The organism is Streptosporangium subroseum, assembly GCF_900188345.1.
Taxonomy (GTDB): domain Bacteria; phylum Actinomycetota; class Actinomycetes; order Streptosporangiales; family Streptosporangiaceae; genus Streptosporangium; species Streptosporangium subroseum.
The window spans coordinates 1-57,671 of record NZ_FZOD01000042.1; the positions used below are offsets into that span (position 1 = coordinate 1).

Consider the following 57,671-nt stretch of genomic DNA (forward strand, 5'->3'; position numbering starts at 1 on the left):
GTCGGCGTTGGAGACCGGCCAGTCGCTGCCCGCGCAGAACCGGGTGCCGGCGTGCAGCAGGTCGGCGAACGGATACTGCCAGGAGGACCGCTCGTCGCCCAGGAACGGGATGGTCAGCTCGTCCATCTGGGCGTGGTGGGTGGCCCAGAGCGGCTGCAGGTTGGCCGTCACGCCGAGCCGGGCGAAACGCGGCACGTCGGAGGGCTCGATGATCTGCAGGTGCGCGATGTGGTGCCGGTTGGCCGGGTCGCTGCCCTCGAGGCTGTCCAGCGCCTCGCGGACGGCCCGCTCGCCGATCGCGTGGAAGTGCACCTGGAAGCCGTGCCGGTCCAGCTCGGCGACGTATTTGTTCAGCAGCGCGGGATCGACGTAGGACAGCCCGGTCCCGCCGCAGCGGCAGTAGGGCTCGATCACCGCGGCGGTGAAGTTCTCGGTGATGCCGTCCTGCATGATCTTGATCGACGTGGCCTGGAAACGCTCCAGGCCCTCGGCGGCCCTCCGGCGCTCCACGAGGTCGGGGATCTGCTCGGCTCCGCGCGTGCGGTCCCACCAGAGCGCGCCCACGACCCGGGCCCTCAGCCACCCCGACCCCCAGGGTACTGATGGCCAACTGGTCCTACCTGCCGCCCGTCGGCTGGCCGGTAGGACCCGGAGTTCGCCAAGGACGCCGAGAGCTTGGCCGAGCTGGAGCGCTTCCAGCGGCATAAGGAGTGGAAACGGCGAGTTCAGAGAGTCGTCAGAACCTGCTCAACCAGGCGCAGCACGCTGCGGTCGCGAAGTTCGGCAAGAAGACGAAGCTTCCTGAGCAGACCGAAGAGTATCTGTTCTAACGCTCGTGGCGCTCGAGACGTCGCGCAGGACGTCCATGGCATCCATCTGCATGCCGTCCAGCTCGTCATCAAATTTAGTGGCCATTTCCTGGTCGGTGTACGCGCTCTCGTGCAGCGCCCAGAACACCGTCAGGAACTGGTCCTTGGTGAGCAGTAGGACATCGGGGAGATCGCTGAACCTGAGGTCGGCGATCTCTACCCCCTCTAAACCCGTTCTCGAAGCAGACCTACCGCAGAACTTACCGCTGAGAGGTGACGAAACCCTATGCCTGCAGGTCCGTGGGCGTCTCTGCCCGAGCGGCTGGTGACCGACCGGCTGGCCGAACTGATGAACGCCAACGCCGACCTGAATGTGTGTCAGAGCCGCTTCTCGGCCGACATATCCAAACCGACCACACACCCTTAAATGGCCTCGGTGACGATCCCCCGCCTGGTCATTCAGGTAGGTGCCGGCCCCATGGGGGGGAGACAGTGGCCTGAAGCGCCGGCCGCCCCCTCACGCGCAGAGCTCGAACGGCAGGTGTCGGCTTCCCGCCTGCCGCGCATGGCCGAGGCCGAACAGCTCCCGACCCCTGTGAGACATGCGCACGCCCTGCTCGGATCCAAGCTGCCCCCGGCCCCGAGGTCCCTTCCCAGAAACCGGCCCGTGCGCGGTCTCGGTCCCGCGTCGTCCTGGGGATCGGCATCGCCCGCCGAGAAGGATGAGCTAGCCAGGCGGATCTGCCCATCGCACAGGTACGGTGCTGAGTGTCCACCACGTCAGAGGCCCCATCAGAGGGATGGAGCAAGCTGCAAGCGAACCGACTCGGCCAGCGCCGCGCGCCCCCTCGAAGTCGGCTAGCCGGGCCGCGACCGTCGCCACTGCCAGTCGTTCCGGCAGAACGGCAGAGAACTTCAGCCCGTGAACGGCACGACGGTCAACATCCGGCAATACCAAGAACTCACCGTTACCTGCGCTGAGGCGAGCCTCGCGCCAGGCAGCGGGCGTCAAGTCTTCTCGCAGCCGCACGGAGAAAACCGTTGGCCGCTGGACTGGATCGGCGACCGACGGTAGCGTGCCCGCGAGCGTCGCATTCGCGCGGTAGCTGGCCCAGGTCCACCACCGCACATCGTCGCCTACCCGGATCACCAGCGTCCCCCGGGGTGCACGATGCCGGGCGCCTCATCTTCACGCCATTCGGCCAGACTGGCCTGAGCCCGGCGGGTCAGTGACACCGGAGGGTCGGCACCAAGCAGTACCTCCCGCATGGCGCGTGTCAGGGCGTACGACAGGCCGGTGATGCCGCCGCTCGTCCACTTGGCGATACCCCCGCTGTCAGCCTGCTCGACGAAGACCCTCTTACGCGTCCAATCGACGAAGGTCACCCGCCAGCTGCGGCCGCCGAGTAGCAGCCGTGGCCCTGGCCTCTCTTCGGTTAGCACCGAGGTGTCGGTCTGCCCGGTCTCCTGACGCCCTGCCAGCACCGTAAATTGCGGTGGTGCGGTGAAAGAGGCGGTCAGTTCGATGAAGTGGCGCCACCCGAAGCGCCGTTCGGCCTCGGGGTAATCGAACGCGGACCAGCCTTGGTGAGCAGGGCGAAGCCGACGGCCTTTCCGGGGATGCCGGCCGCGCACATCCAGGTCGGGTACGCCTGGCAGCGGCCTTTGGACAGCAGGTGCACCAGCAGCAGACCTCGACCGTACTCCTCGAACAGGCTCAGACCGGGCTCCTCGCCACAGGCGCGCAACCACTCAGGATCGCGGGGACACCGTCGTCGACACGTCGAGGTCCCAGTCGCCGTCGACGACCTCGCACCACGCCATATTCGAGCGAACGGGTGTATCACCGCGAACCATCACGGTGCGGTGAGAAAGCTATCGGACCGATGACAGGAACGGGCTGGGCGAACCGTGCCAAGAGACGTACAGCTGCTCGCGGGCACGGGTGCAGGCGACGAAGAGCACGCACCGCTCGCGCTGAAGGTCATGGGCATGCGCCAGTTCGTCCTCCTCTACGGGCGTGATTGCTGTCGCCGGCGGCACCTGGTGCTCTCCCACACCGATCGCGGCGATACAGCGGAACTCCAGTCCTTTCATCCCGTGCATGGTGCCCACCTGTACGCGGTTGGCGGGACCTGCCTGAGCGAGCGACCCGACCGGTATTTCTTGGCGTTCCAGGAAGTCCTTTGCTTCCTTGCCGAGCATGTCCGACCGGGCCGCGACACCGATCTCGCCCGGTTCCACTCCGGCGTCGAGCCAGGCGCGTACTTGCCTCGCCAGCCCTTCCATCTCATCAAACCTGGTGGGGAAACCTCGCAGTAACGGCATTTCACCGTGGACCTGCGACCGATAACCCGCGATGTTCTCGATGCCGTCGTTCATGTCATCGATCTGCACGCCCACGAGCATTGCCAGGCTCCAGGCAAGGATCTCGGCCGTGGTCCGGTAGTTGAGGGAGAGTCGCGCCGATCGCCCGCTAATGTCGATGCCCACCTCGCGCAGCGAAGATCGGTAATTGTAGATCCGCTGGTGAGTGTCGCCCGCGATGAACAGGTCATCGGTATCATCAGCCACCGCGGCCCTCACCAGCCGCCACTGCATGGGGCTGAAGTCCTGCGCCTCGTCGACGATCACATGGCGGTAGGGCTTGTCTTCGGACTCGTTCAGGATCTTGGTGGCCTCAATACAGACCGTCTCATGGGTCCACTGGCCGTGCAGACGGAGCTCCTGCTCGAACTCCCAGATCACTTCCCACAGCTGCGCCCTCTGCCGCGGGCCGAGCCCGCGTCCCCGACCGGCCCTTTTAGCCGCAAGGTAGGCCCCGGCGCTGGCCACCGACTGGGCAAGCACGACCTGCCGCCATTCCTCAGCGAGGAAAGCCTCGGTGAACGGCACCTTCTGGCGCTTGGCGATGCGCTGCCATATCGCCAGCTCCTCGTCCTTACGGAGGATCGCAGGTCGCCCATGACTTGCCTGGAAGACCTGGTAGGCGAGCTGATCGATGTGGTGGACATCGACCCGCAAAAGCTCGTCCTCCGACTCAAGGAGCGAAGACAGATCCCGTCTGAGGGCGGAGGCCAGCGTAGACGTGAAGGTGGTCAGGAGAACTTGTCCCTGAGACTGGAGCGCAAGGAGTCGAGCGCGGTGCAGGGCGGCCACGGTCTTGCCCGTTCCCGGTCCTCCCGTGATCCGCGCGGGTCCGCGAAACGCGGCATGAGCCATCTGGTACTGCACAGGGTGCAGGTAGATCCGCCACAGCTCGAACGACTGCCGGAAGACCTGCATCAGGTCGGCGGGGCCATTCACCAGCAGGACGCGCTCCGGAGTACGCTCCACCGCCGCGGACACGTCCTCGGTGTCGTACGACTCGCGCTCCACGGCGCCACCGATGTCAGCCCAGACCTCTTCTGGTGTCATTCCTGCGGCAAGGCCGAAGAGCGTGTCCCATTGGGTGGCTGGGAGGAAGGTCTTCGCCGCCTCCAATTGCTCGACCCGGGTGAGTTCTCGCGCGAACGCGCAGGTCTGCTCGTCTACACCAAGGTTGGCCAGAACCGAGTCACTGACGTGCTCGAACAGTCGCTGTGGCGTTTCCTGTGCTTCACGCGCCAGCTTCGGGATAGCCGCTTCGATGGCATCGGAGTCGCGGATCTCAATGCGGCCGTTCGCTCCGTTGACCGAGACACGGTGCCGTTCTGCCCATCGGTAAGCCTCATCGTGTGGGAGGACCTTGAGGAGCGTGTAGGTGTCACCGCTGTCGGGTGCCAGAACGACGCCCCGCCAGGACTGATCGATCCTGATCGTCCGGATCCGACCATCTCGCGCGTTGTTCAGCTTCTCCAAGTGGAGTCCGGCGTAGGTTGCCTGCTCAAACTTGGCGAACACGTCTGCGATGCGCGATCTGACTGGACCGTCCAGCCGGAACGCCTCCTTGAGACAATCCATGTCGATGCCGAGCTTGGCCATTTACGACTCCTGTTCCGGGTTGCGGCGCACGTCCTCCAGGAGGCGGCGAATCTCGACGGCCATGGGATGGCCAGACCCGTTCAGGCGCATCAGGTCGTTCTGCAGGGCGGCAAGTGTGTGCTGGGCCTTGCCGGAGTCACCCGCGCCATGTTGGAGAAGGCCGATCTGCTTGCGCAGCTCCATGGGTCTGAGGTCCGCGTCACCGTATATCCGCAGTTCATCCTCGAGTAGTACGGACAGCTGACGCAGCGCCGCACTGGACTCACCCGCCATGGCACGGCAGTTCGCTTCCCTGCGGCGACAGTGGAAGACCAGATCGCCGTCTGCCCCCTCCCGACTGACGAATGCCTCAGCGAGCGCGCGGTATTCGGGGATGGCGCGCCAGTAGTCACCTCCCTCGAACAGCACGTCGGCAAGCTCCAAGCGCAGGCTGAGTACCTCGCTACTCCCCATACCGAGGAGACGACTCGCCGGACCGACAGCACCAGCCAGGATCTCCACGGCCTGGCTATAGCGGGATTCGCGCACCAGCGAGGTCGCCTGTGCCCGGACCGCCTGGAGGTCAGCGAGGCTCTCCAACCTTGATTGTTCGGGATCGGAAGCGAGTAGCTGGTCGATCTGTGCCACAGCAGGCGCCTCCGGTCCAGAAGCCATGTCCGTGAGCATGCGGGCGTACATGCGAACAGGACTGGCATCTAACCTGGGGCTGAGGAATCCAGGAAGGCTCTGTGTTCCCGATGCGAAAGGCGTCAGCTGGTCATAAACCGTTGCGGCATCAGCGGGCCGATCCTCTGTCCGCTTCTCCAGCAGGTTCAGGACGAGCGACTCCAGCGCCGCAGGCACGTCAGGGCGTAGGTTCCTGATGGGAGGCGGCTGGTCAGTCACTTGCTTGATGATCACGTCATAGTCCGTCGGACCGGTAAACGGCCGCGTAGCGGTCAGCATCTCGTGCAGGACACAGCCCAAGGCGTAGAGGTCAGTCTGCGGTCCGACCACGGCAGCCCGAATCTGCTCGGGCGGCATGTAGGACGCGGTGCCGATGATCTGACCGGTCCGGGTGTAGCGCGAGAGGTTCGCATCGTGCAGGATCGCCAACCCGAAGTCGAGCACCTTTACCGCGCCATCCGGACTGAGCATCAGATTGGTCGGTTTGAGATCGCGGTGGAGGATCGACAGACCATGTGCTGCATGCAGGACGGCGCATACCTGGGCTGCAATTCCCGCCGCCCAGCCGATCGGGAGCGGCCCGATCTCCGCAACCAGGTCAGCCACCGTATTGCCATGGATGAACTGCATCGCCTGGAAGAGCCGCCGCTGCCCGGTCTGCTGATCCTCGAAAACACCGGCGTCGTAGATGGTCGGTGCGCCTGTGTGCTCCAGACGAGCCATGATCCGTGCCTCGCGCAGAAAGCGGCGCTCGAGCTCTTCATCGGGTACGCCGTCGACAAGTCTGATGAACTTGACGGCGATCTTGCGGTCGAGCTGCCGGTCGTGGCCTGCCCAGACCTCTCCCATGCCGCCTTTCCCGATGGGATGGTCCAGCTCGTACCGGTCGCCGATGACCATCCCACTCCTCCGCGACAATGAAGCTATTGCGAAGAAAGTTACACGCTTCTACGCGTTTGGATGGAGCGTCCCGTCGACGAGCCCGGCAAAACCAAGCTGAACGAGCAATTCGCTCTGTTGGACCACCTCCTGCGCCGCGCTCTCGAGCTCCATGAGGCGACGGAAGGCACTTCCATAGGCCCGCTGCTCGAGAAACGAAAGAAGCGGAATTGGCGCGCGACGCGGATCGATGCGACTGGAGGCGGACGATGCTCGGGCGACGCCGGAGGCCCCGGCCTCGCGCAGGAAACCCGCCAGGAAGTAGGGGTCAATCCGATCAGCATCAACTCGGAACAGGTAGAGCAGTGGTCCGAGCACCACATCCGACTCTTTGATCACTCTTGCTACGGGCTGGTGGGCCAGCACAGGTGTCACTACATCACCGGATTGGCAGATCACTACGCCAACCTCGTGGCGAGTTCGTCCTGATGGGCCACGCCCCGCAGTGACGTCCTTTGTGGTGAGCACCGATAGTTCCCCCTCATCGAGGGTCATCTTGAGGGGTGCCTGATGCACCGTGACCGCCCCAGCTTTGATGAGGTCGCCCACCGTCGTCATGGGCAGGTCACGGGGGCTGCCAGCTTCCGGGAGGTCGGGAATGGCCGAGGACAAGGCGGCTGACGCCGAGACCAGGTGCTGCCGGGTTTGAGTAAACCCTTGAGTGGATACAGCGGAAGCCGTTGTCAGATGACGGCCGGTGCTGACGTCGACTTCGTCGTCGAGCAGGTCGATGATCCGGAGAGTGCCGCTACCGTCCGGCAGTGCGGGTGCCCCGTCGGGGTTTTGGCAGAACGCCTGCCAGGCCGGCCGCACGATCGTCAGATCGCTGGTGGCATCCACCATGAGCACATGGGATGACGAACGCTCGTCTGGCAGAGGTCGGCGGAGCAGCCAGAGATTCGGGGCCATGCTCGAAGCCGGCGCTGCGCCAGCTGGCAGAGTCACGATCGCGCGGAGCACGCCGGATCTCAGCAGATTGCTCCGGATCCGGCGGCCGCTCCGCCGACCGGCCGCCGCCGATGGCATCACAATCGCTACATGACCCCCCGGCTTCACATGGGCCAGGCAGTGCTGGACCCAGGCGAGTTCCGACTCCCCACGTGGTGGCAGGCCATATTCCCATCTCGGGTCACTGCTGAGCTCTTCATAACCCCACGTGCGATCGCCGAAAGGCGGATTACAGATCACCGCGTCCGCCTGCTCACCAGCGAAGGCGTCGCGACGCAGCGAGTCGTGTGTCGCGATCAGCGCCTTTCGTCCGTGTAGGAGGAGCCGAACTGCGGTCAGCCGGGCGGCTGCGGCGTTGATCTCCTGTCCGAGCAGGTGTTCCGCCTTGGCTGCTACCAGTAGCGTTCCGATGCCACACGCCGGGTCCAGCACGGTATGTCCATCTACCAGGCTGACGATGAGCTCTGCGATCTCATCAGGAGTGACCAGCAGGCGGCGCGAGTGCGCCTCGACATACCTGTCGCACAAGAAGTCGAAGGCCTGCGCCTCTCCGTCCTCCTTCGCGAAGGCTGCGATCGAATGGACCAGCTCGATATCGTCGAGCACGGTCAACGGCCCCAGCACATCCGGTACGGCTTCCGCCATGGTGGCTGGTAGCCGTTCGAGGAGATCTACCTGCTTGGCAAGCTTCTTCCACTCGACCGGTCTGCGCTTGAGGAAGAGCAGGAAGGCGCCGACGGTGCCCACGAGGTCACCAAGCCGCAGGTCATCGTCGGTGGTACGGATCTGTTGCCAGATCCGGTCTCCCATGGACACGCTGAACTTCTTGCCCTGCCCGGATAGCCACTCCTCGACCTGTGCCAGCGAGAAGGTAGGGCTGGAAGCGGTGCCCCCTACGGGCTGGGGAAAGTCGTCATACCGCTTGCGCCAGTTGCTGACAGCAGCGCGTCCGACATCGGCAAGCCGCGCGATGTCCGCCGCGTTCACCGTTGCGTCGTTCCGCATCTTCGTACCTCACCTATGTGATCAAGGGGACGAGCCGATGCTCGCGCCTACGGTATCCCACTCAGATCGCCCTATCGATAGAGATTGCTTGTGAATAGCATCAACCACTGCTTTACTTGTGCCAGACGCCCGAAAGGCAAGCATTCAAACTAGCGTTCCGGCATCTGAGACTGAAGTTCCATCCATGTAACGATCGATGCGTTTTGTCCGGTTAATCCTTTAACCTGTGCAGTACTGCGCCTCCACCGCTTCCCGACGGCCCTTTGACAGACACGGTGTAACGACATGCCACAGACCGGTAGCCTCGGTGCCTCCATGCAGGCGCAGTCATCCGAGCTCCTCGATCTCCTCGAGGCCGACTGGAAGACCCGGCTTCGCAGCGTCTCGCTGGTCACGGAGCTGGAGGTGAGCAGCGAAACGCTCACCGAAGCCGCGAAAGCACTCGGCGAGCTCTACCGCCTGAAGGTCGTCAAGGGAAAATACCCGGCGCTCTTCGACCGCTGGCCCGGGTGTCTCGCGGTCACCCTGTCCGGCGTGGCAGCGAGGGACTACAAGCAGGGCACCTTCTGGCCCTACTGGTGGAAGGCCACAGAGCTGCCTCTTGGGTTGCAGAACCACGCCCCCTGGGGCAAGGCTTTTCTCCGCGCGCTCGCCGGCTTCGGCCTCCCCACGTTCCCCGAGATGCCGATGACCTATGTGAGCCCGATCGTGATGCATGCCGGCATCCCGACCTTCTGCCTGGAGGACTTCTTCCGGCTCCTCCTCCAGCGTCGCGCCCAGGACCCGGCCCTCGACGCCGAAGCTCTCCTCACATGGGCAGTCGGAGGAGGACGACGGCTCAGCAGCCTCGACGAACCAGCCCAGCGGTTCATTCGCTACGGCACCGACTACGCCGCCGACGTCCTGGACCGCTGCCTCGACCTGATGGACCGGCTCCGCTCCTCCGATCCCGACTTGAACGGACTCGGCCTGCCCGCCCGGTTCGTTGAGGAGGCACGGGACCTTGCGGCCAAGGGCAAACTCGAACTGAAGCAGAGTGGACCGGCAGCGGCGAAGCGCAGCCGTACCGAACGACCGCGACTCAGCCTCGACCCGTTCGGGCAGGGCGTCCAGATCGTTCTCCCTCCGGTCGGAGATGCCCCGGACGGGACAGCACGCTGGAACGTGACAGTCGACGGACTGCAGAACATCGTCCGCAGCCGATCGCTGTGGGTGGGCACGGCCGAGGGTGCGCCCAGCACGACATTCGCGGTGGCCCAGCCCGCCCGAAGAGCTCAGGTTTCGCTGTACGGCTCCGCTCACGAAGTCGAGCTGGAGATCGTTGACCCGGTCGACCCGATTCTGATCTTCGCAGAGGACGGCAGGCACCTGCCCAGTCACCTGGCTCTTCCACCGGACACCGTCTGGGTGCTCTACCCGGCCGACCGCGAGCTGACCTGTGACGTCACGCCGCGCGTGGTCACCGAGAGCCCACTGCCCATCGGCTGGGACGGCTGGCGGCTGGTGCAGGTTTCACTGGAGAGTGTCACCTGGCTTGGCCTGGACGGCGACGGCTCTCACCGCCCCATTCGTGGACACAGCAAGCCACGCATCGTCACCGGTGACCCCGTCGCAGGCGTGACCACGCCATACGGCTCCGCTGTGTTCCCTGAGCTCCCGTCGATCTGGCTCCCCGCCGAAAGGGAGACCACCTGGCTGGTCGACATTCGCCCGTCCAGCGGCGACCGCAGTGTCTTCACCGGATCCTTCACCGTCGGCGAACCCACCGAGATCTCGAAAGAGCTTTGGGCAGCGCTGCCCCGGCCGGTCCTCGGCGCGTTCGAGATCACGGTTCGAGGCCCTATCGGCCGCAACATGCGCCGCTCAATCGTCATCGCCGAGAGCCTCACTTCTCAGTGCACTCCCCAGATCCGCCTGTTCAGCCACGCGGGACTGACACCCGGGCAGGCAGCACTGGCAGCCGGTCCCGGCATGCGGATGGAGCCGGCCTTGCTCACATTCACCTCTCGCGAGCACGAACACGTCATTACCTGCAGCACCGACCACGACATCGAACCGTTCATCGTCGCCCCACCTCATATGAAGGTGCTGGTTGAGGAGGCCGGGCAGAGCCCTCGCTGGCATGCAGGCCCCCTTCGCCTGGTGACCGAGGAAGTGGAGAACGTCGAATCCCTTCGCATCGAGGTCCCCGGTGTTGACAAGCTCCCTCCCGTCGAGATCTTGGTCGGCGGCAAGTCAGTGCAGGAGGTGGCCTCGTCCGGTCGAGGTCACTACAACCTCAAGCGCGCCACCACCACGCTGAAGGCGCATCACAGCGCCGATCTCATCCTGCCGTTCCTTGGCCGTGCGGTGCCCGTCGCCAGCATCCGGCCGGCCAAGCTCGCTTCGACGGTTACCTACCACGGAAATCACCTGATGCTGGAGGACGGCGTCTGGATCGAGGGCCTGACAGCCGGGATCTACCTGACGACCGCACCCTGGCGAGAACCCGACATCATTCCAGTGGAGAAGGACTGCTCGATCCCCCTCCCCTCGCACCTGGTCGATGCCGGACGGATGCACATACGACTCGCCGTACAAGATCCGTGGCTCTGGGAAGAATGGCCACGCTGGCCGCATCCCCGCGAGGTCTTCATCTGCGAAACTCCCGGCCGATACGGCGGAGCCGATGATGAGGAAGCTGCCATCTCCGGCTATCTCGCCGGGATGAACGATCTCCCATCGGAGGTCTCCAAGCTGGACCGGCTCTGGACGATCATCGACCTGGCCAACCGCATTGACCACCCGTCCGCGAACCGTCGCATCGATGAGACCGCAACCATCCTGCGGCAGCATTCCTCGGCGATCCGAGGGCTTTCCGAGGCGGCGTTGCCGCCCGATCGGACCATCGTCGCTCTGATCACCACGGGTCTCGCTGCCGCACCCGCCCCTGAGTACCGAGAGTCTGACGGCCGCCTGTGGCGAAAGTATCCGGCGATCGCAGCGCTGCTCACCAGCTCGGCTCTGCCCGACCAGGCGACTGAGGGGTCCGATCTGCTCGCGAACATCGAGGCCCAGTGCGGCGAGACGGTCGTCCGGATGCTTCTCGGCGAGGCGGATCCTCACGCCGAGGTCGGCAGGTTCGGCCCTGACGCCGAATGGATGGCGCAGCAGAGTCCTGAGCGGCTCGAAGCCATGTGGAGCGCGGTCAAGGTGGTGCCCTCCGCCCTTCTCGAGAGGGACACACGGGTCGCCGCCGCACGACAACTGTTCGACAAGCGCACCAGTCACGATGCGCGTGACGTGGCCAACCATGCCGCGCGTGTGCTCCGCGAGGCCATGAGCATCAAGCTCACCGACTACCGAGGGCTGGAGCGCCACATCGAGGCCCGCTGCCATCCTCAGCGCCGCGACGGGTGGCTGGCGCTACCGGCGTTGTCCATCGCATTCGCGCTCATTTCACGGATCGCAGCCCGAGAACACGAGGGTTGTCAGTATCTGGAGAAGCAGTTTCGTCCACTGTGGCGAGCTCTCGCAAAAATCTCCCCGGATCTGACCACGATAGACCTCGTCGTAGCAGAGCTTCTTGTCGCAAACCAATCAAGACGGGATGCAAACTCCGCCTGAACAAGCAGCAGTCACGAAATCCATCTCCAGGCTTACTGATATAAGAAAAGCCATCCATGACTATTATGACTTTCATCATGGTATCTCTTGTTAACAGAAAATCGGATTCCTCTTTTCGCCATGACTAGCACATCTTCCATCCCTCCATCGCGCGCTGAGTTCGTTGCTGCGTGGCGTAAAAACCGCGCGCAGCGGAAGGCCTCTCGCGGCGCTGACGGGAAAATTGTCGACCAAGTCGTCGAGAGCTGGAAGAAGCTCGGCGTCCAGGGCGCCGACACTATCGCAGCGATTCGACAGTGCTTTGAAGATCTCCTGGCCAGCTACTCTTCTGGTAACCCCGAGCACCTCAAGACCATCAATGGCGCAATAAACGGCGCCCCCGATGTGACTTTGCCGACAGCGCTCAAGGCCGTGCTATGTGAGCTCGACCCGCGAGAATTTATTAGAGTGATGGAGAAACTCCTACAAGCGGGCATGCCGTGGATGAGCGAGCGCGGAATCAAGCGTGTTCAGTTCATGGCGGTTAACGCTCCGAGAGCCATCAAGACTCTTCCCTCTGAGCTACTCGAAGGCGACATCCCGTGGCGGGCCTACCTAGCCGTGCTTGGGCACCCCGCGCAGGTCACCAAAGAGGAATTCGCCCTGATCCTTCCAGGGCTGCCGATAGCCGTTCTGGATGACATGATCGACCTGGGTCTTGTCGGTAGCGAAGACAAGCCTTGGGATTATCCCAAACTGGAAAAGGACCGTATCTACTTACGGGCGCGGATAACGCCAAATTCAATCACTGCTGACGAAGCGGAACTCATCCACTGGCCAGAGATGCAGCGTCGCCACTCCTTTCTCTCTGGTACGGAACTCTCCGGGGATGACATCTTCGGCCTCTTGGCCGCACTGTGGAGAGGCGAGAAGGATCTTCGGCTCCGGACTCTTCTCCCGACCGAGAAACGGGAGATATTCGACCGGATCCTCCTCGGCGCCGAGACAGGCCGATGGCCCGAAAGCATAACCCGAGATTACGGCTTGTGGACGCTTCTCTCCGCATTATGGACACCAGCATCCATAATTGATGCCAAACAGAGTGAGTTTCATACCTGGCGGGCCTTCTATAACTGCTATCGCTGGATTCTGATGGGATGGATCGAAAAATCTAAACTGCAGATCGAAAAACTCATGGAAGCTACTGCCGCAGTAGACAGTAAAGGAGAATACCTTCTCGACCATCTCACACACGCAGAGATCAATAATATCGGCGCGTATCTGGCACAGGATACGAACGAGCTGGAATTTTCGATCCGACTCTTGAAGGAAGTTGTCGATGTAGATCCAATCATCGCCGATAACCTTAAAATCATCCAAGGGCGAAAGGCTACCACGGTTAATGACCGTGAGCCCTGGCAGAATCCCTATCTCTCACTCGGCCTACCACATGGCTACGAGGATTGGAAGGATCAATATCGCTCGTTGTTGAAACAACTCAAGGGCGACAACGAACGGCTTTCAGAAATCAACAAGGCGTCTAAACGCATCAGAGATGCAGAACTAAAATTCATTAACTTTTTCATCATTCCCATTGATGATGAAACATTGTTGCCACCGGTCCAAAGATCCAGTGCTCTCCTTCCCCCGGTTGAAGGACTTTCACGTCGGACTCCCCAGAGCACTGAAGAAGATCTAACCACTCTTCGAGATGCTGCTGCTTACGAGATCCTCAATGACTTTAATTTCACAATACCCAAATAAGGAGCTCGCTAATGGGGAAGAACCCCAACGAAAACGACAAGAACAGGGTCGAAAATAAGGAATCTTCGGCAAGACCAGCCTCGTCGTCCACTCAGCGAAATTCACGGATGAACAGCGGCATGGCTAACCGCGGAGATTCATCTACCATCGCCCTGATCAAGGATCTTGATGGGAAGTTTTCCGCTCTGAGCGCTAATCTGGGACAGAGAATCAGAGCTGAGGTTCAGTCGGGGATTCGTGCAGCACTCGCAGACCAGATTCGGTCAGAAATTGAAACTGACGTTCGCGCTGAAATTGTCCACGAAGTCCGGATCGAGATGGCGGGACGGCTCAAATCGATGATTGCCGATCACGCGCGGCTTGATCCTGCGAAGATACTTCACGATTTCTCCCTCCACGTTGCAGAACTCCTTGAGAAATCAGACAATGAAGAAATCCAATCACTGACACAGCAACAGCTTATAAACACCCTTCGACAAGCGGTACTCGAGTCCTTCCAGAGTCGCAAACTCCATTTGGCTCAACTTGCTGAACTGGACTGCTATCTCAAAGAGAGCAATGGATCTGAATCAATGAAGATGCTGGCAAATGAATGGCTCACCGTGGCCGGTCTGCAGCGCGTGGACAGCCCCGTAGATCACCCAGAATACTTTACCATCACCAATGAACCAACCGACGGTTATTTTATCGACATCGTCCAATCTGCCTACCTCGATAGTCTCACAGGGCGGGTCGTCCGAAATGGGAGACTGCGCTACGTCTCGGAACCAACATTGACCCAAGATGAACCACAAGTTTCCAAGCGCACCAAGACCGGAAAGAAGGTTTGAGCGTGGCAACGGGAATTGACTTCGGCACAACTAACTCCGTCGTGGCTCAATGGACTGGTGACGACGTCGAAGTTCTCTCCCTGGACAGTGACCATCTCGACTCCGACTGGCTGTATCCGTCGTTTGAGAACCTCTTCCCTACAATCGTCGGAGAGAGCTCGCTACGGCTGGGGACATTGTTCGGATGGGAAGCGAAGCTCCGATCAAACCGAGTCATAGAAGCATGCAAGAGAATGCTTAAAGACGACGGTGGCATCCAGCTTCGTGATCGCCGCATATCGGCAACCGCAGTCGCCGCTGGCGTCTTCCAGGCGATGCGTGACCGCGCGGAAAATAATCTTCTAACCTCGATCGACAGCGCTGTGATCACGGTTCCCGCCAACGCTCGTGGTGGTGCCCGATATAGAACGCGTGCGGCAGCCCGTGCAGCTGGAATCCAAGTGAAGGCTCTGCTTAACGAGCCCACAGCTGCCGCTATCTCCTACATGCATGACATGGAGGAGGACGGCCGGATCATGGTCTTCGATTGGGGCGGAGGGACGATCGATGTCACAGTTCTTGAGCATGTCGATGGCGTCTTCGAAGAGCTCGCTTCAAGAGGCATCACCCAGCTGGGAGGCATTGAGGTTGATAAGAGGCTCCGCAACTTGATCTTCCGCAAGGTCGGACGATCTATGTCCCTATCCGTGGGAGAAGAACGTGAACTCGACCTGGCTGTGGAACGGACAAAGATCCGACTGTCAGTGGAAGAAGCCGTACTGACAAAAATTCCAGGAAGCAGCAAGTTGATCGAAGTCACCCGCGACGAGCTCGAAAATGAGATCGCCGATCTTGTTGAACAAGCACTGCAGCCCGCCCGAATGTGCCTCAACGATCTCGGAATGGATCCGGATGCGATCGATGGCGTGCTTATGATTGGTGGAACCAGCCAGATGCCGTGCGTACGCCATGCCGTCGAGCGGTTCATGAACGATGAAACTGTTCCTGCAGATATCTGTCACCCCATGACGGCCGTAGCACGGGGAGCAGCCATAGCAGCGGCCATCTTCGACAACGAGCTTGATAGTTCACTGGTGGTCTCCTCGATGTATGCCCTAGGCACGGGCATTACAGATCCGAAGACCAACAAGAAGACCTTCAGCACGATCATCAAGCAGCATTCGCCACTGCCCATCAGCGAGGAGAAGAAATACGCGCCGATCGACGACAATCGGACCAGCCTGTCAGTATCCGTCTGGGAAGCAGATCCTGAAAAACCTCTGGAAGACAAGGAAAACTTCCAACTGACGACGTTACAGCTGAAATATCCTCGACCGTTGCCTGCCAAGGATGCCACCTTCACGTTGCGATACACCTATACACAGGACGGGCTTCTCCACGTACGAGCGACACTCGACAAGACCAATATGGTCGTGCTCGATCAAGAGATCACGAATTTTACACACGGCAACACACTGACGCTCGCGGAAATCCAACGACAGATGACGGCATTGGAAGGGGTTCCCAGAACTGCCTCTGCGCCCCAGCCATCGCAATCGGCAGTCGGCCAGAGCGGATCGATATTCCACAGCTCACCAGAAGCCTCTCCCACCAAGACCTTCATTGTCGATGGATCGAACATCGCTTGGGGCGGAGGGGACATCCGACGCGGTGATCTCCCGAGCTTTGCACGTCTTCTGGATGCCGTCGACGCTCTTAAGGCCGAGTTCCCTGGCGCGACCGCGGATGTGATCGTGGACGCAGCCTTGGCTCACCAGATCACTCATCTTGAAAGCGAAGCGCTAAAGGATGCTATGCGGTCAGGGCTCGTCACCCAGGTACCCGCAGGGACGAACGGAAAGGCCGACCGCATGGTCGCGACGCTAGCCAGCCGGAAAAAGGCCGTCGTCGTGACCAACGACAGTTTCAAGGAACTGCAAGCTGAGTTCCCCTGGCTCCTGGACGGTGACCGGGTCCTCGGCGCCACGAATCCTGGAGGCGTATGGCTCTTCCTCCCACGGACACCCATCCGATCTAAACGACCCGATGTGAACGGACGCTGACCCTTCCGCCTGACCTTCCCCCCGGAGTGAACTGTGGACCCGCTCAAGACCAGTGCGCTCATCACCGACACCTACCGGCGTTACCTGCGGTCGATCCTGCCTGTGCGGGACCCGAAGATCGCTGAAGCTCTGGCGGCGGAGATCACGAACAGCCCGATGCTCACCAAGGGTCCGTTGCTCGAAGCAACCCCGCCCTACCAGACGGGGGCCACGCTCCGTGAGCTGATCATCGAGGGGGTGCTGGGCGAGGAGTTCGCCAAGCTCAGCGGCCCCGCCCTGCCGCTGGATCGCCCCCTCTACCTGCACCAGGAGCGGGCGCTGCGGAAGGCCACGGCCGGGCGAAACCTGGTCGTCGCAACCGGCACCGGCTCGGGTAAGACCGAGAGTTTCCTCCTCCCGATCCTCAACACTCTGGCGAAGGAGCACGCCAACGGCAAGCTTGGCCCAGGTGTGCGGGCGCTCCTGCTCTACCCCATGAACGCCCTGGCGAACGACCAGCTCAAGCGGCTCCGCCAGCTCCTGACGGCCGTGCCGTACATCACCTTCGGCCGCTACACAGGCGACACACCCGAGCAGGCTTTCAGAGGTGCCGCCCAGTTCGAAGAGCTCAACCCCGGCCAGCGGCGCCTTCCGAACGAACTCCTCAGCCGCGAGGAGATGCGTGCGAACCCACCGCATATCCTTCTCACGAACTACGCGATGCTGGAATACCTCCTGCTCCGCCCGGCTGACATGGATCTCTTCGAGGGTGAGCACGGCGGGCACTGGCGGTTCATTGCACTCGACGAAGCCCACGTCTACGACGGGGCGAAGGCCGAGGAGCTCGGCATGCTGTTGCGGCGCCTGCACGACCGGGTAGCCCCCGAGCAGCGACTCCAGTGCATCGCCACCAGCGCCACGGTGGGAGACAAGCCGCCCCCGGTCATGGACTTCGCGAAGAAACTGTTCAACGTCGACTTCGAATGGGTGGACGGCGACGAGAGCCGCAAGGATCTCGTCACCGCGACCCGGGTGGACATGCCCGAGGGTCCGTTCTGGGGGCCGCTGTCGGCTCAGGACTACCGGGAGCTGGCCCAGAGCGAGGACTCCGGCGAGGAGCTGTTCTGGCGCGCAGCCGCGGCGGGCGCGGATTTCACCGATGCCGGTACGGCTCTCGCCCACGAGCACGCGATGGCCACCCTTCGCGGCACCCTCTCCGGAGGACCGCAGTCGTTCGACAAGCTCGCCCAGCTGATTTTCGGTGGTCAGGACGACCCTGCAGGTGGGCTCTCCGCGCTGGTGCAGGTCGGCAGCCAGGTGCACGACCAGTCGGGATCATCGGTACTCTCGGCCCGCTACCATCTGTTCGCCCGCGCCACAGAGGGTGCGTTCACCTGCCTTACGAGCGTCGGTCCGCATGTGTCTCTCGGCAGGCATGAGGTCTGCACGTCCTGCAGCGGCGCCGTGTTTGAGATCGCCGGTTGCAAGCGCTGCGGCGCAGTCCATCTCATCGGCGCGGTGGAGATGTCTGCGGGCGGTGCGGTTTTCACTCCTCGGATCAAGCACAAGGATGCCCGGACGTGGCTGCTGATCGGCGATGCTCCCGAAGTCGTTGACGAGGATGAGGTGACGCTGGAGTCCGGCCCGGAGATCGACGCCCAGGACGGACATCTGTGTCCCCGTTGCGGCGCGCTACACGCCGTGCCGCCCCTGGTGTGCGGATACAACGGCTGCCAGGAAACCCAGCTCCGGCCGGTCCGGAAGCTGAACACGAAAGCCAGCTCGCCCACCGGCTGCCAGGCTTGTGGCGCCAGGGGCGCCGGTCAGATCAGGCAGTTCGAGAGTGGAAACGACGCCGCGGCAGCCGTACTTGCCACCGCGCTCTACCAGAATCTGCCCCCCGCCCCGGATGAGGACACGGCCGACCAGCCCGGTGAGGGCCGCAAGCTGCTGACGTTCAGCGACAGCCGCCAGCAGGCCGCCTTCTTCGCGCCCTATCTGGAGAACAGCTACACGAACCTGCAGAGGCGACGCCTGGTCCTGGACGGCCTGCACCGGGCGACCAAGAATGACGACCGGGTGCCCATCGATGACCTGTTACATCACGTGACCGCGGCCGCCACGGAAGCCGGCGTCTTCCAGCGTAAGGACAGCCGCCAGACGAAGCTACGCGCTGTCTCCCTCTGGGTGATGCACGAGCTGGTCGCCATCGACGACCGCCAGTCCCTGGAAGGCCGGGGCCTGATGCGAGTCGACCTGGATCGGAATACGCGTTGGAAGCTTCCCCCGGCGTTCCTCTCCCTGGGGCTCTCGGAGGAGGAGGTCTGGACGCTGCTGGGCGAGCTCACCCGCTCACTTCGCACCCAGGGAGCGATCACCATGCCCGAGGAGGTCGATCCCCGTGATGAGGCCTTCGACCCGCGCCGGGGCCCCATCTACGTGCGCGGCGACGGTTCCGATCCCAAAATGAAGGTGCTGAGCTGGGTGCCGACCAGGGGGATCAACCGGCGGCTCGATTATCTCAGGCGGGTGCTCTCCGCTCTCGGCTCCTCCGAGGATCCGAGACATGTGCTCAAGAAGTGCTGGGAGTTCCTGACCAGTGTCCGAGATGGTTGGCTGCCCAAGGACCAGGTGCCCCGAATCGGTGTGGTCCACCAGGTGGACCACACCAGCTTCAGGTTCGCTCCGGCCACCGAGATGTACCGGTGCGACCTCTGCCGGCGGATCACAACGGTAGCGGTGCGGAGCATCTGTCCCACTATGAAATGCACGGGCACGCTGGTCGAAAGAGCAGCCGACGACTCCGACCACTACCGGACGCTCTACCAGACCATGACGCCCATCCCGCTGGTCGCACAGGAGCACACCGCCCAGTGGACGGGCAACGAAGCCGCCGACATCCAGCAGAAGTTCCTGCGCGGAGAGGTGAACGTGCTGTCGTGCTCGACGACGTTCGAACTCGGCGTCGACGTGGGCGAGCTGCAAACGGTCATGCTACGCAACATGCCGCCGACCACGGCCAACTACATCCAGCGCGCCGGCCGGGCCGGGCGTCGCGCCGACTCCGCCGCGCTCGTGATGACCTACGCCCAGCGCCGATCGCACGACCTGTCCCGCTATCAGGAACCCGAAACCATGATCGCGGGTCAGGTGCGCGCGCCGTACGTGCCGCTGGGCAACGAGCGAATCGACCGCAGGCATGCGCACTCGGTCGCGATCGCGGCCTTCTTCCGCCACGCCAAGGCGACCAGTGGGGAGGTCTGGCGCACGGCCGGCGAGTTCTTCCTCGCCGCCGACGGCAGGGACGCGCCCTCCAGCATGGTCGCGAACTTCCTCACTCCCGTGCCCGAGGAGATCACCGCGTCCCTTCGCCGGATCCTGCCCCCGTCGGTGCAGGCCGAGATCGGCGTGGAGTCGGGATCCTGGATGATCAGGCTGTGCGAACTCCTGGAGAAGGTACGGCAGGAGCTCGCCCAAGACATCGAGATCTTCGAACAGCGCATCAAGGAGTACTCGGAGAACAGGAAGTTCGACCAAGCTGCTCGCTACCAGCGGACCATCAACACGCTCACCCGACGGAACCTGATCGGTTTCCTGGCCAACCGTAACGTGCTGCCCAAGTATGGCTTCCCGGTGGACACCGTCGAGCTGCGCACCGCCCACTGTGACAGCCCGGTTGGAGCGAGGCTGGAGCTGGACCGCGACCTGTCCAGCGCGATCTACGAGTACGCGCCCGGATCCGAGGTGGTCGCCGGTGGCGTGCTGTGGCGTTCGGCCGGTCTCTACCGCCTTCCTGGCCGGGAACTGATCAGCAACTACTACTACGTGTGCAAGCACTGCCAGCACTTCAGACAGGACGGAGAGAAGCTCGATCCGGTCTGCCCGGCCTGCGGCACGGCCGCCGATTTCCAGCCGCGCGAGTACTACGTGCCGGAGTTCGGCTTCGTCGCCGAATACAAGACGGCGAAGCCCGGCATGACCCCGCCGAAAACCTCCTGGAACGGGGCCACTCACGTGGTGTCACTCGCGGCCGAACCCGTCGAGCAGCTCTGGCGGTCGGCGAGCGGACTGGCCGTACAGTGCCGTTCCGGCTCACGCGGCAAGATGATCGCGCTGGCCGAAGGGCCGACCGGCGGTGGTTATCTGATCTGCGACTGGTGCGGCTGGGCCACGCCCAACCTCGGCAGGGGCAAGCAGACCGCCACGCACACCCACCCGATGCGGCAGTCCGAGTGCAAAGGCAAGCTGCGCTGGCGCTCTCTCGCGCACAGCTACGAGACCGACATCATGGAGCTGCGGCTGGAGTCCTTGTCTCTGTCCTGGCCGCAGTGGATCTCCACTCTCTACGCCCTGCTCGAAGGGGCGGCGGACGGCCTGGAGATCAGCAGGAGCGACATCGACGGTGCTGTCCACCCCGGGCACGACGGCCAGACCAGTCTGGTGATCTATGACTCCGTGCCAGGAGGGGCGGGCTCAGTGACGCGGATCGCCAATTCGCTGGACCGCGTCGTCGAAACCGCACTGAAGCGGGTCTCTACCTGCGACTGCGGCGAGGAGACCTCCTGCTACGGGTGTCTGCGTAACCGCCGCAACGAGCGGAGCCACGACGTGCTGGGCCGCGGCGAGGCGGTCAAGGTCCTCGAACTCCTGACCGGGGACGGCCCCCTCAAGGCCGAGGACTAACCCATTAAGCCACCACTTCACTCCTTGTGTACTTATTACACACGAGATCGGGGCCATTTTCAGTTGTACCCAAAGTGTGCCATGTATTGATCAATAAGTGGTAATACCTGCAGCTCGCTGGGAGATTCGAGCGGTCGCCGTGCTCGTCCCCAGCAGCCGTGGATCCCCTCGATGCGTGGTCCGGTGGGTGCTGGGCGCCGTGCGCGCCACCGTAGACCCGCCCTCTGGTCGATGTACAACCTCCCAGGTCAGCCGTGCTCCCCGAGGTCCGCATTCGCTCCAGCGCTGGTCCACAAAGGGTCCGCAATTGGTCCGCAGAGGACCGGCTCAGAGCAGCGTGAAGCGCGGAGGACCGCACCCCTGAAAATGGCCACTGACCTGCAGAAAGAACATCAATCTGGGTAGCTGTTAATGGATCTCAGAAGCACGATTGACAACGCCGACTTCTCCGGCTCCAAGGCCGCCGTCCTCGGGATCTACGCCGAACAGGACGCCCGGGTCAACGCTGGCCGTGACCAGGCGGAGGCCGCCCTAGAGAAGGCGGGTCTGAAGCACGAGCTCGTGACGTTCTCCGGCGTCAATCACGCCTTCTTCAACGACACCGGCCAGCGTTACAACGCCGATGCCGCCGCCGAGGCCTACCAGCGCGTCATCGGCTGGTTCGGCCGTTACCCGTCCTGATCCGCCACCGAGATAACATTCGAACAGCCCGCGCTTCCAGGGCCGGACGGGCGATGATCCACCGGCGTCCCGCGAAACGGCGAAGGGGACGGCGATTCACGGCTCGCGACGAGTGCGAACCGGTCCAGCTCGGGTATGCCGGAATGATGCTCATCTTCGGCTTACGCACTGTGATCCACCGGCTCGGCGTGCTGACGCTCGTCTGCCGCAACTGTGGCAACCAGGCGGCACAGGTACTGTCCAGACGGGTCACCAAGTTCAGTCTGTTCTTCATCCCGCTGTTCCCCGTGCGGACGAAGTACGGAATGCAGTGCACCTTCTGCGGGGCGTCCTACGACATCTCGAAGGACGAGGCGAGCCGGCTGGCGGCCCACTGAGTATCCTTCCATCACTACCGGTGATTATCGCCACATACTTCCCTTTGGCCTCTATGTCGTGAAGAGTACTTAATATGAGTTTTGATGTCGCGCACGTTCGCACGCTCTACCCTGCCCTGTCCGACGGATACGCCTGGCTGGACGCGGCAGCCGGAACTCAGGTTCCCCAGACGGTGATCGACGCCATCGTCTCCGCCTATCGGGGCGGCATCGGCAACAGCGGCGGCGCCTTTCCTGCCAGTGCTCGCTCGGACGCCATCGTCGCCGAGGCCCGTCAGGCGGTGGCGGACCTGGTCGGCGGCGACGCCGGCGGAGTGGTGCTCGGCCCGAACATGACGACCCTGACCTACCGGTTCGCCTACGCCCTGGCCAAGCGGTGGGGGCCGGGCGACGAGATCGTGGTCTCCCGCCTCGACCACGACGCCAACGTCCGTCCCTGGGTGCAGGCGGCCGAACGAGCGGGCGCCACCGTCCGGTGGGCCTCGGTCGAGGTGCCCTCGGGCGAGCTGCCCGCCGGGCAGTACGACGACCTGGTCACCGAGCGGACCCGGCTGGTGGCGGTCACCGCCGCGAGCAACGTTCTGGGAACCATGCCCGATGTTCCGCGGATCGCGGCGCGGGCACATGCCGTGGGGGCGCTGCTCTATCTCGACGGGGTGCACGCGACCCCGCACACGCCCACCGACATGGTCGCGCTCGGCGCGGACCTCTACGCCACCAGCGCCTACAAATGGTCGGGCCCGCACATCGGGGCGGTCGTCGGCCGGCCGGAGTTGCTGGAGGAGCTGCGGTCCGACAAGCTCGCCTCTTCCTCCGACGACGTGCCCGACCGGTTCGAAACCGGGACGCTGCCCTTCGCCGACCTGGCGGGCGTCACCGCCGCCGTCGATCACCTGGCCTCGCTCGACCCGCAGGCGGCCGGTACCCGGCGCCGGCGCGTCCTCACCTCGATGGCCGCGGTGGAAGCCCACGAGCAGGCCGAACTGGCCCACCTGCTCAAGGGCCTTTCGGCCCTGCCCCACGTACGGCTTGTCGGTTCACCGGCGCGGCGTACCGCCACCGTCTACCTCACCGTGGCCGATCACACCCCCCGCCAGGTGGCCGAGCACCTCGCCCGAGCCAAGATCAACGTGTGGGACGGGCACTGCTACGCCTGGGAGGTGACGGAGGCGCTCGGCATCCGTGACTCGGGCTCCGCCGTACGGGCCGGCCTCGTTCACTACAACGACCGATCCGACGTGGATCGCCTGCTCAACGCGCTGGAGGACCTCTCCCCCACCGGGTGAGGGAGATCGGCGTCCCCGCACACCGGTCGCTATATTTGTGAGCATGGAACCGCCAGGTAGGGAGTCTCCGGGCACCGGCGCGACGGCGCCGTTGCGCCGGTGCCTTCTGGGCCCCACCCGCCTGGCGGTGACGCCGCTCGGCCTCGGGCTGGCCGCGCTCGGCCGCCCCGCCTACATCACGCTCGGCCGCGACGAGGACTTCGGCGACGACCGCAGCGTGTCCACGATGCGGTCGCGGACGTGGGCCGTGCTCGACGCCGCCTGGGCGGCGGGCGTGCGTTACCTCGACACGGCCCGCTCGTACGGGCGCGCGGAGGAGTTTCTCGCCGGCTGGCTGCGCGAACGCGGGATCACCCCGGGAGCGGCGACGATCGGCTCGAAATGGGGATACGCATACGTCGGCGACTGGCGGCTGGACGCCGCGCGCCACGAGATCAAGGAGCTGTCCGCCACCCAGTTCCGCCGCCAGCTGGACCAGAGCCGTGCGCTGCTCGGTGAGCATCTGTCGCTGTACCAGATCCACTCGGCGACGGTGGAGAGCGGAGTGCTCGACGACAGAGGCGTGCTCGACCTGCTGCGCGAACTGCGGGCCGAGGGCGTCGCGGTCGGAGTCTCGACCACCGGGCCGCGCCAGGCGGACACGATCGAGCGGGTGATCGAGACCGGGCTGTTCGACACCGTGCAGTCGACCTGGAACCTCCTGGAACGCTCGGCCGGCGCGGCACTCGCCCGGGCGCACGAGGCGGGGATGGGTGTGATCGTCAAGGAGGGGGTGGCAAACGGGCGTCTGACCGCCCGCGCGGCACCGGCCGCGCTCGCGGCCGCCGCGCGCGAGCGCGACGTGACGCCGGACGCGCTCGCCCTCGCGGCCGTGCTCGCGCAGCCGTGGGCCGGGGTGGTGCTGAGCGGCGCGGCCTCGGTCGAACAGCTGCGCAGCAACCTGAGCGCCGCCGAGGCCGGCTGGGACGCGGAGCTCGACGAACGACTCGCCGGGCTGGCCGAGGACCCCGAGACCTACTGGTCCACGCGGGGCGCGCTGAGCTGGTCCTGACCGTGGCCGGCCCAGACCTGCCACTCTCCCCGGCCTGCCGCCCGTCCTGGACTGCCGCCCGTCCTGGACTGTCGCCTGCCGCCCGCCGCCTGTTCTGGCCTGCCGCGTGTCCTGGCCTGCCGCCTGCTCTGGCGCCGGTCGCCGCGGCGGGTGGTCAGTTGCGGGCGTGCGCGTCGAGGATGTGCGCGACGGCCTCGGTCACCTGCCCGGCGAACGCGATGTTCAGCCATTCGTCGGGCACGTGCATGTTCGAGTCCGCTCCCAGCGCGCCGGTGACGACAAACTGCGCGTCCGGATAGCGCCGGCCGAGCATCTCCATGAACGGGATCCCGCCGCCGATACCGAGGCTGCGGCACGGCTCGCCGAACACCTGATCGCCGATCTCCTCCAGCGTCGCGGCCAGCCAGGGCGCGGTCGCCGGGGCCTGCCAGCCGTTCAACAGCATGAAGTCTCCCACCTCGACCTGCGCGCCGTACGGCACCTCGGTGGTCAGGATCTTCACCAGCGCGGCTCGCGCGGCCTCGGCGTCGACCGTCGGCGGAGTCCGGAAGCTCAGCCGCAGGGACGTCGAGGCGCGCAGCACGGCTCCCGCCACCGCGGGGTCGGGGAGCCCGGCCGCGCCGATCACCGACAGCGTCGGCCGCCAGGTGTTGTTGAGGATGAGTTCGACGTCGTCGTCCGAGGCCGCCCGCATCCCGTCGGCGAGCCGATACCGGCGCGCGGCGGCTCCCGGCTCCAGCGCGGCGAGCGCCTCGGCCTCGGCCCGCCGCTCCTCGGGGATCGGCACGTTCATCTCGGGGACGGTGACCTCGCCGGTCACGGAGTCCTCCACCCGGTCGAGCAGGCGGCGCATGACGCGGAAGGAGCTCGGCACGATACCGCTGGCGAGCCCGGAGTGCGCGGAGGTCTCGAGGACCCGCACCGTGACGGTCGCCTGCACCACGCCACGCAGGCTCGCGGTCAGCCACATCCGCTCGTAGTCGCCGCCGCCGGCGTCCAGGCAGACCACCAGGGACACCTCACCGAGGCGGTCGGACAGGTGCTCCAGATACGCGGGCAGGTCCGGGCTGCCGGACTCCTCACCGGTCTCCAGCAGCAGGATCGCCCGGGCGTGTTCGCCACCCGCCGCCTGGACGGCGGCCAACGCGGTCGTCGCCGCGTAGCCCGAGTAGCCGTCGTCGACCGCGCCGCGACCGTAGAGCCGTCCATCACGCACCACCGGCTGCCACGGGCCCAGCCCATCCGACCAGTCGCCGAGCGGGGGCTGCTTGTCGAGGTGACCGTAGAGCAGCACGGTGCCGCGTGCCTCGGCGCCGGTGGTCGCGGGCACGTCCACGAGAAGTAGCGGGGCCCGGCCGTCGAGCTGGAAGACCTCACACTGGGCGCCCGGCAGCCCACGCGATGCGATCCAGTCCCGCACGTGGTCGGCAGCGGCTCGCAGATGACCGTTCCGCTCCCAGGCGGCGTCGTAGGCGGCCGACAAGGCGGGTATCTCCACCAGCCCCGAGAGGCTGGGCAGCACGTCTCCGTCCCAGTCCTTGATGACCGCTTCGCGAACTTTTCCATAATCCATAGCCGAATCATGGCACCCGACATCAACGAGGGCCCCGCCGGGCGCTTGGTACGGCAACGACGCTTCGACGATGAGCCGGCCGCGTTCCGGCGGTGGAAGCGGCGCTCTCTAGTGCTTGCGGGCGATCCCGCCGTACATGAGCCGCTGGCCCACGGTCAGTTTTTCAGGTTTCTCAGGGACGGGCCCGTCGGGTCGCCACAGAGGCAGCGGGACGACGCCCGGTTCGAGCAGCTCGAAGCCGTCGAAGAACGCGGTGATCTCCTCCGGCGTCCGAAACCGGCCGGTGCCGAGCAGCGCGAGATACTTCTGCTCGGCGTCGCGCGACTCCTGGGTGGAGGCGCAGAAGTGAGTGATGAAGAGATGGCTGCCCGAGGGGACCGCCGCCATGTAGGCCTCGACGATCCCCCGGGGGTCGTCGTCGTCGTGCAGGTGGTGCAGGACACCGACCAGCATCACGCCCACCGGCCGATCGAAGTCGATGAGCCGCTTGACGTCCGGGTCGGCGAGGATCGCCGCCGTGTCGCGCAGGTCGGAGGTGACGACCGCCGTGTGGTCGTTCTCCGCCAGCAGCGCCCGGCCGTGGGCCAGGACCATCGGGTCGTTGTCGACGTAGACGACCCGTGCCTCCGGGTTCGCGCGCTGCGCGACCTGGTGGGTGTTCTCCACGGTCGGCAGCCCCGAGCCGAGGTCGATGAACTGGGTGATGCCCTGGCCGGACAGGAATCGCACCCCTCGGCCGAGGACCTGGCGGTTGTAGGTCGCCACGTCGTAGATCTCCGGGACGACCTTCACGATCTCGGCGACGAAGGCGCGGTCGACGTCGAAGTTGTCCTTGCCGTTGAGGACGACGTCGTAGGCCCTGGCGATACTGGGCCTGGTCGTATCGATGTTGCTCTTCCACTCGTCCCGCTTGTCGGTCACAGGGGGAGCCCTTTCTCGCGATCCCGAAGCGATCCGAATGATCATATGGCGTGAAAAGTCAGAATTGTTGTGGCCGGGAGTGCCGTGCGCGGCGGGTTTCTCGTGCTCCGGGCCGCCGTCACGTGATCCGCACGGGTGGGTCAGTGCCGTTGACCGCGTGCGCGGGTAGCCGTTGACCGGCGCCTGCGGTTCCTGGGCGCCGTCGGGGGAACGGTCCCGTTGTTCCTTCACGAGCGCCGTCGCAGCGCTAAGCGCCAGAGGGAAGTCTCGGCACGCTGTCGACCAGCCGGCGCGTGTAGGGGTGGCTGGGAGAGCCGAGCACCGAGGCGGTGTCCCCCTGCTCCACGATGCGGCCCCGTTCGAGCACCGCCGTGTGCCGGCACAGCATCGCGACCACCGCGAGGTCGTGCGAGACCATCACGACGGTCAGCCCGTGGCTCTCCCCCAGCTCGGCCAGCAGGTCGACGACGCGCACCCGGGTGGAGACGTCCAGCGCGCTGACGGGTTCGTCCGCGAGCAGGACCCGGGGCTCGCACACGATCGCGCGCGCGATGGCGATGCGCTGGCGCTGCCCCCCGGAGAACTCGTGCGGGTAGCGGAGCGCGGCGTCCGCCGGCAGCCCGACGACCTCCAGCGCGGCGGCGACACGGTGATCCACGCGCGAGCCGCCCGGCTGGGCCGCCGTCAGGCCGAGCGAGCGGAGCGGTTCGGCGACGATCCTGCCCACGCGCTGCCGCGGATCGAGTGAGGAGTACGGATCCTGGAACACGGTCTGGACGTTGCGCCGGAACTCACGCATCTGACCGCGGTCCCGCAACGAGAGGGGCGCGCCGTCGAAGAGGACCTGGCCGCTGGTGGGCCGGGTCAGGCCGAGCAGCAGGCGCAGGAGGGTGGTCTTGCCCGCGCCGGACTCGCCGACCAGGGCCACGCTGCGCCCCGGGGTTATGGCGATCGAGACGTCGGTGAGTACGGGGGCCGCGCCGCGGTAGGCGAAACCCACCTGGCGCGCCTCAAGGATGGCCGGAGTCTCCGAGACCTCCGAGGTCGGCGGGATCTCCGGGGTCGACGGGATCTCCGGCGGGATCTCCGAGGCCGACGGGGACGGGGTCTCCGGGGTCGGCGGGGTCACAGTGTGATCCGATCCAGTGGGCTGTCGAGCTCCCGGGCGCTGTCCACCAGGGAGCGGGTGTAGGGGTGACGCGGCGCGTTCACGATGTCCCGGACGGCCCCCGCCTCCACGGCCCGGCCGTCCCGCAGGACGAGGACGTGGTCGGTGATGCGGGAGATGACCGCGAGATCGTGACTGATGAACAGCAGGGCCATCCCCCGGGCGGAGACCAGGCCGTCCAGCAGGGCGAGCACCTCCGCCTGCACCGTCACGTCGAGGGCCGTGGTGGGCTCGTCGGCGATCAGCAGCGCGGGTTCGCAGGCGAGAGCCATGGCGATGGCGACCCGCTGGCGCTGACCGCCGGAGATCTCGTGCGGATACGCCCTCGCGATGCGATCCGGTTCCGTGAGCCGAACCTCCTCGAGCGCCGCGACGACGGCGCGGCGCAGGGCGGCGCCGCGCAGTCCGTGCCTTCGCCCGAGGGGCTCGGCGAGCTGGCGGCCGACCCTCATGAGCGGGTCGAGCGCCGTCAGGGGTTCCTGGAAGACGACGGTCACGGCCCGGCCGCGCAGGCCGTTCAGGTCTCGCTCCGTCGCGCCGGTGATCTGGGTCCGGGGCAGCCCCGGGGCGTCCAGCACGACGCTGCCGCTCGCGGTCATCCCCGTCGGCAGCAGGCCCATGATCGCAAGCGCGGTCAGCGACTTGCCCGAGCCCGACTCGCCGATCAGGCCGAGTCTCGCGCCCGCTTCGAGCGTGAAGGACACGTCGGAGACGAGTTCGCGCCCCTGCCCGGAACGCACCCCGAGCCCCGTGACGTCGAGCAGGCTCATCGCGTTCTCCTCCGGGTCGGGTCGGCCACGTCCCTGAGTCCGTCGGCGATCAGGTTCACGCCGATGACGAGCACGACCAGGAGCACGCCGGGGGCGATCGCGCCGACCGGCGACGTGAGCACGGTCGCCTGGGCCTCCTGCAGCATGCTCCCCCAGGACGCGTTCGGCGGTGGGGGGCCCAGCCCGAGGTAGGACAGGGACGCCTCGGCCAGTACGGCGAGGCCGAGCTGCAGTGCGAGGTTGACCAGGAGCGTCGGCCAGATGTTCGGCAGGACGTGCTCGGTCACGACGCGCGGCCAGGAGGTTCCCGAGGTGCGCGACGCCGTGATGAAGTCCTGGGACAGCACGCGCTTGACGAGCACGCGGGTCAGCCGCGCCACGATCGCGGACATCGCCAGCCCGATCGCCAGGATGGCCGAGCCTAGGGACGCCTGCCGTACGGCGACCACGAGCATGGCCAGCAGCAGGGTGGGGAAGGCGATGAGGATGTCGAGCAGGGCCGAGATCGTGTCGTCGAGCCACCGGGTGGCGAAGCCCGCCGCCAGGCCGCCCGCGACTCCGAGAAGGCCGCCGAGCGCGACCGACCCGACCCCGACCGTCAGGGCGATTCGCGCACCGATCATCAGCTGGGTGAGCAGGTCCCGGCCGAGCTTGTCCGTGCCGAACAGGTGGGGCAGGCCGGGAGGCATGAGCCGATCGCCCGAGGTGTCGGCCGGGTCGTACGGAACCCAGAAGAACGAGACGACCGCGACGGCGACGATCATCCCGACGAGCACACAGCCGATCGCCAGGGTCGTGGACCGGCGCGAGCGCCGCGGGGTGCGGAGGGCGTCCGCCTCGGTCACGGCGGTCATCGCGCGTTGCCCGAGACGGTGCCGCGCAGCCGCGGGTCGATGAGCCGCTGGACGAGGTCGGCGACGAACCCGATCACCAGGACCGCGAAGGTGCTGACGAAGAGGATGCCCTGGATGACGGGATAGTCATGCTGTGCGATTCCCTTGATCAGCATGCTGCCGAGCCCCGGGAGGGCGAACACGCTCTCGACCACGACGGCGCCGAGAAAAGTGGTGGCGAGCTCGATTCCGAGGATCGAGACGACGGGAACGGCCGCGTTGCGCAGGCCGTGACGCCACATCGCCCCGGTGAAGGAGGAGCCGAGCGCCCTGAACGTCCGCAGGTAGTCGCTGCCGAGCACGTCCAGCGTGGCGGAGCGGACATAGCGGATGAGCGACGCGGACATGACGAGGGCGATCGTGACGACGGGCAGGGCCAGCGAGGTGAGGGCGTCGGCCGGATCGGCCCAGTCGTCGCGCGGGAACCCTCCGGCCGGCAGCACTCGGAGACGGAGCGAGAACACGGTGATCAGCAGCATTCCCACCCAGAAGGCCGGCACCGCGATACCCAGCTGGGACAGCCCGCTGAGCAGCGAGCCGTACCAGCTGTTCGAGCGGTAGGCCGCGATGAAACCGATCGGCACGGCCACGACGACCGCCAGGAGAAAGGACAGAAGGGTGAGGGGAACGGTGACGGCCAGGCGCGAGGCGATCTCCGGGCCGACCGGAAGGGTGCTGACGAACGACGTGCCCAGGTCGAAGGTCACCAGCCGGCCGAGCCAGGAGACGAACTGCTCCAGCAACGGGAGATCCGACCCGATCTGGTGGCGAGCGGCCGCGATCTGCTCCGGGGTGGCCCCGATCGACAACAGCGAGTTGGCGGGGTCACCGGGCAGCAGGCGCAGGAGGAGGAAAAGCAGCACGCTGGCCAGGAACAGCGAGATGACGAGGAAGGCCGCTCGCCGCAGCAGGTAGGTGGCCATGGCGAATCAGGCCGCCCGCCAAGGCGACACGGACATCAGCTCTTCTTGATGGTGTAGGCGTAGAACTGCGAGTTCAGGCCGTTGATCGGGTAACCCGACAGCGACGACGACGCCACGACGATCTGCGGATAGAGATAGAGCCAGTCGCTGGCGGCGTCCGCGGCGATCTGCTGGTTGGCCTTCTTGAGCAGGGCCGCCTGATCGTCGGTCGTGTCCGACTGCTCGGCCTGGTTCACCAGCTTGGTGACCTCGGGGTTGTCGTATCCCCAGTAGAAGTCGGGATTGCCGTACCAGACGACGTCGCGGTCGTTGACGTGCTCCTGCAGCGTCGCGGCGAAGTCGTGGTTCTTGAACACCTTGGTGTACCACTCGTCGGCGGTGATGACGTTGATCGTGACGGTGATGCCGACCTTGGCCAGCTCTCCCTTGATGAACGTGGCCGCGGTGGGGTGCGGGTCGTAGTTCGGGGTGTCGAGCGTGAAGCTGAACCCATTGGCGTAACCGGCCTCGGAGAGCTGCTTCTTGGCCAGTTCCACGTCGTAGGGGTTCACCGTGGTGAGGTCCTCGTACCACGGGTCGGTCGGCGGGACCATCGAACCGATCAGGGTTCCGTAGTCGCCCCAGATCGAGTTGAGCAGCTTGCGGTTGTCGATGGCGGAGGTGACGGCCTTGCGGACGAGGGCGTTGTCGAACGGCTTCACCCGGTCGTTGAAGGCCAGCAGGAGCTTGGTCGTCGAATGACCGTCGTTGACCTTGTAGTCCTTGTTGTCCTTGAACTGGGCCAGGGCGTCCGGGCTCTGCTCGCTGGTCACGATGTCGACGGCATTGGTCAGCAGCGCGTTGTTGAGGGCGGTCGCCGCCGTGAAGTAGTGGAACACCACCCCCTTGTTCGTCGGGGGCGTGCCCCAGTAACCCGCGAACGGGTCCAGGCTCAGCGAGGAGCCCCGCTTCCACGTGCCGAGCTTGTAGGGACCGGTGCCGTCCTCGGAGGTCGTGAGGTCCTTCGCCTGGTTGTTGATGACCCACACGTAGCTGAGGTTGTAGACGAACGAGATCGACTTGGTCGACAGCTTCACGGTCACCGTGCTGTCGTCGGGAGTCGTGATGCTCTTGATCCCGGTGAAGCTGCTCTTACGGGCGGACTGCGAGTCCTTGGCGAGGACCTTTTCGATGCTGTACTTCACGTCGGCGGAGGTGAGCGGGTCGCCCGAGTGGAACGTGACGCCGCTCTGCAGCGTGAACGTGTAGGTGAGACCGTCGGGGCTGACCTTGTAGTCCTTGGCGAGAAGATTCTCGACCTTGCCGTCGTCGCCGAGCTTGAACAGGCCCTCGTAGACGTTGCCGTTGAACGCCTCGGTCACGCCCTGCCCGCCGCCGCCCGTGTTGTCGAGGTTCTGCGGCTCGTAGAGCGAACCGACCTCGATCGTCGCGTTCGGGTCGGCCGAGCCGGTCGATGATGACGTGCTCCCCGAGCCGGCCGCCGGGGCGTTCTCCGAGCCGGAGCCGGAGCCGGAGCCGCAGGCGGTGAGGGTCAGCGCGACCATGAGGGTGGCGCCGACGAGCGACGTCATCTTGCTTTTCACTGTTTCTCCTGATCAGTGGCCGTACGGCCGGACGTGATGGGCGATCTGAGCCTCACCGGCGCAGGGATGTCGTCCCGCGCATCGGCTCGGCTCCGCTTCAGTGGATCGCGTAGCCGTCGAGGAACGCCGGAAGCCTCTCGCCCGCGTCGACGGCGACGTGGAAGCGGTTCTGCGGCGGCGGCAGCGGGCAGTTGTAGTGGGCGGAGAATCCGCACGGCGGGACGAAGGCCCGGTTGAAGTCGAGCACGACCTGGTCGCTGCCGGGCACGCGCGGCACGATCAGGAACCGGCCGGCGGCGTAGGTGTTCACGCCGTTGGTCCTGTCACCGAAGACCAGGAGCAGCGTTCCGTCGTCGTCGAACGCGCTCAGCGAGTAGGCGACGTCGTGCAGGGTGAAGGTGATGTCGCCGGGAACGACAAGCTCGCGGGTGCCGCCGTTGTCGCGAATGTGCTCGAACGGGATACGACGCGACCCGGGCACCTCCGTGAAGGTGGCCTCGATCACCCAGTCCGGGTTGAACGGGAACGCCTCGACGGTGTCGAAGTGCTGGATCGACGGTGCGTTCGCGTCCCAGAGGCGAATGCCACGTTCCAATTCGCCGGTGTCGATGTTCCGGCGTTCCAGCCTGGTCGCCGTCACGCTGCTCGGCCGGCCGGAGAGCGCGTCCTCGAGGGATTCGTCCTGATCGCTCGCCTGCCAGCGGGTCTCGACGAGCGCGAGGTTGCCCGCCGGTGCGATGAGGGAGGTCAGCCGGGACGCCCGCCAGGCGTCCCAGCCGGCACGCGCGGAGTCGATGGTGCGCGCGGAAGCCAGTGCGGGCATGGTTGTGAACAGCTCACTTCGTTCTGGGCAGGCGGCGCCTGCCGATCGTGCTTGGGGTGGACGCGTCGCCGGTGACGGGCACGGTGCACACCATTGACGATCTTCCGATTAAGCCTACCAAAATAGTCGGCTTTGTCCAATTTGGACAGCAAATCCGTTTTCGGACAGTTACCATCAATGCGACAGAGGCCCGAAATACGCTTCGCGACAGATGATCAGACCGTACGGGGTGCCACCCGCGGGGCCTCGGGAGGTGGAGACGGCCGCCTCGGGGCCGACGCGGGACAGCGGTCCGGCGGGAGTCCCGCCGATAAGTCCGATCTTCACTGCGTCACCTCCCCGCGGTCGTCGCCTCTACGGGAGACCGGCAACGCCGTGACCACCTCGGATATTTCCCTGCCACGAACCGGTCAGGGATCGCGAACACCGGGCTGGTGCCGCCTGCCGCCGTCGGTCAGGCCTCCGGCGTCGACCGCACCGGTCTTCGAGCCGGCTTCAGCGGCCTATTGCGGGACGGCGTACTCGACCGTCGGCGCCTCGCTGTATTTGTCGAGCTCGGGGAGGTTGACCACGATCGGGTCCACGCCGGACCGGACAACCGCCCAGACCGTCTCGTACTCGGCGGAGGCATTGATCTCCTGGTGAATGACATGGGCGGGGACGAACACGAAGTCACCGCGCCCCGCTTCCGCCATGTTCTCCAGCCGGTCCCCCCACCGGTACCGGGCCGTGCCGCTGACGACGTACAGGACGGTTTCCTGATCCCCGTGATGGTGCGCCCCGGTCGCCGCGCCGGGCTTGACCGTGCTCAGGAACGCCGAAAGATGTGCCGCGTCCGGGTTCCGGGCGTCAAAGGCCACCTCGCGGATCAGCCCGGGAGTCTGCGTCGTGTTTCTGTCAAGGGCTTCGCCGTGGACGACCCTGACCTGCTTGCTGCGATGAATGTCACTCATGGTTACCCCTTTCTCCAACGCCACGAAGCGATCACCCATACCCCTGAAGCGCCGGCCGTCACGGCCGCAGGACGGCCTTGATGACTCCGTCGACGCGCTGGTCGAAGGCCCGGAACAACCCGGGCGCGTCATCAAGGCGCCCATGATGGGTGACCACCACACTGGGACGGGCCCGGCCGGACAGCACGAGGTCACGGAGCAACACCGTGTAGCGACGATCGTGCGTACGACCGAACCTCACCGAAACCCCCTTGGAGAAGAACGTCGCCCACGGCACCGTCAGGCGGCCGTCGGCGTGCCCCTCGGGGGCCGGATGCCGATCTTTCTCGGCGTAGACGCCGATGATGCCCAGATGCCCGGTCGGATTGACCAGCCGGGCGAGATCACCGATGACCTGGGCCGGGTTCTCCGCCCCAGGCTCCAGGCGGTCGTGAGACTGGAACCCCACCGCGTCGATGCCCGCCTGGACCCCGCTCATCGCCGCCTCACCGGGCGCCAGGCCACCGGCCCGGCGAAGCTCGCGGATCTGCTCCACGGGATCCGCCAGCCGGTAGTCGACGGGAACGGCGCCCATCTCCCCGGCCTTGTCCAGCCGCTCGGGCACCTCATCGACGACGTAGACCTCGGCGGCACCCTTCAGCAGAGAGCTGTAGGCCGCGAGCAGGCCGACGGTCCCGGCGCCGAACACCGCGACCGTCGCGCCCGCGGCCACCTGCGCCAACTCGGTCGCATGCCATCCGGTCACGAACGCGTCGGCCAGCAACACCAGGTCGTCTTCACGGTCGTCGCCCGGCTCCCCGGGCACCGGGATGCAGTTGGCGTCGGCGAAGGGCACCCTCAGCAGCTCGGCCTGCGCACCGCGGTAGGGCCCCATGCCCGCGTAACCGTACGCCGCGCCGAAGCCCCCCGGGCGCACCCGCAGGCAGGCGGCCGACAGTCCCCGCGCGCAGTTGACACACACTCCGCAGTAGACGTGGGTCGGGATCACCACCCGGTCCCCGGGTTTGACCATCTCGACCGCGGAACCGGCCTGCTCGACGACGCCGAGAGGCTCGTGCCCCAGGACCAGGCCGGGCGTGGCTCCGGTGCGCCCGTCGTACATGTGCAGGTCGGTCCCGCAGATCGCGCTCGAACTGATCCGGACGACGACGTCCTCGGGTTTCTCGAGCACCGCGTCGGGGACGTCCTCGACCGCGACCGAGCGGGTGCCGACGAAGACGACGGCCTTCATACCGGCCGTCCATCGCTGGTGCTCATCCGTACCCCCGTCTCTCATCCGGCGGCCGACGGCCGCACCACACACCCCCGCCATGCGTCCAGTTTTGACATAAATAAACACAAATCAACGCGGACGTACCCACTCACTGACCGCCCACGCGTACTCCGACGTAACGAGCGGGGAGATCTTGCACCCTTCCCACGGCGGACAGTGGACGCCGCCCAGATGCGAGCACAACACCGCTCAGGTCAGGACCCTGCCGAGGAAACCGCGGATGTAGCCCGTGATCGCGTCAAGATGGCTCTCCAGCGCGAAGTGCCCCGCGTCGAGGAAATGGATCTCGGCATCGGGCAGGTCGCGCCGGAAGGCCCGGGCACCGTCCGGGCCGAAGATCTCGTCGTTGGCGCCCCAGACCGCCAGCAGGGGCACCTGACTGGTGCGAAAGTACTCGTGGACGCTCGGATAGAGGTCGACGTTGGCCGGATAGTCGTGAAAGAGCTGCAACTGGATCTCGGCATTGCCCGGCCGGTCCAGCAGGACCTGATCGAGCGTCCAGGTGTCCGGGCTGACCAGGCTGGGATCGGGCACGCCGTTCAGATACTGCCAGCGGACGCTCTCCGGGGTCAGAGCACCCCGTACGGCCGGCTCGGTGGCGGGGCCGGGCGCGGCGGCGTAGGCGAAGAGCCCGTTCCAGAACGTGTCGACGAACCCGTCGACGTAGGCGTTTCCGCTCTGCGTGACGATCGCGGTGATCCTGTCGGGGAAACGGGTCGCCAGGTGCCAGCCGATGGGGGCGCCGTAGTTCTGAACGTAGAGCGCGTACCTGTCGAGCCCGAGGTGGGCGAGAAGGCCGGCGGTGACGTCGGTGAGGGCCGCGAAGGTATAGGGAAACTCCTGGAGCGAGGGCGCCGAGGAGTAGCCGAAGCCGATGTGGTCGGGGGCGATGACGTGATACCGGTCGGCCAGCGCCGGGATGAGGTTGCGGAACATGTGCGAGCTGCTCGGGAAACCATGCAGAAGCACGATGGCCGGTGCCTCGCGCGGGCCCGCCTCCCGGTAGAAGACGTTTAGGCCGTCGATGCTCACGGTCAGATGGCGGACAGGAATCATCTCCGATCCCCCTGTTCCGTTGATCTGGCTCCTGCGTTCGGTCCGGCACATCATTCCTAACCCGCGATACGCCATATTACGGCTAGGAATTCGGAAAGAAATGCGGTCGAACCACGACGGGAATGCATTGTCCGCGCCACCCGGCATCCGCCTCGACTCCGACGCGCCGTCACCATCGATGACGAACGCCGGATAAAACCGTACCCTGAGGATCAGGGAGAGGGCGAAGCTCGCAGAACCACTCCGACGCTTTCCAAGAACTGTCACACGGACCGCAAGGAGAGAATATGGCGGCGCGTTCTCCACTTCCCCCGTTCACTCGCGATACCGCCATTGAGAAAATCAGGCTGGCGGAAGACGCCTGGAACACCCGCAATCCGGAGCAGGTGGCTCAGGGCTACACGCTGGACTGTTACTGGAGGAACCGCGCGGAATTCGTGAACGGACGCGACGAGATCATCGCTTTTCTCACGCGAAAATGGACGAGAGAGCTGGACTACCGGCTCATCAAGGAACTGTGGGCCTTCGACGGCAACAGGATTGCCGTGCGCTTCGCCTACGAATCCCACGACGACTCCGGAAACTGGTTCCGTTCCTACGGCAACGAGAACTGGGAGTTCAACGAACAAGGGGTGATGGTCGTGAGATACGCCTGCATCAACGACCTCCCCATCAAGGAGTCGGAGCGCGAATACCACTGGCCGCTGGGGCGTCGACCGGACGACCATCCGGGGCTGAGCGATCTCGGTTTCTGACAGGTTCGGTGTCCCCCGGCGTGTCCTGACGAGGACACACCGATCTCCGTGACACCCCTGGCGAGGACACCGGTCTCCGTGACAACCGCCGGCCGTACCGGGCCCTCAGCCGATCGCCCATGCCGGACGCGGCTGGTCAGGCGAGGAGACGAAGGAGACGGGACCGCCGGGAGTGCCGACGGTCACCGTCGCGCCGGACCACGAGACCTTCGGATCGGCGGTGCCGGGCACGATCAGGGTCAGCACGGAACTCACCGGCGGGGAGAGCACCGTCGCCACCTCGGCCTTTTCGAGATAGCGGGGTGAGATCGCTCCAGGCCGCACCGTCTGGCCGCTGATCGGCCGGCACGAGGGCATCGCGAACTGGAGCAGGGTCGCCCGCCAGTCCCCGTCGGCCAGCACTACCCTGCCGTCGTGGTTGGAGATCACCCGAAGCGACGGGCCGAAGTGCCACAGGTTGCGCAGCCTCGATGAGGCCGGCACCGAGTCCAGCACGGCCATCAGATCGGCCCCGTGGTTGACCAGGACCGAGCGGGTACGGCTGACGCCGTACGCGGTGTCGGTGAGCCGGTAGGACTGCCGCGTGCGTTCGACCGACGAGCCCACGAGGCGCGTCGCCGTACCCTCGCGGAACTCGGCGCCCACCACGATGGGGACGTTGTGCGCCTCGGGTGAGGTCGTCCACTTCCGGTAGGGCGTCTTCTCGTAGGAGTGGAAGCCCGCCTCCACGAGGATGTCGCGTCCCTGGGCGTGGTAGGTGACGCCCAGATGATCCTCGTGGCCGTGAAGCCGGCGTCCGGGTCCGAACCTGATCGAGTAGTGGGCCGATCTCGCGTCGTTCCACGCCGTCCTGCCGAAGACGTAACCGCCGTCGAACACCTTCACGGTGTCCTCCTCATGCGGGAAACCCTCCGGGCGCACGTCGGCCGGACTGTCTCCGATCGGCACCAGTCGGCCGTCGGGCTGGGTGGCATGGCTGACGTACGTCTCCAGCGACCTGCGCCGCGCGGCGAGGTCCGCGGGGATCTCGGCCCCGCAGCTTCTGATCGCCTCCATCGCCACGCCCAGCCGCCGGTGAACGTAGACGCCGTATCTCGGAGCCTGCTCGTGCAGCACGCCCTGCGCGTCGATGGCGAGCCTCGCCGACCTGGTCATCCGCCGGATGGCCAGGTCCTTCCACCGCTCGTGGCCGAGGCGGCAGCCGATTGCCAGCAGCGCGATGTCCTGGTCGAGGCCGTGGTTGTGGCCCTCCTTGTAGAGCGCGGCGTCGGACAGGATCCGGGCGTGCTCGATCAGGCTGTCCGACAGCCAGCCGGACCGCACGTACGCGCTGAGGCAGACCAGCGCCGGTGCGCGCAGGGCGACCGGGTGCTCGGCCCAGGCCCAGGGGCTGAGACCGGCCCCGCCGCGGGGGTTCTTCCGCACCCAGTCCTCGGCGATCCCGGCGGCGCGGTCGAGATACTCTCGCTTCCCCGACCGCTCGTACTGCACGACCAGCCGTCCCATCCACCTCAGCGCGTGAAGGTTCAGCGCCCACGAACGGTTCTGGTGCGGGTTGAGATGCCAGTCGATGTCCGTGCCCACGTCGACGGCCGGTAGGCCGACAAACGTGACCCTGCCCTCCATGACCTCGGACACCTTGATCTCAGGGAACTGGCCGGCCACGCGGATGACCGGGCCGTCGCTCGTCGCGAGGGAGGGTGCGACGGAACGGCTCGTGGTCAGGCCGAGTGCCGTACGGGCATGCCGAAACAAGCGATTGCTCCAAAGAATGGTGTGGGCGGCCCGCGCACGCCCTCGCGAACCGGGCGGACAGGCCTGGGAGGGCGGACGCACGGGCTCAGGACGGGCAGGCTCAGGACGGGCGGGCGAGCAGGAGGAACGGGATCAAGAAAGGGGGTGAGCGGGAGAAAGGGGTACGGGCCCAGGAAAGGCGGGCGAGCTCGGAGGGGTCTAGGGAAGGTCGGGAACGGCCGGCTTGTCGTCCGTCCAGCCCGCGTCGAGGACCACCTCGACCTGATCGCCCGTGACGCCCGGCCGCCCCGTGACGGTGGAGGACAGCACCTGGGAGCTGTCGGGATCGATGATCAGCGTCCGCCGGACAGGCGGAGCCGCCTGCAGGGTGAAGGAGAACGCGGCCCCCGCCCTGCCCTGCTCGTCGGTCGCCTTACCCAGATACCGGACGTTCGGCAGGTCGGCGAGAGCCCGGTAGGCGGCCGCGCGCACGTCCGGCGGCGACGGCTTACTCCACAGCAGGCCGCTGAGCGCGTCCGCGACGACACCGTCGGTAGAGCCGCCCGGCACGTCCCGCACGGCCTCGGTCACCCAGTCCTTCAGGGCCGCGGGGTCGGCCGGGAGTCCCCGCAGCTGCTCGAAGGTCATCTGGTGACCGGCCATGCTGAAGGGGACCTTGCCGGTGACCGCCCTGAGCATGCCCTTGTCCGGCGACGTGGACAGCACGTCTCCCTCGCTCGACCATTCGGTGGGAGAGCCGTCGCGACGCCAGGCCTCCTCGTCGGCTCCGCTCATCGGACGCGCCCCCAGCGCCCGAGAACCGGACCAGACCCGGCCGTCCCTGGCGACCCACTGCTCGGTGAGCCGTGACTCCACCACCCGGTAACGGTTCTCACCCCGCCCCAGTCGTTCCGGGTACGTCTGCCTGTACAGCTTCCTGACGCGCCAGTAGGCGCCGGTCGCCGCGGATCCGGATTCGGCCGTGGTCGCCGCCGCGAGCAGGACCGACCGCCCGGAGATCGCCGTGGTCTGGTACGGCGCCCCGGCGATCTCCGTGACCTGGTTCGGCGGCCCCGCCCGCCCGATCACCGAGGGAACCGCGATCGCCGTCGCCGCGGCGACGGCGAGACCGGCCACGGCCACCGTCCATGACAACCGCCGGCGCCGCCGCAGCAGCTCGGCCTCCAGCCGCTTCCGCACCCTGGCCTTGAGGATCGGGTCGGCCTGCGGCTCGCCGTACAGCTCGCGGATCGTCTTCAGCTCATCCACGGCCGGCCTCCTCGGATTCGAGTATCGGGTTGGTGCCGCCCAGCGTGGCGCGCAGTTTTTTCCTGGCCCGGTTCAGCCGTGACCCGACGGTCCCGTACGGGATGTCCAGGGCGGTGGCGATCTCCTCGTGGCTCAGCCCGGCCAGGGCGACGAGGAGCAGGACGTCGCGATCCCGCTGGTTGAGCCCGGCCATCGCCGCCGCGAGGCTCGGCCGCAGGCTCTCCGCGCTGACCTGGGCGGCGACCTGTTCCTCGTGCCCGGGGATGTCGGTGTCCACCCCGTAGCGCCCGAGCGCGCGCAGGGTGCGTACCTCGAAGCGGCGGTGCTTGCCGATGAGGTTGGTGGCGATGCCGTACAGCCACGCCCGCACACTGGCGAGGGACGGGTCGTAGCGCGCCCGTTTGCGGAACGCGGTGAGAAACGTCTCGGCGACGATGTCCTCCGCGTGGTCGGCCCCGAGCCGCTGGGCGACGTAGCGGTGGATCTCACCGAAGTAGGTGTCGAAGATCGCGCTGAACCGCTCGGACTCATCGAGGGAGAGCTGGATGACCTCGGCGTCCCCCACCGGATGAGCGGCCCAGGACATCGTCGTCACGATGGCCCCCCTGTCATGTGCAACGGTTCAAGCGCGAATGGCGGTCACCTCTTATCACCCGATCCACCGATTCACTTTCACGGTCATAGCCTGACATCTCAGGCCGTCTTGGGAATTCATGGTCATCCGACCTGGTTAGTCGGGTTATGACCATAGGTGTTGCTCTATCGGCGCCGGCGGACGCGGAGCACGTGGTGCCCCGACTGCTGTCGGCGGCAACGGCGGCGGGACGACCCGCTCCGCGCGTCGTCGCGCTCGTCGCCGGAGTTGTCACCGACGACGTGGAGACCGCGCGAGAGGCCGCAGCTCAGCAGACCGCCTTCTACGACCGGATCCCCTCCTATCAGAAGGTGATCGAACTGTCGGGGGCGTCGCGCGCCGCCGACCTCGTCGAGATCGGCGACGAGAAGGCGATCGCCGCGGCGGTGCGCCGCTACTTCGACGCGGGCGCGACCGAGGTGGTGTTCACCCAGACCAACCTGGCCGGGCCGCAGGGCCGCGAGCGCACCTGGCGGCTGCTCGGCGAGCTGGCCGGAAAGGAGAAGGCATGAAGACAGTGGTGATCACCGGCGGCACCGACGGGATCGGCCGGGCGCTGGCGTCCGAACTGCTCGGCGAGGGAGCGACGGTTATCGTCGTGGGCCGGAATCCGGCCAAGGGCCGGGATTTCCTCACCGCGGCGGACAAGGCGGGCTCCGCCGACCGGGCCCGGTTCGTCACGGCCGACCTCAGCCTGCTCGCCGAGACCGAGAAGGCCGTCGCGGAGATCCGCGCGGAGATCCCGGTCGTCGACGCGCTGGTGCTGTGCGCCCGGCACTATCGGTCCCGGCGGACCGTGACGTCGGAGGGGCTGGAGGAGAACTTCGCGCTGTTCTACCTGAGCCGGCGCCTGTTCGGCCAGGGACTGGCCGACGCGCTGGCGGCAGCCGAGGCGCCGGTCGTGGTGAACGTCGCCGGGCCGGGGGCGCCGCTGGACATCGTGCGCTGGGACGACCTGCAACTGCGGCACGGATACCACGGGGGCGCCGCGCTCGGCCAGGGCGGCAAGCTCAACGACCTGCTCGGCATCGCCTTCTCCGAACGCCACGGCGGACGGGGCATCCGCTACGTGCTGGTCCATCCGGGCGTCACCGCGACGGGCTTTTCCGGCGAGTACGACCAGGCGACCCTGCCGCACATCCGGTCGATGCAGGCCGGCGCCAAGCCTGTGTCGGCCGCCCTGCCGCCGATCCTCTCGGCCATCGAACGGCCCCCGGCGGCGGCGCTCAGCGCCTTCGTCGAGGGCCGCGAGCTCGACGTGTCCGGACCGGATTTCGATCCGGCGGCCGCGCGACGGCTGGAGGCCCTGACCGAGCGTCTCCTCGCCGCGCGGCGCGATGTCAGGTCGCGGTGACCCGGCCCGGGACGTGCGCGGAGGGGTAAGTCCGTTTACACCGTGTGTGCGAGCGGCCACTGTTCGGTGAGCAGCGATCCGGGTTGCTCTGGGACAGCCTTCGGGCCGAAAGGCGCGGGATCAGCGGACTTGTCAGGTCCTCGTCGCACGACCTGACGTGCACCGGCTAGGGGATTGGTGGACGCCGGGCCGTTCGCATGCCCGCGAGGATCTTCCTATCGGAGGCCGTCGAAGAGGTCGTCCTCGTGGTCGGCGGCCTCGGGGACGTGGTTGATCTGGCGGATGAAGGACTCCGTGGCGAACACCTGGTGCTGGGCCTCGGCGGGCAGGCGCAGGAAGAAGATGTTCTCGCCCTGGCTCGCGTGCGCCTGCAGCGCCTTGACCTTGCGCTCCACGTAGGGAGCCACGTCGACCACTGTGGTGATCTGCTCCTGCGGGACGCCGAAGTCATCGGGAAGCTCCATGCCCTCGGGAGCGGCATCGATCGAGCGGAGATACTCGAACCACTCGGCCATGCGCTCACGGGGCACCGCGGTGTAGTAAAGCTTGCGGGGAATGCCGCTGGCCTCGGTCGCGGCCATGGCGATCCGGTGGGCCTGAATGTGGTCGGGGTGGCCGTAGGCACCGTTCTCGTCATAGGTGACGACAACCTGGGGGCGATAACGCTCCATCAACTCGGCCAGCCGACCGGCGGCCACCTCGACGGGAACGTTGGCAAAGGCGTCCTCCGCCTCGTTCCCGGACCAGCCGACCATGCCGGAGTCACGGTAGCCGAGCAGCTCCACGTGCGAGATCCCGAGATGGGCCGCCGATTCGCGGAGCTCCTGCAGGCGCACCGCGCTCACCGCCGCCTCGTCATGTCCCGGCTCCCCCGGCTTCACCCCGCCGGGACCGTCACCCTGCTCACCGTTGGTGCAGGTGACCAGGACGGTGCGGATGCCCTCGTCCGCATACCTGGCGAGGATGCCGCCCGTGCCGAGCACCTCGTCATCAGGGTGGGCGTGAACGGCCATCACTGTGAGTTCGTCATTCATGGATGTCAACCCCTCCGTAAGAGGGCCATACGGCCCCGCACACTCTACGGCGGCCAACGAGCACCCGAAATTTCGCGCTTAGCTCGGAAAACCCACTACCTTCCATAGCGGCCACAACCGCCGATCCACCGGCCGCTCGACGAACATGGCGATCACAGACGTGCGAGCCGGCCGCCGGGCGGCAGAGGGTCCGGACGGCAGGAATAAGTACGCCCACCCTGGCGCTAAGGGTAATTGAAATTTCAACGACAGTGATCGAGATGGAGAATGGTGAGCACGATGCAGTTCGGAATCTTCACCGTGGGAGACGTCACCCCAGACCCCACCACGGGCAAGACGCCGAGTGAGCAGGAGCGGATCAAGGCGATGGTGGCCATCGCGCTCAAGGCGGAAGAGGTCGGCCTCGACGTCTTCGCGACCGGTGAGCACCACAACCCGCCCTTCGTGCCGTCGTCGCCGACGACCATGCTCGGCTACATCGCCGCCCGCACCGAGCGGATCATCCTCTCCACGGCCACGACGCTGATCACCACCAACGACCCGGTCAAGATCGCCGAAGACTTCGCCATGCTGCAGCATCTGGCGGACGGACGCGTCGACCTGATGATGGGCCGCGGCAACACCGGGCCGGTGTATCCGTGGTTCGGGCAGGACATCCGCCAGGGCATCCCGCTGGCCGTCGAGCACTACGCGCTGCTGCACCGGCTGTGGCGCGAGGACGTGGTCGACTGGCAGGGCAAGTTCCGCACGCCGCTGCAGAGCTTCACCTCCACGCCCCGGCCGCTGGACGGGGTCCCGCCGTTCGTCTGGCACGGCTCGATCCGCAGCCCGGAGATCGCCGAGCAGGCCGCCTACTACGGCGACGGCTTCTTCGCCAACAACATCTTCTGGCCCAAGGACCACTACATCCGCCTGATCGAGCTGTACCGGGAGCGTTTCGCCCACTACGGCCACGGCACCGCGGAGCAGGCGATCGTCGGACTCGGCGGTCAGGTGTTCATGCGCAAGAACTCCCAGGACGCCGTCCGTGAGTTCCGCCCCTACTTCGACAACGCGCCCGTGTACGGCCACGGCCCGTCGCTGGAGGACTTCACCGAGCAGACCCCGCTCACCGTGGGCAGCCCGCAGGAGGTCATCGACAAGACCTTGACCTTCCGTGACTCCTTCGGCGACTACCAGCGCCAGTTGTTCCTGATGGACCACGCGGGGCTGCCCCTGAAGACCGTGCTGGAGCAGCTCGATATCCTCGGCGAGGAGGTCGTGCCCGTGTTGCGCAAGGAATTCGCCGCCGGCCGGCCGAGCCAGGTGCCGGACGGTCCCACCCACCGGTCCCTCGTCGCCCAGCGCGACGCCGAGACCGGCGACCAGCCCCCGGTCCCCGCGGGCTCCCCCGCCTGACCTCCGCCCAGGCACGAACAAGCAGTCGGCGTCTCCCCGGGCGCGAGCCCGGGGTGTTCCACACGGAAGGAATTCGATGAGCCCCCTCAATCTCGTGGTCGTCTCGGCCGGTCTCAGCCAGCCCTCCTCGACCCGCCTGCTGGCCGACCGCCTGGCCGAGGCGACCAGGCAGCGCCTGGCGGAGGACCGCCCGGTCGAGGTACGCGTGGTCGAACTGCGCGACCTGGCCGTCGACATCGCCAAGAACCTGGTGACCGGGTTTCCCAGCGCCGCACTGCGTGAGGCGCTCGAGGCGGTGACCGAGGCGGACGGCGTCATCGCGGTGACGCCGATCTTCACCGCCTCCTACAGCGGCCTGTTCAAGTCGTTCTTCGACGTGATCGACAACACCGCGCTCGTCGGAAAGCCCGTGCTCGTCGCGGCGACCGGCGGAACGGCCCGGCACTCGCTCGCCCTCGATCACGCGCTGCGCCCGTTGTTCGTCTACCTGCGCGCGATCGTCGTGCCCACCGCCGTCTACGCCGCCTCCGAAGACTGGGGCACGGGCGGGGACGCACGCACCGACGGCCTCCCCACCCGGATCGCCCGCGCGTCGGAAGAGCTGTCCGATCTCATCCTGCGCCGGCCCGCCGCGCCCAAACAGGTCGAAGCCGTCGTCCCGTTCGAGCAGCAGCTCGCGGCACTGCGCCCCTGACCCCGGGCGGGTAAGGAACCGGTGGCCGTGACGTCACCCCGGCCACCGGCTTCTCACACCCTGGAGTCACCCCGGCGTCATCTCGACCACCGGCTCCTCACACCGTGGTACCGGCCCCGGCTCATTGCCGGCCGTTCAGCGCCATGACACGCACCTACCGGCCCCAGGCCTCGCGGCCCGTCGTGACGCCGGCCCCGGTGCGCACCGACTCCTCGATCGCCAGGCTGAGCAGGTGGTCCTGACAGCCGTCGGCCAGGGAGTAGGGCTCCGGGGCCTCTCCCCGGCACCACGACGTCATCTGGCACAGGAGCGAGACGACGGCCAGGTCGTCCTCGGAGAACTTCGCGCCCTGGTAGTCGTTGCGATAGACCACGCGCCCGTCGAAGCTGATGTGGTCCAGGTCGAAGCCCTCCAGGTTGAGGTCGATCCCGGTCTGGCGTCGCGTGAGGTGCGACTCCACCGGGCTCCTCGGGTCGATCATGCGCACCACGCGGTCGTCCACCAGCTCGCCCATGGATCCGCGGATGACGATTCGCCGGCTGCGCAGGGGGTTCCACCACTGGTTGTCGGTGAAGTCGTAGAGCCCCATCCCCTCGGCGAACTCCAGGGTCGCGATCGTGGTGGCCGCCTTCTTCGGCGACGAGTCACCCGTCCAGCCGTCCCTGGTCATGGGGTCGACCAGCGGGCCGGTGAAGGACCGGGCCGTCACCGTGGTCTCCTCGAAGCCGGCCCCGAGCATGTGCCGGATCATGGACACGGCGTGGTACAGGTGCGTCGAGGAGACCTGTACGGAGCTCACCTCTCCGAGGATCCCCTCGCGGACGAGCGCCAGCCTCGCCGCGTGACCCGGCATGTGCAGATACTGCTCCGCGACCTGCACCAGACCGCTGGTCCCGACGGCGGACCAGAGATCGCGCAGCCCCTCCAGGTCGGCCGCCGGCGGCGTCTCCGCCAGCACCGGGACGTCGAACCTCACCAGTTCCTTCGTCACCTCCGGGGTGATCTGCCACGGAACCGAGGGGATGACGAACTCGGGGCGCTCCGCCGCGAGCATCTCCGCGACGGAACGGAACGTCGGCACCCCCCAGGCGGCCTCGACCTCGGCACCCCGCTCGCTCGACCTGGTCACCACACCCGACACCGACAACCGCTCCGGCAGTTGCCTGGCCAGACGCAGGAAGAACTCCGAACGCCATCCGCTACCGACCAGGCCGAAACGACCCGCTGACTGTGAACTCATCATGATTCCTCTTCGTGCGACGGACGCCGATGTGCTGGGCCACCCAGTCGTCCGGGCTGTCGAGGACATCATCTGCCATCGTCTTCCGGTCCTGAAGGCCGCATCTCATGAAGATGCGGCCTTCAGGACGGGGGCCGGATGTCGGCGCGTTGGCGAGACGCCCGTCTCAGAAGCCCGGGAACACTCGCCTCAGGTCGTCCAGGGAGACGGCCTCGCCGGTGACGTTCACGGAGCCGGGGGTGTTCGCGGCGTCCAGCCTGCCGCTGACCAGGCGCAGCCATGCCTCGGCGGGAACCGTCAGGACGGCGTCCGCCGACTCGGAAGGCTCTCCGAACTCGATCGTCTCGCCGATCGTGAGGCCGAGGGCACGCTGGGGATCGCTCATCTCGACGCGGAGCGTGACCGGCCGGGACTCCAGGGCGCCGGGCTTGCCGATGAAGCCGACCAGGAAGCTGAGCGGTCCGGGAAGGAAGTCGACCAGTGCCTCGGTGGCCTCCGGGGCGATGACGGCCTTCGGGCCGAAGGTGGCCTCGATGTCCCAGGCGTGCAGGGCGGCCTCGTTCAGGCGCATGCCCGCGACCAGCGTGACACTGGCGGGCGCCGGCATGAAGCCAAGCTTGATCTGCAATCCTTCACGGGCGGCGGCGTCCAGGGACTCATAGGTGGCGACAAGTTCGGCGTTGGCGCTCAGGAAGTCCTCGGCGTGCTCCTTGGGGCCCTTGGCGTCCCAGCGAGCCCACACCGACTGGTTGAAGTCCTGGGCAGGCGCGTCCTCGCCGGTCAGCGCGGCCCGCAGCGACGCCAGGCCGATCTCGGCACCGCTGCCGAGGTGGCTGAGAACCTGGGCGACGGTCCACTCCGAGGCGCTCGAAAGCCGTTCGAGGTCGGCGGCGTCGAGGCGGCGCACCAGGGCGGAAAGATCGTCATGATTGGTACGCAGGGCCGCGATGGTCCTGTCAATGAGCGTGGTCATCGTTTTCCCAACGGGAGGGGTTCTTGGATCGTTGCATGTCGAGCGCAGGGTCCGCCCGCGTCGCCTTCCCGGGAACATCCGGGCGTGGTGACCGGCAGACCCGGAGCATACAAGCGTGCGATCCCGCTCCGTTGTTCCTCGCATCCATTGCCCTCATCGACATCTTCCCGGCCGGCCGCCCGACCCGGACTGGGCGCGGTCGGTCACACATGCAACAATCGGCAGATTCCACACAATTCGACGGAAGGATGACGCGCGGCGTGAAGGCCTACATACTCCATGAGAATCCCGAGTGGTATCCGCCGTTCGCCGCAGCCTTCGAAGCCGAGGGCGTGGACCACGAGCCCTGGCTGCTCGGGGAGGGACTGCTCGACCTCGACGCCCCACCGCCGCCCGGCGTCTACTGGTCCCGGATGAGCGCCTCGTCCCACACCCGCGGGCACCTGCTCGCCAAGGACCACACGCGGGCGGTGCTCAGCTGGCTGGAGGCCTACGGCCGCCGGGTCGTCAACGGGCGCCGCGTGCTCGAACTGGAGATGAGCAAGGTCGACCAGCTCACCGCGCTGCGCGCGGCCGGAATCGACGTGCCCTCCACGCTCGCGGTGATCGGGCACGAGGACCTGCTGGACGCGGCGACCAAGATGCCGGCCCCCTTCATCGCCAAGCACAACCAGGGCGGCAAGGGTCTCGGCGTCGCCCTGTTCGAGAGCGCCGACGCCTTCGCCGACCACCTGAACTCGCCCGAGTACGTGCCGCCGGTCGACGGCATCACCCTGCTCCAGGAGTATCTCCGCGCCGATCAGCCCCGCATCACCCGGGTGGAGATCGTCGACGGCAGCGTCGTCTACGCGCTGACCGCGGACACCGCCCGCGGCGGCTTCGAGCTGTGCCCCGCGGACGCCTGCGCGATCCCCCCCGCGGACGACACCTGCCTGATCGACGCACCGCCCGGACTGTTCGCGCTCCGCGAGGGCTTCGATCACCCCGTACTGGGCCAGTATCTGGACTTCTCCCGCAGGCACGGGATCGAGGTCGCCGGCTTCGAGTTCATCGAGACCGAGGACGGCCGCCTGGTGACCTACGACGTCAACACCAACACCAACTACAACCCCGAGGTCGAGGCAGCGGCTCCCCGCTCCGGGCCGCGGCAGATCGCCCGCATGGTCAAGCGGCTCATCGAAGAAGGGAAGGACCTCTGATGCGGTTCGGCTACTGGATGCCGATTTTCGGTGGATGGCTGCGCAATGTCCCGGACGAGGACATGAGCATCGACTGGTCCTACATCCGCGACCTCGCCGTCGACGCCGAGGGGCAGGGCTTCGACCTCACCCTGATCGCCGAGCTCAACCTCAACGACATCAAGGGCCACCGCGCGCCCGCCCTCGACTGCTGGACCCTGGCACCGGCGATCGCCGCCGTCACCCGGCAGACGGAGCTGATGCTCGCCGTCCGGCCCAACTACCACTCGCCGTCGGCCACGGCCAAGGCCCTGTCCACGCTCGACACCATCGCGCCCGGCAGGACCAGCCTCAACGTCGTCTCCTCCTGGTGGAAGGACGAGGCAGCCCAGTACGGTGCCCCGTTCGACGTGCACGACGCCCGCTACGCCCGTACCCAGGAGTGGCTGGAGGTCCTGAGCCGGCTGCTCACCGAGGACACGGTGACCCACAACGGCGCCCTGTACAACCTTCAGGGCACGGTTCTGGAGCCCAAGCCCGCCAGCCGGCCCACCGTCTACATGGGCGGGGAGTCCCCCACCGCGAAGAACCTGATCTCGGCCCAGGGTGACGCCTACGTCATGCACGGCGACTCCCCGGAGACCATCGCCGCGAAGATCGCCGACATGCGCGAGCGCCGCCAGGCCCAGAACCTGCCGCCGCTCTCCTTCGGCGTCTCCGGCTACGTGATCTGCCGCGACACCGAGGAGGAGGCGCAGGCCGAGCTGGAGCGCATCCTGAACGTGCGCTCCTCTCCGGAGGCCTACGCCTCCTACCAGGACTTCGTCGAGGGCTCCCAGCTGGAGTCGCAGGTCTCGCTGGAGGAGTACAGCGTCTCCAACCGCGGGCTGCGCGCCGGACTGGTCGGCACCCCGGAGCAGATCATCGCGCGGATCAAGGCGTACGAGGAGGCCGGGGTCGACCTGATGCTGCTCCAGTTCTCACCCCAGCACACGGAGATGGACCGTTTCGGACGCGAGGTGATCGCCGCCTACCCCCGGGGATAGGCGAGCGCCCGTCGTGATGTGCCCGGCCCCACCGTCGAACGCGCGGTGGGGCCGGTTCTTTTTGCCAGGTCCGCAGAAAACGCGTTGCGGCCGGTTCCCGAAGTCCGGCATTCTCGACCTAAGCCAGTCGAGTACCTACGCCGGTCGAGCTTCACGAGGAGGGGTCATGCGTCGTCATCACGGTCGAAACCACCGCACCATGCGTGTTCATCGCCGTGTGCGCATGCCCTGGGAGGCTCGCGTGTGACGTCCGCCGTCACGACGCGAGCCGTCTCGGACCACAGGGTCCGGGGCGGCTCTTTCCTTTGGAGCTTCCTTTGGAGCGGGTGAGGGCGCTGGTGTGCTCGGCGGTTTCATAAGCCGTTGTGGGCGGGTTCGATTCCCGCACCCGCTACCCAACCTCTGTGGCGCAGTGGAGAGCGCGCCCGCTTGCGGAGCGGGAGGTCGCCGGTTCGATTCCGGCCAGAGGTGCTGCGGCCGATCCCGAAGTGGACGAGGGACCGGGTTGTGATCCTGGTGCAAGCGGGTTCGAGTCCCGCCGGCCGCCCCACGTCAGTGAACTTTTTTCATCCTCGGTCGGCCTGTGCGACGCGGTGGTTTTGAAGGACGGCGATGGCCTTACACAGGTGGCAGGCGGACCAGGCCGGCGACATGGTTCGGCGTTGAACGCGACGCATCAACGGCCACGCGATGGAAACAGCATCCGAAGCCCCTCGTTGTGACGGACCTGATTGTAATGATCAACCCGTCTACCAGGGGCTTCTTCACGTCGTCAAGCGAATGCCGACCTTTCGGTCATGCTGTGACCAGCGGTTCGCCGCCCGGAGATGAAAAAGGCTTACCGGGTACGGGGTATCGCGTATGCGCAACATCAATTTTTCATCCACAGGCACGCTTTAGAGTCGTATCTCGTGTCAGGGAATCGGAGGGCGCCCAAATTTCTCGACGCACCCGTACTCTCGCGAGAGCGACATCCTTGTGGCGCGAGAGAAGGCGGCGGTTCCACCCGATTCCTATATGGAAATTCGTCACGCTGAGAAAAGGCGCTCCGCAGCTTGCGGGGCGCCCTCTTGATGGCCGGATACCACGGTGCGATATGCATCGGAGAAGGTGAGTGAGAGACGTGGGACCAAAAAGCTTCGCTAAAAAATTCGTTGTCGCGACGGCGATGGCCGCCGCAGGTGTGAGCCTTATTGTGCAACCCGCTTCGGCCGCAACCACTATCAACTTCGAGAGCGCCCAGGGTCAGTTCGACAACAACCCAGGTAGGGGGCAGAGCTGGGTATGGGTCTCCGCAGGCGGAAACAACGCCAATTACTCGGCCAGGACCGAGTACCAGTTCTACAACGGTGCAACCGGTAGCATCACGGCTTATCAGGGCCAGGCCGCCAGCAAGGATCCGGGTCAGGACATCTGGCGAATCCGGGTCTGCGTCACCCGGTGGTCCGGCACCATTGCCTGGTGCTCGAACTGGAGCTGATTTAGCTTGATCGCTTAAAGTTTTCATGAGGCCCGTCGATGCCAGCCTGCGTCGACGGGCCTCAATCGTTGAATCTTTTTCATCCCGCCTCGCGCATGTGAAGCGTGAGGACGGCTTTGACCAACCGACCTGCGCGAAGAGGACAGCAGCGGAGTTTTCACCGGATGCGCCGGGTCTTCAGTACGGCAACCGGCGGATGAGGCCCCAGATTCGGGCCGCCTTGAGGTCATGAACCGAACCGGGCAGAGCACCAGAGGTCCGGAGCGGGGTGCCGCCCGAAGCGCCTGATCGAGCGTGGGCGAGGCGAAACGGCCCCGTTTTCAGCTAGTTTCCGAAAGTTTCGATATCAGCGAAGATGTATATCCAGTTCAGAGATACAGAGAAAAACTCAACTCTGAAATATTTTGATATATGCGTTGACATGTTTCGAACGGATTCCCAGACTGATCGCCAACACCCCACCCGAAGGGAGAGCCCTAGTGATCATCAGCTTGGGCCGCTCTAAGATCCGTTCGACGGTCGTCGCGCTGGCGGTGGCAACGGTGCTCTCTGTCACTGGAGCGGCAACGGTCGTAGCCGCCGAGGCCGCCACGCTTCCCGCAACCGGTGCGGCAACGGTGGTCACCGCCCAGGCCTCCGCGCTTGCCGCACCCGGCATCGAGGACGAGGGCGCCGACTGCGTGGTGCCCGCCCTGCCCGACGCGGGATCCCTGCCCACCAACGCCATGCTCCCCGACCCCTTCAAAAAGCTCAACGGCACCCGCATCTCCACCACCTCCGAATGGCGCTGCCGCCGCGAGGAGATCAAGAAGCTGGCCGAGAAGTTCGTCTACGGCGAAAAGCCCCCCAAGCCGGCCACCGTCACCGGGACGGTCTCCAACACCAACATCACCGTGAACGTCAACCACAACGGCAGAAGCTCCAGCTTCTCCGCCGGCGTGCAGCTGCCCAGCGGCACCGGCCCCTTCCCCGCCGTGGTGGTGCTGGGCGGATTCGGCGCCGACACGGCCGCCATCCGAGCCGCCGGCGCCGCCGTCATCAACTACGACCCCTACGCGGTCGGACGCGAGGGCACCCCGCGTAACAACAAACAGGGCGCCTTCTACAGCATCTACGGCGCCACCTCCAGCACCGGACTGCTCATGGCCTGGTCCTGGGGGGTCAGCCGGATCATCGACGTCATCGAACAATCCAACGGCACCATCCTGCGCGCCGACGCCACCGGCGTCACCGGCTGCTCCCGCTTCGGCAAGGGCGCCTTCGTCATCGGCGCCTTCGACCAGCGCATCGCGCTGACCATGCCGATCGAGTCCGGCAGCGCCGGCGCCCCCATCTTCCGCGGCATCCCCGGCGAAGGCGCGCAAAGCCTCAGCAGCGCCTATGGCGAACAACCCTGGCTGGGCGACGCGTTCTCCACCTTCACCGGCAACCCCAACCGGCTGCCGATCGACACCCACGAAATCGTGGCCATGTTCGCCCCCCGCGGCCTGTTCATCATGGACAACCCGCACATCGCCAACCTCGGCCCCCGCTCGGCCGGCGTCGCGGCCCTGGGCGGCGCGGAGGTCTACAAGGCCCTCGGCGCCGCGGGCAACATCACCTACTGGTCCGATATCCAAGACGGTAACCACTGCGCCAACCGCGCCGAGTGGCGCACCCCGCTGCAGCAGAACATCCAGAAGTTTCTGGTGAAGACCGGTAGCGCCGCCGGTTCGATCCGGATCGCCGCCAAGGCGCAGGGCAATCTGGCGCAGTGGAGAGACTGGCAGACTCCCACCCTCGGCAGTTCCAGCGACACCATCCCGCCGAGCACGCCGGGCACCCCGGCCGCGTCCACCGTGACCGCCACCGGCGCCACGCTGACCTGGGCCGCGTCCACCGACCAGGGTGGTTCCGGCCTGGCCGGCTACAACGTCTACCGCGAGCAGGGCACCACCGACCCGCAACTCGGCCAGCCCACCACCAACTCGATCATCCTCACCGGGCTGACCGCGAACACCCAGTACCAGGTGTACGTGCAGGCACGGGACACCGCGGGCAACCTGTCCGGCAACTCGCAGCCGGTCACGTTCACCACGACCACCGGCGGTGGTGGTGACACCTCGCCTCCGACGGCCCCGGCCGGCTTGGCGGCCTCGGCCACCACGTCCACGGGCACCACCCTGAGCTGGACGGCCTCCACCGACGACACCGGCGTCGCCGGCTACGACGTCCTGCGCGCGCCCGGCGCGAGCGGTGGCACGTTCACCCAGGTCGCCACCTCGGCCACGACCTCGTTCGGCGACACGGGCCTGACCCCGAGCACCGTCTACCGCTACCAGGTCAGGGCACGAGACGCGGCGGGCAACGTCTCGCCGGTCTCCAACACCGCGGAGGTCACCACCCAGCCCGGCACGTCCACCGGAACCTGCACGGCCGTTCCGACCGTGCAGACCCAGTGGAGCACCGGGTACGTCATCCAGCCGCTGACCATCACCAACACCGGCACCTCGGCGATCACCGGCTGGACGGTCACCTTCACGCTGCCGGCCGGGCACACGATGACCGGCTCGTGGAACGGCACGGCCACCGTCAGCGGGCAGACCGTGACCATCAGGAACGCCACCCACAACGGCTCTCTCGCCCCCGGCGCCGCCACCGCCGGCGTCGGCTTCCAGGTGAGCCGCCCGAACGGCAACACCTCACTTCCATCCGGATACACCTGCGCCTGACAGCCGGCACTCCCCGGTCCACCCATCCCTTGTGCAGGTGGACCGGGGATCTAGCGCGTCACCTTGTTGACGGCGGTGTCATCGGGGTCGAGCAGCCGACCGTCCGCGGAGCGGATCTCCAGCATGCGCAGAGGCTGCCCACGCCGGCGGTCGATCATCTCCGAATGCGGTTCGTCGGGCTCGAAGAAGTGCCCCTCGCCCCACTGCCGCAGCGCCACGATGACGGGGAAGAGGTCTTTGCCCTTCGGTGTCAGAACGTACTCGTGGTAGGAACTGCCGTCGGAGGCCGGGACGACGTCGAGGATGCCGCCGGCGACCAAGACGCGCAGACGCGTGGTGAGGATGTTCTTGGCGACGCCGAGGCTGCGCTGGAACTCTCCGAAGCGACGACTGCCGTCAAACGCGTCACGCACGATCAACAGGGACCACCAGTCGCCGATCGCGTCGACTGATCGCGCGACGGGACAGTCACTGTCGTTGAAACGCGTCCGCCTCACCATGGCGCCCTCCCATTTACTTTGGTTGCAACATGCTACCAGAACGGTTACCGTCCATCTGGTAGCAAGATGAAACCAATCTCTGGGGGACGCCGAGTGGCCGGCAACAACGGGACCACAGCACCGAGGACCGCGAGCACGGACGAGGGGGCTGCCGGCCTCGCGTTACCCCGAGGCATCACCCTGCTCTTCGCCGTCGCCTGCGGGACCGCGGTGGCCAACGTCTACTTCGCGCAGCCCCTCCTGGTGACGCTGGGCCGCGACTTCGCGATCAGCCCGGCGACGCTCGGTGCCGTCGTCACCCTCACCCAGCTTGGTTACGGGCTGGGGCTCTTCTTCATCGTGCCGCTGGGCGACCTGCTCGACCGCAGACGCCTCATCGTGATGCAGCTGCTCCTGCTGGCGGCGGCGCTGACGGTGGTCGGCACCGCCGCCATCGCGGCGCTCCTGCTTGCGGGCATGGCCGCCGTGGGGCTCCTCGCGGTGGTGACCCAGACGTTGGTGGCCTTCGCCGCGTCGCTCGCCCCACCGGCGCAACGCGGACGTGTCGTCGGCCTCGTGACCAGCGGCGTGGTCACCGGAATCCTGCTCGCCCGCACCGTATCCGGCCTCCTGGCCGACCTCGCCGGCTGGCGCTCCGTCTACCTCGCCTCGGCGGCCCTCACCTGCGCGCTCGCCCTGGCGCTGCACCACGCCCTGCCGCCCCGCACCACCGCCGCACCGTCCATGCGCTACGGACAGCTCCTGCGCTCCACGCTCACGCTGTTCGCGCAGGAGCGCCTCCTGCGGCTCCGCGCCCTGCTCGCCCTGCTCATCTTCGCCGCCTTCAGCACCCTGTGGAGCTGCATCGCCCTGCCGCTGAGCGCGCCTCCGCTGTCTCTGTCCCACACGGCGATCGGCGCGTTCGGACTGGCGGGAGCCGCGGGCGCCCTGGCCGCGACCGCGGCCGGCCGCCTCAACGATCGCGGACTCTCCCAGAGGACCACCGGCATCGGCCTGACCCTGCTCGCCGCCTCGTGGCTGCCCCTGGCCTTCGCCCGGCAGTCACTGTGGGCGCTGGCGGTCGGTGTGATCGTCCTCGACCTCGCCGTGCAGGCGGTCCACGTCACCAACCAGAACCTGATCTACGCACTTCGCCCGGACGCGGGCAGCCGGCTGATCGGCGGCTACATGGTCTTCTACTCGCTCGGCAGCGCCTTCGGAGCCATAGCCTCGACCGCTCTCTACGCGGCGGCCGGCTGGGGTGCCGTGTGCGCGCTGGGTGCCGCGATCAGCTGTCTCGCGCTCCTCCTGTGGGCAGGCACGCGGCGCCGTACCCCGGCCGCCGCCGGCTGAACAGGCCGGCCGTGCCCCCGGTCGAAGATCGAGAAGGAGTTCGGCGGATTCACTCGTCCCCGCTCGCCTGCGGCGAGTGGAGGTTCCCGCGGTGACGCCCTCGACCGTCGGTCTCAGGAGGTGACCTGGCCGGACTGGACGCGGCGGTAGTGACGCTGCGCCTTGGAGCGCGCGCCACAGGTCTCCATGGAGTGCCAACGGCGTGTCCCGTTGCGGGACGTGTCGTGGAAGTAGAGGACGCACTCGGGGTGCGCACACCGCCGCACCCGATCCGGTTGCGCCTGGAGGAGTTCCGCGTACCGGCTCACCGCCGTCCACGCGGGCAGCCATCCCGCGTCGGCGTCGACCGCATGCTCCGGCCTGCCGCCGTGGATCTCCGTCCGCACCGAGCCGTGCGCGAGTACGGCGTTCAGCCGCGCCTCCGTGGCGTCGCCCGGCCGTTCGAGGGCGTCCCTCAGGGCGTCCCGGGCCTCCAGCAGCGGCGCCTTGGCGTCCGGCACCGGGTCGATGAAGCCGTTCTCCGTCAGCCACTGCCCGATACAGAGGTCGTCCTCGAAGAAGTCGACGGGCATCCCGCGGCTCACCCACCGGGTGTTCACCAGTTCCAGCGGCAGAGGCTCTCCTCTGTGCGGTCTTTCCAGCATACGACCGATCTTACCACCTTGGTGCGTTTGACAGGTTAGAGAACCCCTGCATAGATTCTTACCGTTCAATCTGGTTTTAAGGGTAAGAAAGAAGGCCGAGTCATGTCCGCCAACACCTCTACGCCGACCAGCGGCACCACCGCGGTCCCCACCCACAACCGCACCGCGGTGGTCGACGGTCACACCGTCTTCTATCGGGAGGCCGGCGACCCATCGCTCCCGACGCTGGTACTGCTGCACGGCTTCCCGACGTCGTCGCACATGTTCCGGCGCCTCATCGAGGAACTGAAGGACGCGTACCACCTGATCGCCCCCGACCACATCGGGTTCGGTTTCTCCGACGCACCGTCCGTCGAGAAGTTCGCCTATTCGTTCGATCGTCTGACGGAGATCACACATCTGGGACTACCAGTTCAACCTCGACCTCTACCCCGGGTTCCAGGAGTACTTCCGCACGCACCGGCCGCCGACCCTGATCACCTGGGGCGAGCACGACAAGATCTTCGGCGCCGACGGCGCCCGCGCCTACCTGCGTGACCTTCCGGACGCCGAACTGCACCTCCTCGACGGAGGCCACTTCGCACTCGAGACCCACGGCGACGAGATCGCGGCCCTGATGCGCGACTTCCTCGACCGCGTCCTGTGACCCACCCCGAGCGGGCAGCCACGCATTCCACGCCACCACCCCGTCAGACCGGCGGCGAACCGAACGAGAAGAAGGACCTGACGTCATGACAGACATCGCCCTCACCTACATCGGCGGCCCCACGGCCCTCCTCGAGTACGGCGGAGTCCGTTTCCTCACGGATCCCACCTTCGACGCGCCGCAGACCTACGAACCCCGCAACGGCGTCACCCATACGAAGACCCACGGCCCCGCCCTCACCCCGAACGAACTCGGCGTGGTCGACCTGGCCCTGGTCTCACACCACCATCACGGCGACAATCTCGACATCCTCGGCACCGCCCTCCTACGCGACCTGCCCCTCACGATCAGCACCACCAAGGCAGCCGAGGACCTCGGCGGCACAGTCGTGGGTCTCGAGCCGTGGGCCTCTGTGCGGGTCGGCCAGGTCACGGTCACGGCCGTTCCTGCACTGCACGGCCCTCCCGGGTCGGAAGGCCGCGGTCCCGTCATCGGATTCGTCCTG

Annotated in this window: 47 protein-coding genes and 3 tRNA genes (1 of these 50 running past the window's edge); 25 read left to right on the top strand and 25 right to left on the bottom strand. The window is 66.4% G+C overall.

The genetic code is table 11. The features are described 5' to 3' along the window. The 6 genes from CHC08_RS31565 to CHC08_RS31585 all read right to left on the bottom strand — a co-directional run. The coding region (locus CHC08_RS31565; protein WP_245878682.1) for an amidohydrolase family protein at positions 1-564 on the bottom strand (564 nt) is incomplete at its 3' end. 1,391 nt (positions 565-1,955) lie between these two features. After that, positions 1,956-2,195, bottom strand: a complete 240-nt coding sequence (locus CHC08_RS50880) for a hypothetical protein (RefSeq protein ID WP_218825581.1) — start codon at positions 2,193-2,195, stop codon at positions 1,956-1,958. A 131-nt stretch (positions 2,196-2,326) separates the two neighbouring features. After that, positions 2,327-2,557, bottom strand: a complete 231-nt coding sequence (locus CHC08_RS49895) for a hypothetical protein (RefSeq protein WP_179282320.1) — start codon at positions 2,555-2,557, stop codon at positions 2,327-2,329. A 127-nt stretch (positions 2,558-2,684) separates the two neighbouring features. Further along, complete coding sequence (locus CHC08_RS31575) at positions 2,685-4,772, bottom strand: UvrD-helicase domain-containing protein (RefSeq protein ID WP_089211037.1); 2,088 nt, start codon at positions 4,770-4,772, stop codon at positions 2,685-2,687. Then, a complete protein-coding gene (locus tag CHC08_RS31580; RefSeq protein WP_089211038.1) occupies positions 4,773-6,338 on the bottom strand; it encodes a serine/threonine-protein kinase in 1,566 nt (521 codons plus the stop codon). Between the two features lie 48 nt (positions 6,339-6,386). Then, positions 6,387-8,330 carry an N-6 DNA methylase gene (locus CHC08_RS31585; RefSeq protein WP_089211039.1) on the bottom strand — a complete coding sequence of 648 codons (1,944 nt, stop codon included), beginning with the start codon at positions 8,328-8,330 and terminating at the stop codon, positions 6,387-6,389. A 285-nt stretch (positions 8,331-8,615) separates the two neighbouring features. Between CHC08_RS31585 and CHC08_RS31590 the strand changes: the two genes are divergently transcribed. The 9 genes from CHC08_RS31590 (at position 8,616) to CHC08_RS31620 (ending at position 24,608) form a co-directional block, all read left to right on the top strand. Then, positions 8,616-11,936 (top strand): hypothetical protein, encoded by a 3,321-nt coding sequence (locus CHC08_RS31590; RefSeq protein ID WP_143653408.1) that lies wholly within the window; start codon positions 8,616-8,618, stop codon positions 11,934-11,936. 120 nt (positions 11,937-12,056) lie between these two features. Then, positions 12,057-13,679, top strand: coding sequence for a hypothetical protein (locus CHC08_RS48630; protein WP_143653409.1), 1,623 nt, complete (start codon positions 12,057-12,059; stop codon positions 13,677-13,679). An 11-nt stretch (positions 13,680-13,690) separates the two neighbouring features. Further along, positions 13,691-14,509 carry a hypothetical protein gene (locus CHC08_RS48635; protein WP_143653410.1) on the top strand — a complete coding sequence of 273 codons (819 nt, stop codon included), beginning with the start codon at positions 13,691-13,693 and terminating at the stop codon, positions 14,507-14,509. A gap of 2 nt (positions 14,510-14,511) precedes the next feature. After that, positions 14,512-16,551, top strand: a complete 2,040-nt coding sequence (locus CHC08_RS31595) for an Hsp70 family protein (protein ID WP_089211084.1) — start codon at positions 14,512-14,514, stop codon at positions 16,549-16,551. A 33-nt stretch (positions 16,552-16,584) separates the two neighbouring features. Next, the gene (locus CHC08_RS31600) at positions 16,585-21,213 is read left to right on the top strand and encodes a DEAD/DEAH box helicase (protein WP_089211041.1); all 4,629 of its coding nucleotides are present in this window, start codon (positions 16,585-16,587) and stop codon (positions 21,211-21,213) included. Positions 21,214-21,624: 411 nt separating this feature from the next. Continuing rightward, the gene (locus CHC08_RS31605; RefSeq protein ID WP_089211042.1) at positions 21,625-21,894 is read left to right on the top strand and encodes a dienelactone hydrolase family protein; all 270 of its coding nucleotides are present in this window, start codon (positions 21,625-21,627) and stop codon (positions 21,892-21,894) included. Positions 21,895-22,037: 143 nt separating this feature from the next. Then, positions 22,038-22,271: a zinc-ribbon domain-containing protein gene (locus tag CHC08_RS31610; protein WP_089211043.1), complete on the top strand. Its 234-nt coding sequence runs from the start codon at positions 22,038-22,040 to the stop codon at positions 22,269-22,271. A gap of 74 nt (positions 22,272-22,345) precedes the next feature. Further along, complete coding sequence (locus CHC08_RS31615; protein WP_089211044.1) at positions 22,346-23,557, top strand: cysteine desulfurase-like protein; 1,212 nt, start codon at positions 22,346-22,348, stop codon at positions 23,555-23,557. 43 nt (positions 23,558-23,600) lie between these two features. After that, a complete protein-coding gene (locus tag CHC08_RS31620) occupies positions 23,601-24,608 on the top strand; it encodes an aldo/keto reductase (RefSeq protein ID WP_089211085.1) in 1,008 nt (335 codons plus the stop codon). Between the two features lie 154 nt (positions 24,609-24,762). Here the strand turns inward: CHC08_RS31620 and CHC08_RS31625 are convergent, their stop codons facing one another. The 11 genes from CHC08_RS31625 to CHC08_RS31675 form a co-directional block, all read right to left on the bottom strand. Beyond that, the gene (locus CHC08_RS31625; RefSeq protein WP_089211045.1) at positions 24,763-26,181 is read right to left on the bottom strand and encodes a M20/M25/M40 family metallo-hydrolase; all 1,419 of its coding nucleotides are present in this window, start codon (positions 26,179-26,181) and stop codon (positions 24,763-24,765) included. A gap of 108 nt (positions 26,182-26,289) precedes the next feature. Then, positions 26,290-27,102 (bottom strand): SAM-dependent methyltransferase, encoded by an 813-nt coding sequence (locus CHC08_RS31630; protein WP_089211046.1) that lies wholly within the window; start codon positions 27,100-27,102, stop codon positions 26,290-26,292. A gap of 247 nt (positions 27,103-27,349) precedes the next feature. Then, positions 27,350-28,231, bottom strand: a complete 882-nt coding sequence (locus tag CHC08_RS31635; RefSeq protein ID WP_218825582.1) for an ABC transporter ATP-binding protein — start codon at positions 28,229-28,231, stop codon at positions 27,350-27,352. After that, positions 28,228-29,040 (bottom strand): ATP-binding cassette domain-containing protein, encoded by an 813-nt coding sequence (locus CHC08_RS31640; RefSeq protein ID WP_089211047.1) that lies wholly within the window; start codon positions 29,038-29,040, stop codon positions 28,228-28,230. Before CHC08_RS31640 ends, CHC08_RS31635 begins: the two co-directional genes overlap by 4 nt. Then, positions 29,037-29,885, bottom strand: a complete 849-nt coding sequence (locus tag CHC08_RS31645) for an ABC transporter permease (RefSeq protein ID WP_218825583.1) — start codon at positions 29,883-29,885, stop codon at positions 29,037-29,039. The genes CHC08_RS31640 and CHC08_RS31645 overlap by 4 nt, the downstream gene beginning before the upstream one ends. Before the next feature lie 5 nt (positions 29,886-29,890). Then, positions 29,891-30,856 carry an ABC transporter permease gene (locus tag CHC08_RS31650; protein WP_089211049.1) on the bottom strand — a complete coding sequence of 322 codons (966 nt, stop codon included), beginning with the start codon at positions 30,854-30,856 and terminating at the stop codon, positions 29,891-29,893. Between the two features lie 35 nt (positions 30,857-30,891). Next, positions 30,892-32,439 (bottom strand): ABC transporter substrate-binding protein, encoded by a 1,548-nt coding sequence (locus CHC08_RS31655; RefSeq protein ID WP_218825584.1) that lies wholly within the window; start codon positions 32,437-32,439, stop codon positions 30,892-30,894. Positions 32,440-32,536: 97 nt separating this feature from the next. Next, positions 32,537-33,262: a DUF1684 domain-containing protein gene (locus CHC08_RS31660; RefSeq protein WP_089211050.1), complete on the bottom strand. Its 726-nt coding sequence runs from the start codon at positions 33,260-33,262 to the stop codon at positions 32,537-32,539. 503 nt (positions 33,263-33,765) lie between these two features. Continuing rightward, positions 33,766-34,215 carry a cupin domain-containing protein gene (locus tag CHC08_RS31665; protein WP_089211051.1) on the bottom strand — a complete coding sequence of 150 codons (450 nt, stop codon included), beginning with the start codon at positions 34,213-34,215 and terminating at the stop codon, positions 33,766-33,768. Positions 34,216-34,273: 58 nt separating this feature from the next. Continuing rightward, a complete protein-coding gene (locus CHC08_RS31670; RefSeq protein WP_089211052.1) occupies positions 34,274-35,446 on the bottom strand; it encodes a glutathione-independent formaldehyde dehydrogenase in 1,173 nt (390 codons plus the stop codon). Positions 35,447-35,677: 231 nt separating this feature from the next. Beyond that, positions 35,678-36,544, bottom strand: a complete 867-nt coding sequence (locus CHC08_RS31675) for an alpha/beta fold hydrolase (RefSeq protein ID WP_089211053.1) — start codon at positions 36,542-36,544, stop codon at positions 35,678-35,680. Positions 36,545-36,831: 287 nt separating this feature from the next. On the opposite strand from CHC08_RS31675, the gene CHC08_RS31680 reads away from it, so the two are divergent. Beyond that, positions 36,832-37,299, top strand: coding sequence for a nuclear transport factor 2 family protein (locus CHC08_RS31680; protein WP_089211054.1), 468 nt, complete (start codon positions 36,832-36,834; stop codon positions 37,297-37,299). Positions 37,300-37,404: 105 nt separating this feature from the next. Here CHC08_RS31680 and CHC08_RS31685 read toward each other — a convergent pair whose 3' ends face one another. The 3 genes from CHC08_RS31685 to CHC08_RS31695 form a co-directional block, all read right to left on the bottom strand. Next, positions 37,405-39,054, bottom strand: a complete 1,650-nt coding sequence (locus CHC08_RS31685) for a heparinase II/III domain-containing protein (protein WP_245878683.1) — start codon at positions 39,052-39,054, stop codon at positions 37,405-37,407. A 198-nt stretch (positions 39,055-39,252) separates the two neighbouring features. Further along, on the bottom strand, positions 39,253-40,302 hold the full coding sequence (locus tag CHC08_RS31690) for a CU044_5270 family protein (protein ID WP_089211055.1): 1,050 nt from the start codon (positions 40,300-40,302) through the stop codon (positions 39,253-39,255). Then, positions 40,295-40,888 (bottom strand): RNA polymerase sigma factor, encoded by a 594-nt coding sequence (locus tag CHC08_RS31695; RefSeq protein ID WP_089211089.1) that lies wholly within the window; start codon positions 40,886-40,888, stop codon positions 40,295-40,297. The genes CHC08_RS31690 and CHC08_RS31695 overlap by 8 nt, the downstream gene beginning before the upstream one ends. A gap of 203 nt (positions 40,889-41,091) precedes the next feature. Between CHC08_RS31695 and CHC08_RS31700 the strand changes: the two genes are divergently transcribed. Together CHC08_RS31700 and CHC08_RS31705 are read left to right on the top strand one after the other, a co-directional pair. Further along, positions 41,092-41,448 (top strand): LLM class oxidoreductase, encoded by a 357-nt coding sequence (locus tag CHC08_RS31700; protein ID WP_089211056.1) that lies wholly within the window; start codon positions 41,092-41,094, stop codon positions 41,446-41,448. Beyond that, the gene (locus CHC08_RS31705) at positions 41,445-42,290 is read left to right on the top strand and encodes an SDR family NAD(P)-dependent oxidoreductase (protein ID WP_089211057.1); all 846 of its coding nucleotides are present in this window, start codon (positions 41,445-41,447) and stop codon (positions 42,288-42,290) included. Before CHC08_RS31700 ends, CHC08_RS31705 begins: the two co-directional genes overlap by 4 nt. 215 nt (positions 42,291-42,505) lie before the next feature. On the opposite strand, the gene CHC08_RS31710 is transcribed toward CHC08_RS31705, so the two are convergent. Continuing rightward, positions 42,506-43,324 (bottom strand): PIG-L family deacetylase, encoded by an 819-nt coding sequence (locus tag CHC08_RS31710; protein ID WP_089211058.1) that lies wholly within the window; start codon positions 43,322-43,324, stop codon positions 42,506-42,508. Positions 43,325-43,603: 279 nt separating this feature from the next. On the opposite strand from CHC08_RS31710, the gene CHC08_RS31715 reads away from it, so the two are divergent. Together CHC08_RS31715 and CHC08_RS31720 are read left to right on the top strand one after the other, a co-directional pair. Next, complete coding sequence (locus tag CHC08_RS31715) at positions 43,604-44,722, top strand: LLM class flavin-dependent oxidoreductase (RefSeq protein ID WP_089211090.1); 1,119 nt, start codon at positions 43,604-43,606, stop codon at positions 44,720-44,722. A 76-nt stretch (positions 44,723-44,798) separates the two neighbouring features. Beyond that, positions 44,799-45,416 (top strand): FMN reductase, encoded by a 618-nt coding sequence (locus CHC08_RS31720; protein WP_089211059.1) that lies wholly within the window; start codon positions 44,799-44,801, stop codon positions 45,414-45,416. 154 nt (positions 45,417-45,570) lie between these two features. Here CHC08_RS31720 and CHC08_RS31725 read toward each other — a convergent pair whose 3' ends face one another. Together CHC08_RS31725 and CHC08_RS31730 are read right to left on the bottom strand one after the other, a co-directional pair. After that, a complete protein-coding gene (locus CHC08_RS31725) occupies positions 45,571-46,656 on the bottom strand; it encodes a Gfo/Idh/MocA family protein (protein ID WP_089211060.1) in 1,086 nt (361 codons plus the stop codon). A 166-nt stretch (positions 46,657-46,822) separates the two neighbouring features. Beyond that, positions 46,823-47,629: a maleylpyruvate isomerase family mycothiol-dependent enzyme gene (locus tag CHC08_RS31730; protein ID WP_089211061.1), complete on the bottom strand. Its 807-nt coding sequence runs from the start codon at positions 47,627-47,629 to the stop codon at positions 46,823-46,825. 260 nt (positions 47,630-47,889) lie between these two features. Here CHC08_RS31730 and CHC08_RS31735 point away from each other — a divergent pair, with 260 nt between their 5' ends. The 7 genes from CHC08_RS31735 to CHC08_RS51805 all read left to right on the top strand — a co-directional run bounded on the left by CHC08_RS31735 (position 47,890) and on the right by CHC08_RS51805 (position 54,044). Continuing rightward, positions 47,890-48,828, top strand: coding sequence for an ATP-grasp domain-containing protein (locus CHC08_RS31735; protein WP_218825585.1), 939 nt, complete (start codon positions 47,890-47,892; stop codon positions 48,826-48,828). Further along, the gene (locus tag CHC08_RS31740; RefSeq protein ID WP_089211063.1) at positions 48,828-49,853 is read left to right on the top strand and encodes an LLM class flavin-dependent oxidoreductase; all 1,026 of its coding nucleotides are present in this window, start codon (positions 48,828-48,830) and stop codon (positions 49,851-49,853) included. Before CHC08_RS31735 ends, CHC08_RS31740 begins: the two co-directional genes overlap by 1 nt. Before the next feature lie 321 nt (positions 49,854-50,174). Then, positions 50,175-50,247: transfer RNA gene (locus CHC08_RS31745), tRNA-Met, on the top strand. 4 nt (positions 50,248-50,251) lie between these two features. Continuing rightward, a tRNA-Arg gene (locus CHC08_RS31750) sits at positions 50,252-50,324 on the top strand. A gap of 2 nt (positions 50,325-50,326) precedes the next feature. Further along, a tRNA-His gene (locus tag CHC08_RS31755) sits at positions 50,327-50,403 on the top strand. 573 nt (positions 50,404-50,976) lie between these two features. After that, positions 50,977-51,333, top strand: a complete 357-nt coding sequence (locus CHC08_RS48640; RefSeq protein WP_143653412.1) for a hypothetical protein — start codon at positions 50,977-50,979, stop codon at positions 51,331-51,333. 479 nt (positions 51,334-51,812) lie between these two features. Continuing rightward, positions 51,813-54,044, top strand: a complete 2,232-nt coding sequence (locus CHC08_RS51805) for a fibronectin type III domain-containing protein (RefSeq protein WP_089211064.1) — start codon at positions 51,813-51,815, stop codon at positions 54,042-54,044. 50 nt (positions 54,045-54,094) lie between these two features. Here the strand turns inward: CHC08_RS51805 and CHC08_RS31765 are convergent, their stop codons facing one another. After that, positions 54,095-54,544 carry a winged helix-turn-helix transcriptional regulator gene (locus CHC08_RS31765; protein ID WP_089211065.1) on the bottom strand — a complete coding sequence of 150 codons (450 nt, stop codon included), beginning with the start codon at positions 54,542-54,544 and terminating at the stop codon, positions 54,095-54,097. Positions 54,545-54,637: 93 nt separating this feature from the next. Here CHC08_RS31765 and CHC08_RS31770 point away from each other — a divergent pair, with 93 nt between their 5' ends. Further along, on the top strand, positions 54,638-55,876 hold the full coding sequence (locus tag CHC08_RS31770) for an MFS transporter (RefSeq protein WP_245878684.1): 1,239 nt from the start codon (positions 54,638-54,640) through the stop codon (positions 55,874-55,876). A gap of 113 nt (positions 55,877-55,989) precedes the next feature. Here the strand turns inward: CHC08_RS31770 and CHC08_RS31775 are convergent, their stop codons facing one another. After that, a complete protein-coding gene (locus CHC08_RS31775) occupies positions 55,990-56,520 on the bottom strand; it encodes a CGNR zinc finger domain-containing protein (protein ID WP_179282321.1) in 531 nt (176 codons plus the stop codon). Between the two features lie 102 nt (positions 56,521-56,622). Here CHC08_RS31775 and CHC08_RS31780 point away from each other — a divergent pair, with 102 nt between their 5' ends. The 3 genes from CHC08_RS31780 to CHC08_RS31785 form a co-directional block, all read left to right on the top strand. Further along, a complete protein-coding gene (locus CHC08_RS31780) occupies positions 56,623-57,057 on the top strand; it encodes an alpha/beta fold hydrolase (protein WP_338055707.1) in 435 nt (144 codons plus the stop codon). Beyond that, a complete protein-coding gene (locus CHC08_RS52810) occupies positions 56,996-57,166 on the top strand; it encodes an alpha/beta fold hydrolase (protein WP_338055708.1) in 171 nt (56 codons plus the stop codon). Before CHC08_RS31780 ends, CHC08_RS52810 begins: the two co-directional genes overlap by 62 nt. An 85-nt stretch (positions 57,167-57,251) precedes the next feature. Continuing rightward, a protein-coding gene (locus CHC08_RS31785) for an MBL fold metallo-hydrolase (RefSeq protein ID WP_089211067.1) crosses the window boundary here: on the top strand, positions 57,252-57,671 show its 5' portion. It continues 333 nt past the right edge of the window; the window shows 420 of its 753 coding nt (coding positions 1-420); the start codon lies at positions 57,252-57,254; its stop codon lies off the right edge, out of view.

Bases quoted from the DNA above. Each gene is read 5' to 3' on its own strand.
- CHC08_RS31695 (WP_089211089.1), bottom strand. From the start codon at position 40,888: ATGTCCTGGGCCGCTCATCCGGTGGGGGACGCCGAGGTCATCCAGCTC.
- CHC08_RS31765 (WP_089211065.1), bottom strand. From the start codon at position 54,544: ATGGTGAGGCGGACGCGTTTCAACGACAGTGACTGTCCCGTCGCGCGA.
- CHC08_RS31715 (WP_089211090.1), top strand. From the start codon at position 43,604: ATGCAGTTCGGAATCTTCACCGTGGGAGACGTCACCCCAGACCCCACC.
- CHC08_RS31710 (WP_089211058.1), bottom strand. From the start codon at position 43,324: ATGAATGACGAACTCACAGTGATGGCCGTTCACGCCCACCCTGATGAC.
- CHC08_RS31780 (WP_338055707.1), top strand. From the start codon at position 56,623: ATGTCCGCCAACACCTCTACGCCGACCAGCGGCACCACCGCGGTCCCC.
- CHC08_RS48635 (WP_143653410.1), top strand. From the start codon at position 13,691: ATGGGGAAGAACCCCAACGAAAACGACAAGAACAGGGTCGAAAATAAG.
- CHC08_RS31640 (WP_089211047.1), bottom strand. From the start codon at position 29,040: ATGAGCCTGCTCGACGTCACGGGGCTCGGGGTGCGTTCCGGGCAGGGG.
- CHC08_RS31585 (WP_089211039.1), bottom strand. From the start codon at position 8,330: ATGCGGAACGACGCAACGGTGAACGCGGCGGACATCGCGCGGCTTGCC.
- CHC08_RS31665 (WP_089211051.1), bottom strand. From the start codon at position 34,215: ATGAGTGACATTCATCGCAGCAAGCAGGTCAGGGTCGTCCACGGCGAA.
- CHC08_RS31615 (WP_089211044.1), top strand. From the start codon at position 22,346: ATGAGTTTTGATGTCGCGCACGTTCGCACGCTCTACCCTGCCCTGTCC.
- CHC08_RS31720 (WP_089211059.1), top strand. From the start codon at position 44,799: ATGAGCCCCCTCAATCTCGTGGTCGTCTCGGCCGGTCTCAGCCAGCCC.
- CHC08_RS31605 (WP_089211042.1), top strand. From the start codon at position 21,625: ATGGATCTCAGAAGCACGATTGACAACGCCGACTTCTCCGGCTCCAAG.
- CHC08_RS31730 (WP_089211061.1), bottom strand. From the start codon at position 47,629: ATGACCACGCTCATTGACAGGACCATCGCGGCCCTGCGTACCAATCAT.
- CHC08_RS31680 (WP_089211054.1), top strand. From the start codon at position 36,832: ATGGCGGCGCGTTCTCCACTTCCCCCGTTCACTCGCGATACCGCCATT.
- CHC08_RS31660 (WP_089211050.1), bottom strand. From the start codon at position 33,262: ATGCCCGCACTGGCTTCCGCGCGCACCATCGACTCCGCGCGTGCCGGC.
- CHC08_RS31775 (WP_179282321.1), bottom strand. From the start codon at position 56,520: ATGCTGGAAAGACCGCACAGAGGAGAGCCTCTGCCGCTGGAACTGGTG.
- CHC08_RS31580 (WP_089211038.1), bottom strand. From the start codon at position 6,338: ATGGTCATCGGCGACCGGTACGAGCTGGACCATCCCATCGGGAAAGGC.
- CHC08_RS31670 (WP_089211052.1), bottom strand. From the start codon at position 35,446: ATGAAGGCCGTCGTCTTCGTCGGCACCCGCTCGGTCGCGGTCGAGGAC.
- CHC08_RS31625 (WP_089211045.1), bottom strand. From the start codon at position 26,181: ATGGATTATGGAAAAGTTCGCGAAGCGGTCATCAAGGACTGGGACGGA.
- CHC08_RS31620 (WP_089211085.1), top strand. From the start codon at position 23,601: ATGGAACCGCCAGGTAGGGAGTCTCCGGGCACCGGCGCGACGGCGCCG.
- CHC08_RS31675 (WP_089211053.1), bottom strand. From the start codon at position 36,544: ATGATTCCTGTCCGCCATCTGACCGTGAGCATCGACGGCCTAAACGTC.
- CHC08_RS31590 (WP_143653408.1), top strand. From the start codon at position 8,616: ATGCCACAGACCGGTAGCCTCGGTGCCTCCATGCAGGCGCAGTCATCC.
- CHC08_RS31575 (WP_089211037.1), bottom strand. From the start codon at position 4,772: ATGGCCAAGCTCGGCATCGACATGGATTGTCTCAAGGAGGCGTTCCGG.
- CHC08_RS31610 (WP_089211043.1), top strand. From the start codon at position 22,038: ATGATGCTCATCTTCGGCTTACGCACTGTGATCCACCGGCTCGGCGTG.
- CHC08_RS31725 (WP_089211060.1), bottom strand. From the start codon at position 46,656: ATGAGTTCACAGTCAGCGGGTCGTTTCGGCCTGGTCGGTAGCGGATGG.
- CHC08_RS48630 (WP_143653409.1), top strand. From the start codon at position 12,057: ATGACTAGCACATCTTCCATCCCTCCATCGCGCGCTGAGTTCGTTGCT.
- CHC08_RS31650 (WP_089211049.1), bottom strand. From the start codon at position 30,856: ATGGCCACCTACCTGCTGCGGCGAGCGGCCTTCCTCGTCATCTCGCTG.
- CHC08_RS31740 (WP_089211063.1), top strand. From the start codon at position 48,828: ATGCGGTTCGGCTACTGGATGCCGATTTTCGGTGGATGGCTGCGCAAT.
- CHC08_RS31705 (WP_089211057.1), top strand. From the start codon at position 41,445: ATGAAGACAGTGGTGATCACCGGCGGCACCGACGGGATCGGCCGGGCG.